General features: G+C 61.4%; 55 protein-coding genes and 5 pseudogenes (2 of these 60 running past the window's edge). 18 read left to right on the forward strand and 42 right to left on the reverse strand.

What is annotated here, in order from left to right; genetic code table 11:
• From Mschef_RS16585 to Mschef_RS17870, 4 genes are all read left to right on the forward strand, one after another.
• A protein-coding gene (locus Mschef_RS16585; protein ID WP_081130330.1) for a DEAD/DEAH box helicase family protein crosses the window boundary here: on the forward strand, positions 1 to 1,958 show its final stretch. Its footprint begins 2,188 nt before the window's first position; 1,958 of the gene's 4,146 nt are visible here — the last part of the coding sequence; its start codon lies off the left edge, out of view; it ends in the stop codon at positions 1,956 to 1,958.
• 176 nt (positions 1,959 to 2,134) lie between these two features.
• A complete protein-coding gene (locus Mschef_RS17985; RefSeq protein WP_136256317.1) occupies positions 2,135 to 2,446 on the forward strand; it encodes a hypothetical protein in 312 nt (103 codons plus the stop codon).
• Positions 2,446 to 3,315: a hypothetical protein gene (locus Mschef_RS17500; RefSeq protein WP_136256318.1), complete on the forward strand. Its 870-nt coding sequence runs from the start codon at positions 2,446 to 2,448 to the stop codon at positions 3,313 to 3,315. The genes Mschef_RS17985 and Mschef_RS17500 overlap by 1 nt, the downstream gene beginning before the upstream one ends.
• Before the next feature lie 527 nt (positions 3,316 to 3,842).
• The gene (locus Mschef_RS17870; RefSeq protein WP_168708864.1) at positions 3,843 to 4,391 is read left to right on the forward strand and encodes a hypothetical protein; all 549 of its coding nucleotides are present in this window, start codon (positions 3,843 to 3,845) and stop codon (positions 4,389 to 4,391) included.
• Between the two features lie 8 nt (positions 4,392 to 4,399).
• Here Mschef_RS17870 and Mschef_RS18505 read toward each other — a convergent pair whose 3' ends face one another.
• The 7 genes and pseudogenes from Mschef_RS18505 to Mschef_RS16625 all read right to left on the reverse strand — a co-directional run bounded on the left by Mschef_RS18505 (position 4,400) and on the right by Mschef_RS16625 (position 9,178).
• Complete coding sequence (locus tag Mschef_RS18505) at positions 4,400 to 4,978, reverse strand: RNA-guided endonuclease InsQ/TnpB family protein (RefSeq protein ID WP_425486745.1); 579 nt, start codon at positions 4,976 to 4,978, stop codon at positions 4,400 to 4,402.
• 22 nt (positions 4,979 to 5,000) lie between these two features.
• Positions 5,001 to 5,780: pseudogene (locus tag Mschef_RS16610) on the reverse strand (Fic family protein); the annotation flags it as partial.
• A gap of 108 nt (positions 5,781 to 5,888) precedes the next feature.
• Positions 5,889 to 6,080 carry a hypothetical protein gene (locus tag Mschef_RS17505; protein ID WP_136256255.1) on the reverse strand — a complete coding sequence of 64 codons (192 nt, stop codon included), beginning with the start codon at positions 6,078 to 6,080 and terminating at the stop codon, positions 5,889 to 5,891.
• Between the two features lie 168 nt (positions 6,081 to 6,248).
• Positions 6,249 to 6,407, reverse strand: a pseudogene (locus tag Mschef_RS17510) (IS1595 family transposase); the annotation flags it as partial.
• Between the two features lie 73 nt (positions 6,408 to 6,480).
• Positions 6,481 to 7,617: pseudogene (locus tag Mschef_RS18340) on the reverse strand (type IIL restriction-modification enzyme MmeI); the annotation flags it as partial.
• On the reverse strand, positions 7,614 to 8,768 hold the full coding sequence (locus Mschef_RS16620; RefSeq protein ID WP_168708830.1) for a DNA-binding protein: 1,155 nt from the start codon (positions 8,766 to 8,768) through the stop codon (positions 7,614 to 7,616). The pseudogene Mschef_RS18340 and the gene Mschef_RS16620, both read right to left, overlap by 4 nt.
• Complete coding sequence (locus Mschef_RS16625) at positions 8,765 to 9,178, reverse strand: hypothetical protein (RefSeq protein ID WP_176212484.1); 414 nt, start codon at positions 9,176 to 9,178, stop codon at positions 8,765 to 8,767. The genes Mschef_RS16620 and Mschef_RS16625 overlap by 4 nt, the downstream gene beginning before the upstream one ends.
• A gap of 220 nt (positions 9,179 to 9,398) precedes the next feature.
• On the opposite strand from Mschef_RS16625, the gene Mschef_RS16630 reads away from it, so the two are divergent.
• Genes Mschef_RS16630 through Mschef_RS16640 form a run of 3 tightly spaced genes read left to right on the forward strand, consistent with a single transcriptional unit; the run spans position 9,399 to position 12,278 of the window.
• Positions 9,399 to 10,490: a hypothetical protein gene (locus Mschef_RS16630; RefSeq protein WP_081130337.1), complete on the forward strand. Its 1,092-nt coding sequence runs from the start codon at positions 9,399 to 9,401 to the stop codon at positions 10,488 to 10,490.
• Positions 10,483 to 11,190 (forward strand): hypothetical protein, encoded by a 708-nt coding sequence (locus Mschef_RS16635; RefSeq protein ID WP_081130338.1) that lies wholly within the window; start codon positions 10,483 to 10,485, stop codon positions 11,188 to 11,190. Before Mschef_RS16630 ends, Mschef_RS16635 begins: the two co-directional genes overlap by 8 nt.
• Positions 11,187 to 12,278 carry a tyrosine-type recombinase/integrase gene (locus Mschef_RS16640; protein ID WP_081130339.1) on the forward strand — a complete coding sequence of 364 codons (1,092 nt, stop codon included), beginning with the start codon at positions 11,187 to 11,189 and terminating at the stop codon, positions 12,276 to 12,278. The genes Mschef_RS16635 and Mschef_RS16640 overlap by 4 nt, the downstream gene beginning before the upstream one ends.
• Positions 12,279 to 12,300: 22 nt before the next feature.
• On the opposite strand, the gene Mschef_RS17515 is transcribed toward Mschef_RS16640, so the two are convergent.
• From Mschef_RS17515 to Mschef_RS17520, 3 genes are all read right to left on the reverse strand, one after another.
• Positions 12,301 to 12,984, reverse strand: coding sequence for a hypothetical protein (locus tag Mschef_RS17515; RefSeq protein WP_136256254.1), 684 nt, complete (start codon positions 12,982 to 12,984; stop codon positions 12,301 to 12,303).
• A gap of 78 nt (positions 12,985 to 13,062) precedes the next feature.
• A complete protein-coding gene (locus tag Mschef_RS16650) occupies positions 13,063 to 13,899 on the reverse strand; it encodes a Fic family protein (RefSeq protein WP_081130341.1) in 837 nt (278 codons plus the stop codon).
• 488 nt (positions 13,900 to 14,387) lie between these two features.
• Positions 14,388 to 14,951 carry a hypothetical protein gene (locus Mschef_RS17520; RefSeq protein WP_136256253.1) on the reverse strand — a complete coding sequence of 188 codons (564 nt, stop codon included), beginning with the start codon at positions 14,949 to 14,951 and terminating at the stop codon, positions 14,388 to 14,390.
• Between the two features lie 206 nt (positions 14,952 to 15,157).
• Between Mschef_RS17520 and Mschef_RS16655 the strand changes: the two genes are divergently transcribed.
• Positions 15,158 to 16,402 (forward strand): ISL3 family transposase, encoded by a 1,245-nt coding sequence (locus tag Mschef_RS16655; protein WP_081130342.1) that lies wholly within the window; start codon positions 15,158 to 15,160, stop codon positions 16,400 to 16,402.
• Here Mschef_RS16655 and Mschef_RS16660 read toward each other — a convergent pair.
• From Mschef_RS16660 to Mschef_RS16690, 6 genes are all read right to left on the reverse strand, one after another.
• Complete coding sequence (locus tag Mschef_RS16660; RefSeq protein WP_242426581.1) at positions 16,347 to 18,563, reverse strand: peptidase domain-containing ABC transporter; 2,217 nt, start codon at positions 18,561 to 18,563, stop codon at positions 16,347 to 16,349. The two genes, Mschef_RS16655 and Mschef_RS16660, sit on opposite strands and share 56 nt — an antisense overlap.
• The gene (locus tag Mschef_RS16665) at positions 18,560 to 19,864 is read right to left on the reverse strand and encodes an HlyD family secretion protein (RefSeq protein WP_168708829.1); all 1,305 of its coding nucleotides are present in this window, start codon (positions 19,862 to 19,864) and stop codon (positions 18,560 to 18,562) included. The genes Mschef_RS16660 and Mschef_RS16665 overlap by 4 nt, the downstream gene beginning before the upstream one ends.
• A 321-nt stretch (positions 19,865 to 20,185) precedes the next feature.
• The gene (locus tag Mschef_RS16670) at positions 20,186 to 21,517 is read right to left on the reverse strand and encodes an ISL3 family transposase (RefSeq protein ID WP_081130344.1); all 1,332 of its coding nucleotides are present in this window, start codon (positions 21,515 to 21,517) and stop codon (positions 20,186 to 20,188) included.
• 579 nt (positions 21,518 to 22,096) lie between these two features.
• A complete protein-coding gene (locus tag Mschef_RS17525) occupies positions 22,097 to 23,335 on the reverse strand; it encodes a hypothetical protein (protein WP_139789411.1) in 1,239 nt (412 codons plus the stop codon).
• Between the two features lie 14 nt (positions 23,336 to 23,349).
• Positions 23,350 to 24,381 (reverse strand): SprT-like domain-containing protein, encoded by a 1,032-nt coding sequence (locus tag Mschef_RS16685; RefSeq protein ID WP_081130347.1) that lies wholly within the window; start codon positions 24,379 to 24,381, stop codon positions 23,350 to 23,352.
• Complete coding sequence (locus Mschef_RS16690; RefSeq protein ID WP_081130348.1) at positions 24,374 to 26,254, reverse strand: DUF3857 domain-containing protein; 1,881 nt, start codon at positions 26,252 to 26,254, stop codon at positions 24,374 to 24,376. Before Mschef_RS16690 ends, Mschef_RS16685 begins: the two co-directional genes overlap by 8 nt.
• Before the next feature lie 258 nt (positions 26,255 to 26,512).
• Between Mschef_RS16690 and Mschef_RS17530 the strand changes: the two genes are divergently transcribed.
• Positions 26,513 to 27,721 carry a hypothetical protein gene (locus tag Mschef_RS17530; RefSeq protein WP_139789412.1) on the forward strand — a complete coding sequence of 403 codons (1,209 nt, stop codon included), beginning with the start codon at positions 26,513 to 26,515 and terminating at the stop codon, positions 27,719 to 27,721.
• A 61-nt stretch (positions 27,722 to 27,782) separates the two neighbouring features.
• Positions 27,783 to 29,129 (forward strand): hypothetical protein, encoded by a 1,347-nt coding sequence (locus Mschef_RS16700; protein ID WP_081130350.1) that lies wholly within the window; start codon positions 27,783 to 27,785, stop codon positions 29,127 to 29,129.
• A 77-nt stretch (positions 29,130 to 29,206) separates the two neighbouring features.
• Here the strand turns inward: Mschef_RS16700 and Mschef_RS16705 are convergent, their stop codons facing one another.
• The 15 genes from Mschef_RS16705 to Mschef_RS16770 all read right to left on the reverse strand — a co-directional run bounded on the left by Mschef_RS16705 (position 29,207) and on the right by Mschef_RS16770 (position 40,497).
• Positions 29,207 to 30,361 (reverse strand): DUF7146 domain-containing protein, encoded by a 1,155-nt coding sequence (locus tag Mschef_RS16705; RefSeq protein ID WP_081130351.1) that lies wholly within the window; start codon positions 30,359 to 30,361, stop codon positions 29,207 to 29,209.
• Entirely contained in the window at positions 30,358 to 32,304 is a 1,947-nt protein-coding gene (locus tag Mschef_RS16710; RefSeq protein WP_081130352.1) for a cobaltochelatase CobT-related protein, read from the reverse strand. The genes Mschef_RS16705 and Mschef_RS16710 overlap by 4 nt, the downstream gene beginning before the upstream one ends.
• A gap of 9 nt (positions 32,305 to 32,313) precedes the next feature.
• Positions 32,314 to 33,288, reverse strand: a complete 975-nt coding sequence (locus tag Mschef_RS16715) for a DUF3150 domain-containing protein (protein ID WP_081130353.1) — start codon at positions 33,286 to 33,288, stop codon at positions 32,314 to 32,316.
• A gap of 78 nt (positions 33,289 to 33,366) precedes the next feature.
• Complete coding sequence (locus tag Mschef_RS16720; RefSeq protein ID WP_081130354.1) at positions 33,367 to 33,957, reverse strand: hypothetical protein; 591 nt, start codon at positions 33,955 to 33,957, stop codon at positions 33,367 to 33,369.
• 9 nt (positions 33,958 to 33,966) lie between these two features.
• Entirely contained in the window at positions 33,967 to 34,935 is a 969-nt protein-coding gene (locus Mschef_RS16725; protein ID WP_081130355.1) for an AAA family ATPase, read from the reverse strand.
• Between the two features lie 49 nt (positions 34,936 to 34,984).
• A complete protein-coding gene (locus Mschef_RS16730) occupies positions 34,985 to 35,518 on the reverse strand; it encodes a hypothetical protein (protein WP_136256250.1) in 534 nt (177 codons plus the stop codon).
• A gap of 504 nt (positions 35,519 to 36,022) precedes the next feature.
• Positions 36,023 to 36,352, reverse strand: coding sequence for a hypothetical protein (locus Mschef_RS16735; RefSeq protein ID WP_081130357.1), 330 nt, complete (start codon positions 36,350 to 36,352; stop codon positions 36,023 to 36,025).
• Entirely contained in the window at positions 36,339 to 36,593 is a 255-nt protein-coding gene (locus Mschef_RS16740; protein ID WP_081130358.1) for a hypothetical protein, read from the reverse strand. Before Mschef_RS16740 ends, Mschef_RS16735 begins: the two co-directional genes overlap by 14 nt.
• 12 nt (positions 36,594 to 36,605) lie before the next feature.
• Positions 36,606 to 36,899, reverse strand: a complete 294-nt coding sequence (locus Mschef_RS16745) for a hypothetical protein (protein ID WP_081130359.1) — start codon at positions 36,897 to 36,899, stop codon at positions 36,606 to 36,608.
• Positions 36,900 to 37,192: 293 nt separating this feature from the next.
• Positions 37,193 to 38,134, reverse strand: coding sequence for a phospholipase D-like domain-containing protein (locus Mschef_RS16750; RefSeq protein ID WP_081130417.1), 942 nt, complete (start codon positions 38,132 to 38,134; stop codon positions 37,193 to 37,195).
• Between the two features lie 54 nt (positions 38,135 to 38,188).
• A complete protein-coding gene (locus tag Mschef_RS17535) occupies positions 38,189 to 38,380 on the reverse strand; it encodes a hypothetical protein (protein ID WP_136256249.1) in 192 nt (63 codons plus the stop codon).
• A gap of 11 nt (positions 38,381 to 38,391) precedes the next feature.
• Positions 38,392 to 39,069 carry a DUF6338 family protein gene (locus tag Mschef_RS16755; protein ID WP_136256248.1) on the reverse strand — a complete coding sequence of 226 codons (678 nt, stop codon included), beginning with the start codon at positions 39,067 to 39,069 and terminating at the stop codon, positions 38,392 to 38,394.
• Positions 39,070 to 39,248: 179 nt separating this feature from the next.
• Complete coding sequence (locus Mschef_RS16760) at positions 39,249 to 39,518, reverse strand: hypothetical protein (RefSeq protein ID WP_081130418.1); 270 nt, start codon at positions 39,516 to 39,518, stop codon at positions 39,249 to 39,251.
• 92 nt (positions 39,519 to 39,610) lie between these two features.
• Positions 39,611 to 39,802, reverse strand: a complete 192-nt coding sequence (locus Mschef_RS16765) for a hypothetical protein (RefSeq protein ID WP_081130361.1) — start codon at positions 39,800 to 39,802, stop codon at positions 39,611 to 39,613.
• Positions 39,799 to 40,497, reverse strand: coding sequence for a hypothetical protein (locus tag Mschef_RS16770; RefSeq protein ID WP_136256247.1), 699 nt, complete (start codon positions 40,495 to 40,497; stop codon positions 39,799 to 39,801). The genes Mschef_RS16765 and Mschef_RS16770 overlap by 4 nt, the downstream gene beginning before the upstream one ends.
• 376 nt (positions 40,498 to 40,873) lie before the next feature.
• Here Mschef_RS16770 and Mschef_RS16775 point away from each other — a divergent pair, with 376 nt between their 5' ends.
• Positions 40,874 to 41,626 carry a DsbC family protein gene (locus tag Mschef_RS16775; protein ID WP_168708828.1) on the forward strand — a complete coding sequence of 251 codons (753 nt, stop codon included), beginning with the start codon at positions 40,874 to 40,876 and terminating at the stop codon, positions 41,624 to 41,626.
• 2 nt (positions 41,627 to 41,628) lie between these two features.
• Positions 41,629 to 41,820 carry a hypothetical protein gene (locus Mschef_RS17540; RefSeq protein WP_136256245.1) on the forward strand — a complete coding sequence of 64 codons (192 nt, stop codon included), beginning with the start codon at positions 41,629 to 41,631 and terminating at the stop codon, positions 41,818 to 41,820.
• 185 nt (positions 41,821 to 42,005) lie between these two features.
• On the opposite strand, the gene Mschef_RS16780 is transcribed toward Mschef_RS17540, so the two are convergent.
• The 3 genes and pseudogenes from Mschef_RS16780 to Mschef_RS16790 form a co-directional block, all read right to left on the reverse strand.
• A complete protein-coding gene (locus Mschef_RS16780; RefSeq protein WP_136256244.1) occupies positions 42,006 to 43,130 on the reverse strand; it encodes a hypothetical protein in 1,125 nt (374 codons plus the stop codon).
• 46 nt (positions 43,131 to 43,176) lie between these two features.
• Positions 43,177 to 44,355: pseudogene (locus Mschef_RS16785) on the reverse strand (adenosylcobalamin-dependent ribonucleoside-diphosphate reductase); the annotation flags it as partial.
• Between the two features lie 276 nt (positions 44,356 to 44,631).
• A pseudogene (locus Mschef_RS16790) lies at positions 44,632 to 45,591 on the reverse strand (ribonucleotide reductase N-terminal alpha domain-containing protein); the annotation flags it as partial.
• 169 nt (positions 45,592 to 45,760) lie between these two features.
• On the opposite strand from Mschef_RS16790, the gene Mschef_RS16795 reads away from it, so the two are divergent.
• Complete coding sequence (locus Mschef_RS16795) at positions 45,761 to 45,940, forward strand: hypothetical protein (protein WP_081130367.1); 180 nt, start codon at positions 45,761 to 45,763, stop codon at positions 45,938 to 45,940.
• 449 nt (positions 45,941 to 46,389) lie between these two features.
• Here the strand turns inward: Mschef_RS16795 and Mschef_RS16810 are convergent, their stop codons facing one another.
• From Mschef_RS16810 to Mschef_RS16845, 8 genes are all read right to left on the reverse strand, one after another.
• The gene (locus Mschef_RS16810) at positions 46,390 to 46,608 is read right to left on the reverse strand and encodes a hypothetical protein (RefSeq protein WP_081130370.1); all 219 of its coding nucleotides are present in this window, start codon (positions 46,606 to 46,608) and stop codon (positions 46,390 to 46,392) included.
• Between the two features lie 626 nt (positions 46,609 to 47,234).
• Positions 47,235 to 47,504 carry a hypothetical protein gene (locus Mschef_RS16815; RefSeq protein ID WP_081130371.1) on the reverse strand — a complete coding sequence of 90 codons (270 nt, stop codon included), beginning with the start codon at positions 47,502 to 47,504 and terminating at the stop codon, positions 47,235 to 47,237.
• A gap of 71 nt (positions 47,505 to 47,575) precedes the next feature.
• On the reverse strand, positions 47,576 to 47,815 hold the full coding sequence (locus Mschef_RS16820; RefSeq protein WP_081130372.1) for a hypothetical protein: 240 nt from the start codon (positions 47,813 to 47,815) through the stop codon (positions 47,576 to 47,578).
• Between the two features lie 315 nt (positions 47,816 to 48,130).
• Complete coding sequence (locus tag Mschef_RS16825) at positions 48,131 to 48,415, reverse strand: hypothetical protein (RefSeq protein WP_136256243.1); 285 nt, start codon at positions 48,413 to 48,415, stop codon at positions 48,131 to 48,133.
• The gene (locus Mschef_RS16830) at positions 48,412 to 48,915 is read right to left on the reverse strand and encodes a hypothetical protein (protein WP_081130374.1); all 504 of its coding nucleotides are present in this window, start codon (positions 48,913 to 48,915) and stop codon (positions 48,412 to 48,414) included. The genes Mschef_RS16825 and Mschef_RS16830 overlap by 4 nt, the downstream gene beginning before the upstream one ends.
• Positions 48,916 to 49,221: 306 nt before the next feature.
• Complete coding sequence (locus Mschef_RS16835; RefSeq protein ID WP_081130375.1) at positions 49,222 to 50,238, reverse strand: S49 family peptidase; 1,017 nt, start codon at positions 50,236 to 50,238, stop codon at positions 49,222 to 49,224.
• Positions 50,235 to 52,244 carry a DEAD/DEAH box helicase gene (locus Mschef_RS16840; RefSeq protein WP_081130376.1) on the reverse strand — a complete coding sequence of 670 codons (2,010 nt, stop codon included), beginning with the start codon at positions 52,242 to 52,244 and terminating at the stop codon, positions 50,235 to 50,237. Before Mschef_RS16840 ends, Mschef_RS16835 begins: the two co-directional genes overlap by 4 nt.
• Positions 52,245 to 52,281: 37 nt before the next feature.
• Positions 52,282 to 52,623, reverse strand: a complete 342-nt coding sequence (locus Mschef_RS16845) for an HU family DNA-binding protein (protein WP_339325999.1) — start codon at positions 52,621 to 52,623, stop codon at positions 52,282 to 52,284.
• A gap of 317 nt (positions 52,624 to 52,940) precedes the next feature.
• Between Mschef_RS16845 and Mschef_RS16850 the strand changes: the two genes are divergently transcribed.
• The 5 genes from Mschef_RS16850 to Mschef_RS16870 all read left to right on the forward strand — a co-directional run.
• On the forward strand, positions 52,941 to 53,234 hold the full coding sequence (locus Mschef_RS16850) for a hypothetical protein (protein ID WP_081130378.1): 294 nt from the start codon (positions 52,941 to 52,943) through the stop codon (positions 53,232 to 53,234).
• On the forward strand, positions 53,224 to 54,267 hold the full coding sequence (locus Mschef_RS16855) for a hypothetical protein (protein WP_081130379.1): 1,044 nt from the start codon (positions 53,224 to 53,226) through the stop codon (positions 54,265 to 54,267). The genes Mschef_RS16850 and Mschef_RS16855 overlap by 11 nt, the downstream gene beginning before the upstream one ends.
• A gap of 195 nt (positions 54,268 to 54,462) precedes the next feature.
• On the forward strand, positions 54,463 to 55,002 hold the full coding sequence (locus Mschef_RS16860; protein ID WP_168708827.1) for a PH domain-containing protein: 540 nt from the start codon (positions 54,463 to 54,465) through the stop codon (positions 55,000 to 55,002).
• Positions 55,003 to 55,114: 112 nt separating this feature from the next.
• A complete protein-coding gene (locus tag Mschef_RS18510) occupies positions 55,115 to 55,504 on the forward strand; it encodes a zinc ribbon domain-containing protein (RefSeq protein ID WP_176212486.1) in 390 nt (129 codons plus the stop codon).
• A gap of 192 nt (positions 55,505 to 55,696) precedes the next feature.
• Positions 55,697 to 56,062, forward strand: partial view of a hypothetical protein gene (locus Mschef_RS16870; protein WP_136256629.1) — the 5' portion only. 222 nt of this gene lie beyond the right edge of the window; only the first 366 of its 588 coding nucleotides appear in the window; its start codon is at positions 55,697 to 55,699; the stop codon falls past the right edge of the window.

Consider the following 56,062-nt stretch of genomic DNA (forward strand, 5'->3'; position numbering starts at 1 on the left):
GAGCCGTCCCGGCACTTTGGCAGGCATTCGACGAGTACCAGGATGGCACCTATCGGTTTGCCTTGTTCCACCTGTCCGCGCGCTATTGGGAGGGGCGGTGGCTGAGCCGGGCGCTGGCCTTGCGCGCTGATGAGCCAGTTGACCATGGCTCCGACCTGCAGGTGTTCGCGATGCTCGGTGTGGTATTCGTCAGCACGCTCTTGAAACTGCCAGCGTTGCTGCGGGCAGGCAGTGCCGACATCCTGGTGATGGATGAAACCGGGCAATGCCTGCCGCAATCCGCTCTTGGCTATCTGGCCGGCGTGCGGCATGCGCTGCTGGTTGGCGATGTCGAGCAGCTTCAACCAGTCTCCGAGATTTCAGAGCCGCAAAGCCTCGCCCTCGCTATGCGATCCGAGCTGGAGTGGCGCGCGCTACCGGATGCATTGTGCGCGAGTCGCGGTTCAATGATGCGCGCTGCCCAGCGTGCTGCATCGTTCACCGATGGGCGGTCGACGCCGGGTGTCAGCCTGCTGTACCACTATCGTTGCCACCCATGGATCATCGGCTACTGCAACGCGCTTCTGTACGGCGGCGCGATCCACGCACAGCGCCACGTTTCTGCACGTGGGCCGCTCCCGCCACTGGCTTGGGTCGATGTTCGTGGTGCGCCTGCCAAATCAGGATCATCCTGGACGAACGAAAACGAAGCCCGCGAGATCGCGTCATGGTTGCGCGAGGCCTTGCCAGGATTGCAGCGCGCCTATGGCGGCAAAGATCCTTCTCAAATCGTGGCTGTGATCACGCCCTTGGGTGCCCAGGCCCAATTGCTGCGCCACGTCCTCAAGGATGTGCTCGGAGACGCCGCCGACGGTATGACCATCGGTACGGTGCATGCCTTGCAGGGCGCGGAATGTCCTGTCGTCGCGTTCAGCATGGTGCAAAGCACCGCGGAAGGGAACAGATCGCTCTTTGCAGACCGGGACGGCGGTCACTTGATGAATGTAGCGGTCTCGCGCGCAAAGGACAGCTTCATCCTGTTTGGTGACCGACGCAGTTGGAGTGCTGCGATGGAGACCACGCCACGATCTCCGATCGGTCAGCTCGGTGCCGCGATGACAAAGCCTGGCGAACGGCTCTACCCCAACACAATCGTCGTGATTGAGGCGCCAGGCAAGGCACGCGCGGTACAGGCGGCCCTTGGATTCGATGCCAAGGTCATCGCTACCAAAGGAAGCCTTCAGGAGTTTCGCGGGATTGACGCAGCCGGCCAGATGCTCTGGGCCGAGCCGTCGCGCGAGTGGACGACTGCGATGGCCGCGTTTGACGATGCGCGCGAAATTGTAGTCGCCACGGACGATGATCTCGCCGGCGAGCTGATCGGCTGGCAAGCAGCGCGCTGGGTCATTGAACACTGGGGCCGTACCCCGTCCATTCGCCGCATGCGCTTCCACAGCGTAGAACACCACGAGCTGCGCCAAGCTTTCGCGACGCGAGGTGACCGATTTGACGGGGCCATGCTCCGCGCAGCCTTGGTTCGGGCCTGCGCGTCCGGACTGGACATCGATGACTATCGAGCCAAGCTGCCCGGTGAGCCTTACGTGCGTCCGCACGGTCGCGCCATTCTTGCGTTGGTGCGAGCGATGCAACTCGATCCTGCATGGATCGTCATGGCGCACCACAAAGATGAGGCAACAGGGAGGATCACCGAAGGTTTTTTGGCCAGCGCGCCGTCTTCGTTGGCGCCACCGCGCCGTTTTGCTTCCGAAGCGGATGCATTGACTGCGATTCGTGAGAGCAAGCAGATGAATCTTGCCGAGCAGCCGCTGCGAGCGCTTACGCCCGTCAACCAAGTGCCGGCGCTATATCCAGCCAACACGACATTGCGCGTGCTGTCGGTTGCCGCGCAAGAATTGCGCCTCGCGCCCTGGGAAACGCAGGATGAACTCAACGCCTTATACCAAGAAGGTGCGCGGTGATGGCGGCACCGATGTTCGCGTATCCATTCACGCGCGCTGAGGCTGAGCGGGCGCTACGCGATGTGCCGATGAACAGTCTGTGTTCACGCTGTGGCGCTGTGGGTCACCGCCTCGCGGCAACGCTGCGTGGACCCTGTAGCGAGGAGGCGCGCGCCTTGCTCCGAGACGGATTCAAGGTGTCGGCGCCGGCGACGCTCGAAATGATCGCAGCGCGGATTTACCCGACAATGCCGATCGAGCATCCGGTGGACCGTCTGTACCCTGATGCCCCCTTCGTCCGGCTGCTGGCTGTGGGCACGGCGATCGAGCAGCTACCCAACGTGGTCGATCTATCGTGGTCAATGGCCTGGTCCGCGGCGATGCTGGATCGCGAGGTCAACACGGTGCTGGCGCTCGCTGCGGTTGCCCTCTGGTTGACTCGACAAGGCGCGGATGGAGAGCGCTGGATCCGCGATGCCATCGCCAGCGACATCCGGGCGTCCTTGTAATGGCTGGCACGACCTACTCGCGCAGCGGTGGTCGGCGGATTCTTCCGGGAAGCTGGGCCTATGTTCGATCGCGAGGAACGATTCCACCTGGCCAAATCCTTGCCCCTGAAGATCGGTTTGCCTACGACGCTGCTGATGCTGAAACACGCTCCGCATTCGACACGCTGGCGCTCCAGCCGGCGACTCGACCGCCCGAGTTCCTTGTTTTCGCGCTGGCGCGTGGCGCCGATGCTTTGCCCGACTATCCAGGTGCTTCGGATGGATTGGACGGCAAGGCATCATACCCGCCGAATGCGCGTCTCCCGGAAGGTGTCACTGAGGAACGTTTTGAAGAGGAATTGCGCCTTCGGCCCGGCGAACTCGAGCAGCGTGTTCTTCCGGCTTTTCATGGCATGATCGACCGCACCATGCTTGATGTTGGCGCGATCCTCTATCGCACGGTCGGGCTGTTGGTCGACGCCAAGAACCTCCATGATGGCGTGACCACCCATGATGGCGTGATCACCAATCGGCTGATTGGCGATGGGCTGTACTTTGAACGAAGGTCACCCAACAGCTATACGAGCGAGTCGGAATGGCGCGCATCGATGGCGGTACTGAAGGAATGGAACGGCGACTTCGGATACATCATGGTGCGGCTGAAACACACCACGCCAGCCATCACTGGTCAGGTTTCACTTCAAAGACTCCCGCGCATGGGACCGCGCATGGTGCTTCCTGGCGGCGGATCGCAGGTCTACATCCCGCATCTATGTCTTGAAGATGTCGAGGTGGTGCTCTCGGATGGATCAGTTGGCGCACTGGCAGCGCATAGCCTGTCAGACATAATCCATGAGACGCGATTTGGGTCCGATGGTGCTTCACTGTGAGTGATGCCCACCCGATGCTGCAACCGACGGACTGGTCCGTCACGCCCGAGTCCTTGCTCGGCGAGATCCCTGCGCGCCGACAACAGGTCTATGCACTGATCTGGGACATGACGGTAGCGTGCATGATGCGCCCGCCGCGACTTATCCATCAGCGCGCAGTGCTCGAACTCGATGGTGCGGCGCTCGGATTCGCAACGCTGGCGGCAGACCCGACGATGTTGGGCTACTGGCAGACTCGCCAGGATTGGCCGCACCGCACGTGGCCTCTGTGCGGTGCACTGCCGGGGCGCGATGGCCGCGTGGTACTCGACATGCTGCCGGTGAATGCGAGCGCGTGCACGATGGCGACCCTGCTTGCGCGCATGGAGCAACACCGCGTTGGAACGCCAGCATCCACGGCACCACTGCTGCAAACGCTATGCGGTGCTGATGATGATGCGCATGCCTCGCGTGGCGGCCGGCCGCCTCTGTTGCACCTTGAGTACGACGCTGATGGTCTACCTGTCGCGTTGACCGAATCCGGGAGCGTGTTGCTGGGCCGCATCGAGGCGGCTGGTATCAGCACCGACGCAGATTGTGAAGCGGCGCGTGCCGCGCTGCTCGATCGTGTTGAAGCCGGCCAGCTTGGAACACGGCAAGCCATGGAGTCACTCGGCTTCGCCGGGGAGCCACGGCTTGATGGGCTGTGCGCCGAGATTGATGCCGCAATCGCCGAGTGGGAAGGGACGCGCCGGCCGACCCTCAAGGAACTTGAAACGGAGCAGGCCGAGCCGCCGCGGACACCGGGCTTCCCCGCAGGGATGGACCCCGAAGCCCTACTGCCCGCCGAGCATCCGCTGCGGGCGTACCGCATGGCGATGGAGAAAGCACTCGCAGCCTCTCACCCGCACTGGGCGACACGCCGGGTACGTGATCAGGCCGCGTTGCGATATGCATGGATCGTTGCGCACCCGCCCGAGGGCATTCCGCACGACGTGCTTTCGCCGGCCGCCGCTCCCTACAGCGCGATGACTCGATGGCTGGTGGGACTTGATCCAACACAGCTTTGGTTGCCCGTAACAGGAGGATTCAAGTAGTCTGAGTCTCACGCCCCGCCCTTGCCGTCGGTTCCAGACCGGCGCTTCGGGCGGTTCGGCGCACAGCGCCTGGCGACACGTTCGCGGTTCAGCGACCGGCGGTGCTGCGGCAGCGCGATGACCTGCGCTTCCGCCACCGCGCCGAGATCTCCCCGCGCGTTGATTCCCCCGCTCATCGGGGTATTTGAAGCGATCAAGCGCAGACCTTCGCGCTCGATATTGATGGCCGCGTTGTCGTCGCGGTCGTGCTCAATGTCGCAGGCTGGACAGGTCCAGCGGCGCTGGTGGAGCTGCAGCGCGTTGTTGACCGCTCCGCACACCGAGCAGGTCTTGCTCGATGGGTACCAGCGATCGACCACACTGAGCTGGCGCCCGGCCCAGCGGGCCTTGTCCCCCAAGGGGACTTCCTTCGGGGCGTAGTCGATCTGGCGCCTGAGTTCTCCGGGCGCGGCGTTGGCCACGGAGCGCCTGAAGCCGCGGCGCCCCATGCCGCGCGCCATGGCCTTCACCGCCAGATCCTCGATGGCGATGACCTGCGCGCTGCGCACGATGGTGGTGGTGGCGCGGTGCAGCGCCTCGCGGCGCACGGCGCCGATGCGTGCATGCAGCGTACGCCTGGCGGTGCCGTTTGAAGAAGTGCGACAGGTACAGCACCGGCTTGTGCAGCACGCCGCGCTCGGTGAGCAGGAAAGTGATCAGCAGCCGGCCGACGCGCCCGTTGCCGTCGAGGAACGGGTGAATCGTCTCGAACTGCACGTGGGCGAGCGCGATCTTCACCAGCGGCTGCAGCTCGTCGTGCGCGTGCAGGAACTTTTCCAGGTCCCCCAGCACCTCCGGTATCGCGTGATGCGGCGGCGGCACGAAGGTCGCGGTGGTGAGCGTGCAGCCGGCCGGGCCGATCCAGTTCTGGCTGGTGCGCAGCTCGCCGGGCTGCAACCGGCCGCCACGCACGCCGCGCATCAGTTCGGCGTGGATCTCGCGAATCAGGCGCACCGACACCGGCAGCTCGCCCAGCCGCGCCAGGCCGTGCTTCATCGCCCGCACGTAGTTGACCACCTCGTCCACGTCGCGCGGCAGGTTCTGATCGAACAGTTGCGCCTCGGCCGCCAGCAGGTCCTGCAGCGAGCTCTGTGTCCCCTCGATCTGGCTGGAGAGCACCGCCTCCTTGCGCACATACATGAAAACAAAGAGGTCAGGGTTCGGCAGCGTCAGCACCGACCCGTCGAGGCGACCCGGCGCGCGGTCGGCGGCCGACAGCAGCGCGTGAAGCTCGCCGCCGAGCGCCAAAGGCGGCTGCGGCGGCAGTGGCGCCGGCATGAAGGCCCGATAACCCGTCGGTTGGGTAACGTAGCGGCCCGAACGCGTGGAGACCTCGGCGGTGGACGGCATACCGGGACTTCAGATTTTGGTACCCGTCTGCTGATGGCCGCAGCGCGCTGCAAAGCATGGCCAGAGTGGCGTTTGCGTACCATGACGGCCACCCTTGCCGGCCAAACATCAGCGCGAATCTGGTGTGAGGTTACGCGATTTATTTTTCTCAATGAAATATATAAAATTCATAGTTACAGTACCAAATATCATCCCAGCAATGAAAGAAGTAAAATCTTTCTTAGCCACTAGGGTTATTAGAGATCCAACTGCAACCAGTAAAACTGTAAAAATATATGCCCAAAACAGTGTCTTTTTCATAACATCCACCCATTCGAGTTAATTACGTGATTTTAGCCCGAGCACACCCAGGAAACCTCCGCAACAAGCATTTACGAGCTTGTTGCGGATGCAAGCCATCCTTGGCTTGCGGACGATCTGAACTTGTTCAGATGGTTAGGCATCGCCCGACCTGATTCGCGTTGAAGTTCAGCCGGCGGGGGTGGCAGGCATGGCGCGCAAACGCCGCTCGGGCCAGGCTTTGCAGCGCGCTGCGGCCACCAGCAAGCGAGGCACCAGAATCTTGAGGTCGAAACGGCGGTTGAAACGCCAGGCGGCCTCGGCGAGGTAACGATGCGCATAGGCTGCCCACGTGCACACGCTGTACGCGCGCGGCACCAGCGCAGTGGCATGGCTTGGGCAGTTTGCTGGCGTGCAGCTCGCGGTAAGCGATGACTAGGAAATTGCCGCACCCGGCGGCGGTGTCCAACCAGGTCAGCGTCGGCAGGCGATCGTAGAGCGCCCGCAGCGTGGCCTTGGTGCGCTTGGGCGCATGCAGCTCGGCGCGCAAGTCATCCAGGCACAGCGGATTGATGACGCGCAGGATGTTGCGCTCGCTGGTGTAGTGCGCGCCCAGCTCGCGCCGGGTCGCCTGCCGCTTGTCATGCGGGTGGTGTTGCTCCAGCACGCCTTGGAACATCGCGCCGAAGATGGCCGGGGAGATGCCGCTCCAGTCCAGTTCCGCGCATTCCAGCAGCAGGGCGCGCAGGTCATGGTCGAAGGCCGGGATGCGTGCCGACTCGGCGAACAGGCTGCCGTTGATGTACTCGAAGGCGGCCAGGTCTTCGTCCAGCGTCGATTGGCGTTTATCGCGCGGCTGATCCAGCACCTGAAACAACTGCGTCAGCAGGGCGCCCAGGTCCTTGCCATCGGCGCGGCTGCGCTGCACCAGCCGGGTGAACTGGCGGTTTTCACCAAAGATGCCGGTGGCGTCGGCGAAGAAACAAAACAGCAGCCGGGTCATGAACACTTCAAGGTCATGGCCGGTGAAGCGCGCGTCCAGCAGGGCTTGGTGCAAGCGCGAAACCTGATAGGCCGCCTTGCGGTCGATCTTCGATTCTTCGGCGATCTCGGCGGGTTCACCTTCCAGCAGAAAGCCGAACCAGTCGGCCCGCTTGGAAAGCTGCGCCAGCGCGCATTCGTGCGTGGTGTCGTTGCGCAGGTCGGTCAGCCGGAAGCGCGCGAAGTCGGACGTGATGATGTAGCGCGGGCGCTCGGCTTCGGGCAGCGCGGTGAAGTAATCGGCGGCCTGATTGAAGGCGGCGTCCAGGCTCTTGCCCCTGCTCTTGTGTTCGACGATCAGCTTGCCGGGAATGAAGCTGTCGATGAAGCCGTGGCCGCCGCCAATCTTCGCCACCTGCTTTTCGTAGATGGTGGCGGATTCGGGCCGGATGCCGAAGCATTCATAGAACCGCGCCCAGAACAGCTTGGCGTCGGCATTCTCGCGCGTCGCATCCTGCCATTGCTTGGCAAAGGCTGCGAGATTACTGCGCGCCTGGTTACGCGTGATCTTGCTCATGGCGCCGGATCCATCATCCGTCGAATCAGCTGGCTCTGCATGGTGGCAAGCTCCTGTCCAAGGCGGTCGTTTTGTTCACGCAGTGCTTTCAGTTCGCCCTGGATGCGTGCCACGTCGAGCGTGGTGGCCCGTGCTGTATCCAGGTCCGCCTGTATTTGCATGATGCGATCATTCGCGGCCTGCAGGCGGGTTTCCGAGATGCTGGCGCGCTGCTCTGCCTTGGCAGCACTCTCGTACGCGGCGTCACGTTCCGCGGACGCTGAGGCCGTGAGTGCTTCGATCTGCTGGTTTTCCCGGCGCAAATCATCGATTTGCCCGTTCGCAGTGGCCAGCGCGCCACGCAGATCGTGCTCGAGCGCCTGCTGGGTCGCTGCGCGCGCCAGCTGCTCGGTCAGCCTGCTTTCTGCGTGTTCCTGTGCCTTGGACAGCACGGCTGCTTCCAGGCGGGCCTCTTCCGCCTGCGCGCGCCAACGGTCGCGTTCTTTCGCGAGGGTGGTGCGCTCGGCGGAGGCCTGCGCCTGCAGCGTCTTGTGCGCCTCGCGCTGTGCCTTGATCTCGGCCTGGGCGCTGACCAACGATGATTCGGCTGCGTGCGCGCGTTCCACGGCGGTGGCCTGGGCCTTCTCGGCGCGATCAAGCCGTCGTGACAGATCTACCGCCTGCTCCTTGATGGCCACCAGCTCGGCGCGCTGCTGCTCGGCCGTGGCCTCGACCTCGGTGGCGCGCTGCTCGATGGCCACCCGCAGACGGGCCAGTTCCGCCCGTGGTGCTTCCAGCGTCGAATCGGCCGCGCGCTGGGCGTCCCGCACGCACTGACCCCAGAGCTCCACCAACGCCGGCGGGACGCCGGGGACCTCGGGCGGCGGCGTGCCGCCCCAACGCCGGCGCAGATCCGCACGGAAAAACTGGCGCACGGCGGGGTGGATCACATTCGGTGAGCCCTGGCCGCCGTTGACGTAGCGGATCGCGTCGACGGTCGGCTGCAGGCCGGCCTCGACCAGCCGGTAGGCGATCTCGGCCACGACCGCGGCCTCGAGGCGGACGGCCTCGCCGCCGTGTTCCGTCAGCCAGAGGCGGCGGATCGCATCCTTGCGGGCCTGATCGGTCCCTTCGTCCGGGGGCGCGGCGGTGGCTTCATGGGCGTCGCTCACGGCGCGGTGGCCTCGGGCTCCGGCACTGGCACCGGTTCGGCGTGGGCCGATGCTGGCGTCAAGGTCGCGGCTTGGGCGATCAGGTAGCCGACGCCGGCGATCTTGTGATCGTGCTTTGACTCGCATGAGGCCAAATGGCTGCGCACGATGCGCCGCAGGCGCTGGGCATCGAATCCAGGTTTGAACTCGATCAGCAGCGGCGGCAATGCGGATCCATAGAACAAGGCCTCGGCCAGCTGCGTGTACGCATTGCCACGCCAGAACGCCTCGGGAATGGCTTCCGGCGGCAGCAGGAGGCGCGTGGTGCCGAAAGCCATCTCGACATCGGTGATGAGTGCGGCATCGGCGGCAAGTGCTGGCGTCTTCGAATGGGTCTGCACGGCGGCGGCCTCGAGGTTAAAGGTAGACATTTAGTGCGCCGAAAGATCGATATTTGGTGACATGATGATGTTAGCACGGAGTTTAGGCTATTGCTAGCGCATTGCTACGCCATATCCATAGATAGCCAATAATTAAACTTATGGCGGAATATATATATTGCATTCCTTGCATCATGCGCCCATTTGCGCGACGATCAGACCCACCGCCGACCTGCATCTGCGGTGACCGATTACATGAAGGAGAGCTGCCATGACCACCCCGCATTTCGCGATGGTCGACCTGCCGTTCGAAGGCGAGCTGCGCTGGGGCACCCGCACGGCGGCCGCGCTGCGCGACGAAAGCACCGCCGATCCTGCCGGCGGCGTGCGCGTGTTCTATGGCGCGGCCAGCCGTGACATCGAGGAACCCACGCGCCAGGACCTCGCGGCCGGCGCCTACACGTTGCTGCAGATGCCCTCGTTCAAACGCCACGTGCACGTGTTCGCGAGAGCGTCGTCGTCGCGCAAGCATTACTGGCTGCTGTGGGAGGGAAAGAACCAGCTGCGTGAGGTGGAGCACGCCCAGCTGGCCCAAACCTTTACCGCGATCCACGCCTTCCAGGGCACGTCGAAGACGTCTTTCCGCAAGGCGCTGATCGAGGTCAGTCCCACGCGAGCCGGTACCGATCCGACGCCATTCTTGGATCAACTGATCAAGCGTCTGAACGTCCTGGTTGTTGGCGGCACCTCGATCAGTCACGTCGTGCACCTGCCCGCTACGCTGGTGATCGGTCGCGCCTCCGACCCCCAGGATGATGCCGGGGTACAGAGCTTCCGCGAATCCCTGCTCGAGCTGGACTGGCCTGATTCCCAGGCCGTCGGTCGTCAACTCGGCAGCACCGGCTCAGGTGCCGAGTCGCGGGTCAGCCGCGAGCGGACGGCCGGCACGCTGTTCGGCGTCTGGGCGGGTCGTACACGCGGGGGGCACCGCCATCCGTCGTTCCAGTTCCTGCCCAGTGGATCCGTCAACCCGCGCCTTCCGGAGTTGCTCGATGCGCTCGCGCGCCAGCCCGGCTTGACGCCAGCGGTCGATAAAACCGGTTGGGAGCGTGCGTTCTGGCTGTACCAGCCGCGCGGACGGCTGAGCGCCCAGGCGTTGGCGCTGCGCGCGGCCGCCCCCGCCCAGGTGCGCGCCGACCCGGCGCGCTTCGCCGCCCTGGACACCGCCGCCCGGACGCCGGCGGAGGTGTTTGCGTCGGATCCGCAGGCGGTCATCGACCTAGCGCGCGACGATGCCGCCGCGCTGGTGCCACCGGATGCGTCACCTGACGCGTCGGCGGAGGTGGCGGTGGCGCATGGCTGAGGGCGATCTCGTCGACCAGCTGAGGACCTACGCGCTCACCGCCGGGTCGACGGGTTGGCGCATCTACTGGGACGTCTACGGGCCGCGAACCCCGCACCCGCACCCGGATGGACGCATGGCGCTGATGCAGGACGTGCCCCCGGGAAACGTCGGGCGAGGCGGTTTGTTTCTGGCCACGACGACCGATGGGGCGGCCTGGGAAACCTTGCTGCGCGACCTGCAACCAAGGAACGGGCAGATCTACCTGCCCCGTGCCGCGCTCATCGGCCGCTCCCTGGTCCAGCTGCGCGCGCGGGTCGACGTGCCGCTGGTCGATCTGACCTGGCCGGCCCGCCGCAACCTGTTCGTCGATCGCGACGCGACGTCGCAGGCCGACGTCAACGCACTGTGGAAGTTGATTCTGGAATCCCCCGATCACACGCAATCGCACCATGCCGCCGCCGAACTCGCGGTCCTGGCCACCGATCTCGGGCTCTCGTTTGCGGGCGCGACCTGGCTGTCGGCGCAGGACCAGGGCGCCAAGGTCCACCTGCTCTACGCGCCCCCGTACGACCCGGCCGGCTGGGACGTGGTCGGTGATCCGATCGCGCTGCCCTCCCCCGCCGGCGTCGCGGCGATGCGCCATGCGGCCGAGGCCGCGCACATGACCCTGGTGCTCACCGGCAGCACGCGCTTGCCCAGCGAGGACGATGACCCGTGAACGGTAACGAATTGCTGGTGGTCGACAGTCTCAACGGCCTCATCGGCTGCGAACCTGTGGCCGTGCACGCCCTCGCCGAGGCGCCACGCGCGCTGTCGGCCACTGAGGCGCTCGAGCGCCTGAGCGTCTGGCAGGCAGACTTCGAGGCCGCTCAGGCACCGGCCACGGTCAAGGCGGTACGCGCGGACTGGGGCCAGTACCTGGACTGGTGCGAAAGCGCCGGGCACGCCCCCCTGCCGGCGTCGGTGGAGCAGCTGGCCGCCTTTCTCACCAACGCGATCGACCGCGGTCGCAAGCGGACCACGATCAACCGCTACCTCTACACGGTCTCGCTGATCCATGACGCCGCGGGCCTGGCCAATCCGGCCAAGGATCGGCGCTGGAAGCTTACCTGGAAGGCGCTGGCCAAACGCCTCAAGGCCAGCGGCGGTGGCTTCCGCAAGCAGGCCGGCGCGCTGGTGGAGAAGGATGTGGCGAGGATACTGGCCACGATGGGGGACGATCCGCGCAGCTTGCGGGACGCCGCCCTACTCAGCCTCGCCTCTGACTCCCTGCTGCGCGAGGCCGAGCTGGTCGCGATCAAGGTCGAACACCTGCAGCCCGACGCGCACCGCGAGACCTGGAGCGTGTGGGTACCTTTCTCCAAGACCGACCAAGAGGGCCAAGGCGACGACTATCGCCATGTATCTGCCGCCACCCTCACCCGCATACGCCGCTGGCTCGCTGCGGCCGACATCACCGAAGGCTACGTGTTCCGGCCGATCGGCGGTCGCAAACGCGCGGAAGTTGTCCAGGCCGAGGCCGAATGTCGCGAACCACCGGTGCTTGGCCTGACCGCGAAAGAAGTCGCCCGGATCTTCAGGCAACGCGCCGCCGCCGCCGGCCTCGATCACGCCTGGACCATCAGTGGGCACTCGACCCGTATTGGCACCGCCAACGATCTGATGCGCGACGGCGCCTCGACCGGCGAAATCCAGCTCGCCGGTGGCTGGAAGGGGGCGGAGATGGTGATCGCCTACACGCGCAAGTCGCGCGCCGGCAACAACGCCGTGGCCAGGCTGCGACGGTCCAATGCGGCCGGTGACTAAGGCCCCGCGCGGGTACGCCGGGTCAAACCATCACTCTGCGTCGATACGGCGCCAGCGCTTTCACAACTGGCTGCAACAACAGTCTCCACGCCGGGTCGTAGATCCGCGTGTCCAGAAAATGTAGGCGACGGTTCCTGGGCAATCCTTCACGCCGCACCAGACGCCCAATGCCCTGTCTGAACATGAGGGACGTGGCGCCAACTTCCGCGACCATGCCCATGCGCTCCTTGCGCCAGGCTTGAGTCAGGCTTCGATTGGTCCCAATCGGCGCAGTCGGAATGATCAGATCTGTCACCACTTGGTCTTCGCTCTCCGCAACATGGCGCCCAGTGATGGCCGCCAGCCCATCACCGGACAGATACAGCCCCGTCCACTCTGACCCAACCCCGAGCAAGCACGGCCTGCGCCCGTCGGCTCCACAGGAAACGACGAGGGGTATCCGGATTTGAGTGTAGGATAGGTCGATTCCGTCAGGTTGCCTGAGGGGATCGCCCAGTGTTGGAAACACAACATCAAGCAGGTGTTTCCTGCGCGGCGATGTGGGAACCGGGTGTTTAGCGCGACACCAGCCGCGAGGACATGGCAGGCGCTGCACATCGCAGGCCACCTGAAAGTGGATGGCGGTTTCCTGTGGGCGGAAGTCTGCATCGCTGAAACACCACGGCGTGGTCAGGTCCAGAATTTGCGAAAAGGGGGCGTTGTCCATCGCTGCAGCGTGCCCAACGTTGCGGTCGAACTCAACCCTCAGCGCGCCGGTTCTACAAGAAGCGACAAGGAGCCCACATCACATGGCAGCAGGCTGCAGTTCGGGGCGAATCAGGTTCGGAGTAGTACCGGCCACGCTTGATAATATTGTGCAAAAATATCTTATTATTTCGTCCCACTCATTGAAGATCCCGGCCATTCTCATTCTAATCACATACCCGCCCCAAGATCGTTCCATAATTTCTTTCCAAGGAACAAAGGGTTGATCCGTAAGACTTCCCAAGACATAATTCATCGCAACACGCGCGGTGCGACCATTGCCATCTATAAATGGGTGCAAGTAGATTACAGCTACATATAGCAGTATGGATCTCATAATAGCCGATTCAACTCGATTTAGAACAAAATACAACTCTCTAAGGCCTATAATGCTTTCCGATGGCGTTGGATAGACAAAAGAACTTCCCGTAGTGCTAAATTCATAAACCGTTTCGTGAGTCCTTAATCTTGATTGCTCGTCCGTGAGAGAAGCATTAATGTGAGTAAGCCAGCACAAGAATGCATCCAACCCATTCATGTAGTTACCATCGATAAACAAATCTTGCAATATTGTTGCTTCCTTCTTAGATGCTGTCGATAGTTCAATAGATTCTGTAGGCTTTGAAAAGTAGCGGTCTAGTTTGTGACGAAAGTTACCAAAGTCAATTTGGCTGATATACTGACTGAAATGAAGGTTATTTATAGAGTGATTTTTATCTTTAACAAGACTATCAGCCTTACGAATTGATAACTGCGTGCCTGCACATAGCGAATTCAGTTTGGCAAGTTTGAGGCGCCGCAAAAACAAATATATTGTCCCATTAATATCTTTTATGTTTTTCACATTTGTTTTGCATGTATTACGGTAATGCGTCATGACGCACCCTATCACAGTAAAGATTTTCCAGCATTTTAATTAAATTGATTGTAGCTATATCAAAAAACATGAGCATTAAGCTCAATGAAGAAAAATAGTGCGTTGAGGGCAAGGGCACAGAGACGCAAGAATCTTGCATCGCGTTCACGCCGAGTCAAAATCCGGTTCCTATTAAGCCAGAAAAGTTGTTTAACTGTCATCTTCATAAAGCTTGAATCTAGGTAGATACTCCACCAGCCTAATGTTACTCCTATAAACAATACGGTCCACGAAATAACCTCGCCGAGGTTGTATATTGGGATATCGTAAAAAACTAGTATTAAAAATAATACATTAATACCTACCCAGAAAAAAAGTTTTAGCGGTTTACTATGCATCGTGCCACCTTAATTATGCACTATTAAAGGATCTGCGAATTTGGTAGTCGATTGAATCTCTATAGGGTCGCCAGCAACGCATCTGCCGCTGGCGACCAAGCGTGCGATCAGCTAAACGAAATGCAACCAAACATCTGACTCAAAAAGATTTGTCTGGCTAGAGTTGGTGTATGGGTCAGAGCCGGTAAACAACGCGTTCAATCCATTGATGATTTGGCCGTTACTGAAATCTGTTAAGGCCGAATTAATATCACTCAACATGTTGGCTTCTGTACCACCGAGGGCTTGCTCCAACCCAGGGTCATAGGTTTGAATGAGATCACTCAGTCCCGTCCCTACTGCGGTGCCAGCTGTCGCGGCTATTGCTGCATCGCTGAGTGCCGCGGAGAAGGTTTCTGAAATCGCTCCGGTAACTGACCATCCTTGACCCCGTAAGTAATCGAATATTTCCATCGGAGTCATTTCTGAATTTGGAAGCGGATTAAGTGGGACGGTTCGCCCACCTACTACCGAGATTGGGACCGGGGCTAGCCCTGCAAGAGTACCATTAATCCCACTTAGAGAACCTCCTGATTGGGCAGTAGCTACTACAGTGATTGTCGATAGAGTCTTCGTAGATAAGAGCTGAGTACCACCAGACACAAGCAGCAATTCTTTATCGTTCAGATCTCGCATTTGAGTTCTCCTCGTTGAGCCTTGCGTCAGGGCCGCAAGGCGTTTCACGTTGTCCTGCCGACGGTGTGCCGGCCGGTTCCCTGAGTGTTGAAAGGTCGATCACGCGCTGCGCGCTGGCGAGGGTCTCGGGCCGGTGCGCGGGCTCTGTCGCGTTTCGTGTGGATTTGATCTTGCCGTAGCGTAGCCAATCCTGCACGCTTTGCGGCATGGAAAAGCTCTTCACTCAAGCCTTGGGCCTGACGTCTCCGTGGTCGGTGACGTCGGTGGATTTCTCGCCTACGGACGGTCGTATCGACTTCGTGGTCGCTTGTGACGAGCAGCGTTTGCCGTGCCCGAAGTGCGGCTCGGCAGAACAGCCGATACACGATCGATTGGAGCGCACGTGGCAGCACCTGAATTTTTTTCAGTTCAAGGCCTTCATTCGTGCCGGTTTGCCACGCGTAGCGTGTTCCTCATGCGGCAAGATCACGCAAGTGGAAGCCCCATGGACCCGCCAAGGCTCGGGCTTCACGCTGCTGATGGAGGCCTTCATCGTGGCGCTGTGCCGAGAGATGCCGATGGCTGCGGTGGCACGCATGCTCGGGACGACCGGGGATCGTATCGCCCGCGTGCTGGACTACCACGTTGCGCAGGCGCGCGCCCAGGAAGTCCACGCCGAAGTGACGCAACTGGCGGTGGATGAGCGCAGCGCCCGACGCGGCCAGCGCTTTGTCACTTTGTTTCACGACCCGGCCGAGCGTCGCTTGCTGTTTGCCACACCGGGTCGCAAGGCCGCCACGTTTGCGGCCTTCACCGAAGACTTCAGCGCCCACGGCGGTGATCCAGGGGCCATTGAGACCGTCAGCATGGACATGTCCAAGGCCTATCAGGCCGGTGCGCGCAAGCACTGCCCGAACGCCACGTTGTGCTTCGATCCGTTTCACGTTGTGGCGCTGGCCAACGAGGCGTTGCAGCAGGTCCGCCGGGCCGAGGTCAAGGAAGTTCCCGACCTCAAGGGCAGTCGCTGGGCGCTGCTGAAGGATGCCAAAGGCTGGACGATGAATCAGATCACGCTGATGCATCACCTGCAGCGCACTACCTTGAAGACGGCACGGGCCTGGCGGCTGAAGGAAGCCTTGCGTGACATCTTCGCCACGGCCACCGATGCAGTCGACGCGCAGACCCGACTGACTGCCTGGGTTAGCTGGGCACGCCGCTCCCGACTGCCGGCGTTCAAGCGTCTGGGCGCGACGATTCTCAATCATCTGGAAGGCATCGTCGAACACTTCCGCACCGGCCTATCCAACGGCTTTGTCGAAGCGATGAACGGCTTGATCCAAGCCGCCAAGGCTCGTGCTCGCGGCTACGCCACTGACCACCGCCTTATTACCATGTGCTACCTGATCTGCGGCAAACTCAAACACCTGCCCACCAACCCTTGGATGAACCCATACATTCAGACGGCCAAATAACCGGATTCCACACAAATCGCGAGAGAGCCCGGTGCGCGAGCACGATGCGCGTGATCCGCAGGCGCTGGATGGCGGCATTCACCGCGCGCTCGGTGGCGATGTCCAGATGGCTGGTGGCCTCGTCCAGCACCAGGATCTTCGGGCGCCGGTACAGGGCGCGCGCCAGGATCACGCGCTGGCGCTGGCCGCCGGACAGGGTCGAGCCCATGTCGCCGACCAGACTGTGATAGCCCATCGGCATCGCCACGATGTCATCGTGGATCTGCGCCAGCCGCGCGGCGGCCTCGATGCGCAGCGGCGTGGCCTCGGGATCGAAGAAGCCGATGTTGTCGGCGATGCTGCCGGCAAACAGCGTGTCGTCCTGCAGCACCGCGCCCAGCATCGCGCGGTAGGCGCGCTTGCCCAATCGCTTGAGTTCGATACCGCCGATCCGGATCTCGCCTTCCTGCGGTTCCAGCAGACCCAGCAGCAGCTTGGCCAGCGTGGTCTTGCCCAAGCCGGAGGGACCAGCGATCGCCACCGACTCGCCGGCCGCGATGTCCAGGTCGAGGTGGCGAATGACCCAGCGCTCGCCCTCGGCATAGCGGAAGCCCAGATTGCGCACCGCAATCGATGCCGCGGGCAGCGGTCCGGCGTAGTTCGTCTCGACATGCCGCTCGGGTGGGGTCAGCACAATGTCGGCCAGGCGCTGGCCCTGCAGGCGCAGCATCTTCACCTGCACGGCATAGTCCACCAGGCTGGACGCGCGGCTGGTGAACATGCCGCAGTACATGGTGAAGGCGATCAGCATGCCGGCGCTGAAGCTGCCGCTGAGCGCCAGCAGCGCGCCCACCCAGTACACGGCGGTGTTCTCCAGGCCGAAGATCAACTGGCTGCAGGAGCCAAAGATCAGATTGAGGCGCTGCACCACGAGGCCGCGGTTGAGCGTGTCGGTGGTGGCGTTCATGTAGCGCGCCGACTGCGCCGCCGACTGGTTGTGCAGGCGGATCGTGGTGGAACCGCGCACCGCCTCCAGAAACCGCGACTGCTGCTTGGCCGATGACACCACTTGCTGGCTGGTGGCCTCGAACTGCACCCGGTACGACAAGGCGCGGATCAGCACGTACAGCAGAAAGGCGGCCAGCACGATGCCGGTCAACTTGAAGCTGTAGACCAGCATCACCCCCAGCGTCAGCGTCGCCATCAGGCCATCGAGCAGCACCTCGACCACACGCGTGGTCAGCGTGTGCTGGATGGCGTGCACCGCGCTGAAGCGCGACACGATATCGCCCAGGTGACGCTTGCCGAAGTACTCCTCGGGCAGGCGCAGCAGGTGACTGAACACGTTGCCGGCCCAGGACAGATGCAGGCTGGTGCCAAAGCGCATCACCGTCCAACTGCGCAGGGCGCTGACCGCCGTCTGCACCAGCAGCATCAGCACGAAACCGATGCCCAGCACGGTCAGCAAGTCGTGATCGCCATCGGCCAGCACCTGATCGATGATGGTCTGCGTGAACAGCGGGCTGAGCAGCGCCAGGATCTCCAGCAGCAGCGCCAGCACCATGACCTCGCTCAGTGCCGACTTGAGGCCGTGGACGCGCCCCATCAGCGCGCGCCAGTTGAACGGATCCACCTCGCGCGCCTTGCGGAAGTTGGGCGTCGGGCTCAGCTCCAGCGCTACGCCGGTGAACTGGCGGCTGGCTTCCTCGCGTGACACCGTGCGCTCGCCCTGCGCCGGGTCGTGGATCACCAGCACCCTGCCGCGCACTGCCTTCAGCACCACGAAGTGGTTCAAGCCCCAGTGCAGGATGCACGGGCGCTTGAGCTGATCGAGTTCGTCCAGTTCCAGGCGCAGTGGCCGGCCCTGCAAGCCCAGCGCTTGCGCCATCTCGATCAGGCGGCTCAGGGTGGCGCCCTTCAGCGACAGCGAGAAGCGCCGGCGCAGGGACGCCAGATCGGTCTCGAAGCCGTGGTAGCAAGCGACCATCGCCAGACACGCCAGGCCGCACTCGGCGGCCTCGCTCTGCAGGATCACCGGCAGGCGCCGACTGCTCCAACTGAAGTTCAGCGGCGTGCGCGGAATTTCGTAGCGCGGGGCCGCGCCGAAGGTGCCGGCATCGCCCCCCACCACGGCGCCAACATCGGGGCGCGAGCACTGCGGCGTCACCGGCACGGCGCTCACGCCTTGCCCTCGGCGTCGATGCGCTGCTTCATGCCCAACAAGGGCTCGAAGATCCAGTCGATCAGCGGGCGCTTGTCCAGTAACACGTTGGCGGTCAGCACCATGCCGGCCTTGAGCGGTTCGAGGTGACCATAAGCGCGCACGCGCTGCCGGCGCAGCGCCACCAGCACGCGGTAGAACGAGGCTTTCACCGGCTGGCCGAGCAGGGCCGCAGCTTCGGTGGGGTCCAGCGCGCTGCGTGAGACCTCGGTCACGCGCCCGTGGCGCAGACCATACTTCTGGTAGGGGAACGCCTGATAGCGCAGCAGCACGGTCTCGCCGCGATGCACGAAGCCCACGGCCGAACTGGGCACCAGCAACTGCGCCAGCAGGTGCGCACCCTGGGGCACGATGCTGAGCAGCGTTTCGCCGCTGGCCACCGACATGCCCGGCTTGATCACCAGCGCCGAGACCACGCCGGCCTCGGGCGCGCGCAGCACCAGCGCTTGCTGGGTTTCGGCCTGGGCCAGCGTGGCGCGGTTCTGCGCCAGTTGGTTCTGCGTCGCGTGGCGCTGGCTGGCGGCCTGCAGCGGCAGTTGCGCCAACTGCGCGCCGGCATCGCCGCTCTGCTCGCCCAGCGCTTCGCGCTGGCTGATCAGCGATTTCAGTTGCGAGCGCGCATTGAGATCGGCCAGTTGCTGCTGCTGGATCTCCAGCGCCGAGACGTAGCCCTCCTTGCCCAGCGGCCGGATCTTGGCCAGCAGGGTACCGAGGCTGTGTACCGATTCCCGCTCCAGCGCGATCTCGCCGATGATCTCGCTGCGCTGCGCGCCCAGCGCAGCGATGCGGCTGCGCAGCGCGTCGGTCTGATCCAGCAGCAAACCCTGCTGATCGATGAGGTCGGCTTGCAGCTTGAGCTGCTGCGCCTGCAACTGTGCGATCTCGACCGCCGCCTCGGAACCCATGGCGGTGCTGCCGAGCGCGCCGTCGATGTCCAGCAAGGGCTGCCCGGCCTGCACGTGCTGGCCAAGGTGCACCGCGAGCTTGCGCACCACGCCGCTCTGCAAGGCGGTGACGTTGAGCAAGCCGGAAGTCGGCACCAAGGTGCCGGGCACCGTGGCGCGGCGCGTGTACTGACCCAGAAATAGATACGCGACGATGGCGCCGGTCAGGATCAGCGCGGTGCCGACGACCAGCCAGCGCCGCGGCGGCGTGGCCAGGTGGATGTCGCCCAGCCACGCATCCTGATGCGCGCGCACCGCCTCGGCCCGGAACAGGCTGCCGGTCCCCTCCATTCCAGCGGCGTTGGCTGCTGCACCCATCCCCATACCCCTGCGCATGCTGCGTGGCGCGCGGACCGGACAGATACAGTGGGTGCGAAGTCCGTGTCTATACCTAATGGGCTGATGGGCTTATACGATTTCGCAAGCATAGCAAGCGTTTCGAGCGCGTAGCGCACAACGCATTGAATGTGCAGCACTTCAACGGCGTTCGGTGCGCGGATCGGCGTGTCGGCGCAAGGATCGCCGCGCGTCAGTCCCGGACTACAGCGCGTGGGGGAAGTCCTACACATGGGGCGGGATCGGAAGATTTCGCGTCAACGCGTGTTGCTGTTGCGGGTTGGTTGCCAAGGTCACCCGGTGCTACTCGAAATCGCCCGCTTCGAGCTGCCGGACCAGCACTTCGATGGACGGGCCGTACTCGATGATCCGGCGCTCCGCTACCCGGCTTCTCGCAGTGGCCCGGGTGAAGTAGGCCATGCCCACGGTGTCCTCGCGCCGTGCGGCAGTTTCGAGGATCCGCCGTGTCGCCTGGCGCGCCCGCTCGTCGTACAACATTCGCGCGCGCAGGACCTCGAAGCTGTAGCCCCGCCCCATGCGATGCATCAGCCGGGTCAGGCTGTTGGCCGATTCCGTGTAGGCATTGGTGATCCGGTTATCGAAGTAGGAAAAGACCTCCTCGTACCAATTGCGCATGGCCGTGGTCAGCGCCTTGAAGCCCTCCTGCAACTCAGGATCGATGTGGCCCCGCCAAACCTTGAACCGGGCCTCGGCATCGGCGCGGCTGTGCGCGTCCCAGATCGACAGGAAGCCCTCCTTGAGCGCGTGCGCGCGGTTGAGCTGCGGAAACCGGTCGAACCATGCATCGAGTTGCTGCATCGGCAGGGGATCGAGATCGTGCTGGCGCTTGAGCAGCAGGAAGCGCTCATCCTTCAGCTTGAGCCGCTCGCGCTCCGGCAACGTCGTGCGCAAGTTCTTGCGCAGTTTCTCCAGCACCTCATTGGCCATGCGCTGGATATGGAAGCGGTCCACCACGATCCGGGCCTGCGGCAAGGTTGCGCGCACGACCTGCCGATAGACGTCGTACATGTCCATCGTGACCCACTGGATCCTGTCCTTGTCTGGCAGGTTCTTGAAATAGGTCAGGAGATCGGCCTTGCTGCGACTGGCGCGCAGATCGAAGATCGACTTGTGCTCGACGTTGGTGATCATGGCGCGGTAGGCGCCGATGATCTTCAGCTCGTCGATGCCCAGAACGCGCGGTGTTTCAAAGCGGACCTGCTGCGACAACCGGGCGACGTGGTCGGCAAAGATCTGGCGGACGGTCTTCGCGTCCAGGGCGGCCTCACGGGCCACCGCCGCAAACGTCTGGCTGAAACTGCGCGCACAGACGAACGCGACCAGGCGCGTGGTGGCGCGGCGCTTGCCATCCAGATCCGGGATCGGATCGAATGCGGTCTGCTTGCAATCCAAGCACCGATAGCGCCTCCGCAGGATCTGGATCCGCACCGGTTTACCGTGTGAAGGCGCATCACGATAGGTCTGCGGTTGCGCCCCGTGCCGATACAGCCGCGCACCCTGGCATCCCGGACACTGCTGGAGCGACTGCGTGCTTTCGGCTTCGATCGTGTAGGCATCGCCCGAATCGGTCACGGAGAGCGTGCGCAGGCTGGGCAACTGAAGAAAGTCGGTCATGCCGGTTCCACAGTGAAATCCGACCTACAGGCTAGCACGACGACGGCCGAGGCAACAGTGGAATCCTGTTTACAGAAGCGAATGACGGGCGCAGGAGCACACCCGTTCCAACACTTAAATCCGGATACCCAAAAAAACCTGACACGCCCACTGCTTCAGTAGTTGTTGGGGTGGGCGTCCCTGCCCGTCTCCATCATTGCTTCTGCAATGAGTCTGACTCGCCGCTTCACAGCGGTGAAGGATTGCCACCCAAATGGCAGATCCCCGTCCACACCACTCTTCAGCTTCCTTGCCAGGACATCCATGCCCTACGTAACACTCCACGGCATTCGTTCCTTATGGCGTCCATTCCGGCGATCCTCGCCTGAATCATCTCTTCTGTTTCTCACTGCGCCGGCGGGCGGTTTCGTCCTTGATCCATGTGACCTTCCAGGTCAACATGGCCGCCGCTTCCCAATCCGCCCGCGCTAAATCCTTATTTCCTTGTGACGTGTCAGCCGTCCTGGCTGCGGTCCTTGTCTCACTCCCTGCGACACCATCAGATCAACACATCTTGCGATTCCTGCAAGAGGTGCGCATTTACTGTGCGTTCAGCTTTGAAGCCTTCGCTACAGCTGCGCTGAGCTGCAGTTGTGCCAGCTTTTGTGACTTGCCTTTGAAGTACACGGGCTCTGGTAGATCACCCCATTCGCCCCTGTTGTGCACCGTCGGTGCATCGGCGTCGAAGTAGGTTTCGACCAAGCGTCCACTGGACGTTGAGATCACCGCATCGCCCGACACGCCTTCGTAAATTGGGAAGTCGACGGCAACGTTGCATTGCGTACTCTTCCAGGTCTTCCAGAAAACGGCCTGTTCGAGCAACAGCCGCGCCGGCGCACGGTGTACTTCGCGCATCAGAGGAATGCCGGTGAGGCGATCCAGTGCTGGCAGAACGCTCGCTGTCAGTGCGCGCAAAGCGCGATCGGTCGGGCTCCTGTAGAGCGCCAGCGCCGCCCAGTACGGCCCTTTCGAGTTCAGCTCAGCACCGGTGACTTGGCGCTCGACATAAACCACAAAGAGTTCGCCGCTGCGCCCACGCAAGCCAACCCCTGATGGTTTTCCGGATTCGCCACCGATCACCTCATCGACCATGCCAATGGAGATCCCAACATAGCCGCCAGCGGTTCGCGCAAGGTTTCGGACAGTTTCCGTATGCGCAAACTTGGCAATGCTGTGCATGTGCAGCAGGCCGGCCTGCTCGTAGATCTGGCCGTCATCGATCTCGACATGCTGGATGGCATCGCCCATCAGCGCCGCAGGCTTCCCGTCAGCCCGGAGGTAGCGCCCACGAACCTCTCCGCGACTCAGGTCGCATGCATCGATGCGGCCGAGCCCGGCACGGGTTAGTGCAGCGCGCAGGATCTGATCGAGCCGCGCATTGAGCGGTTTCCCCGTGCCGATGTAGGGCCTGATGGTCCATGGGGGATCGAGCGGGCCGCTGAGGTGGTTTGCGTCATGCTGTGATTCATGCGCGCGATGTTCGACGGCCCGCGCAAAACAGCAGCCTGCCGCATGCTGTACGCGCCCGAACTGGAACAGATGGATCTCGGCGTGCTCCGGTTCTCGTGGCGCCATGAGAGCGGGTTCCTGGCTCTCTCCTGGGCAGTCGCAGGCGATCCACTGCCGCGCCGTCCTGATCTGCTTGAGGAAAGCGTGCGCTGCATCATGCTGTGATCGGGTCGGCTGCCGGGTCGAGAAATAGGTGGCCTTCAGCGCGCCCGCAACGTCTGTTGGAACAGGCCCGAGAGCTCGCTTTCTATTGTGAACATGCAGCGCCATCGATCCCCAACCCTTCAGTCAGACTGAAACGCTGGGCTTTTCGATGCCTCGAGCAGTTCCATAGCAACCTGATGGTCACCACACATCAGTCGGGCCGTTTTCTTCGCCCACGCCTGCATGTCGCACTGTGGACACTTGAACTTGTTCTTCGAGATGGTTGTCTTTTCGCCCCTCGACGTCGCCCTGGACATGACGATCAGCGGCTCCGGCTCGGCGCCACTCGGCTTGCTTTCCCTGCCACTACCTGCGGTTGTCGACGCTCCCGATGGACTGTACTCACGCGGCGCATGCGAGGTTGGATCACCTGATTGATCAGGTAATGCGCCCTGCCCGTCCCCGATCGCATCGCCTGGCTGTCCAAACGGAGTCCATGCAGCTGGGGGTGGCGCTGCTCCCGCTGCGGCTTCCCCGTCGTCGTCGCCTTGGTCACCCTGCTCAGCGTCCGGGTCGACGCCGACATCGAGCTTGCTCTTCCGCATCAGCTCGGCGCCCATCACTTCGCCTTGATCGTTCGCGACCGGCGCCACTGGATAGCGATCAAGCCAGGTGATCTCGAACCCCGACTCGACCAGCACCTTGGCTGCCGTTTCGAACGGTCCATCTTTGACGATGACGTGCTTGAGTTTGACGCCCGTCTTTTTCCCGCCAAGCACGCCCGTGGTGGTCGGAATCAGGCCCACGGCCTCCATCGTGTCCGCCCAATGCTTGTTGTGGTATCCCTTCCTGCCGGCTTTCCCGGCGGTAAACGTGCTGACGTGGACCATCTCGCGAACCAGCGTGCCGAGCACGTGAATCAGACTGCGCGTGGCAAAGGTCGCAGGATTGAGCCCGATCTCGTGCGTTGTCGTTTCGTCCCTACGAATGAAACGCTGAGCGGAGAAATAGCCCTCGGTATTGGGGCGCCGGTTGAGCGTGATGACGGGCTCCGGCAACACATCGCCGAACAGCTCACGGTTAAAATAACGGTAGGCTCTGACGAGCTGCTGGACCAACTCTTCGGTCGGGGACGTCACGACGACGCGGGTCTGGATACCTGGATCAGCCATGCCCGCGCTCCACGGCCGGTTTTGCCGCGGGAAGTTCAATCTGCACCCGGGCATTGAGATCTTCTCGAACTGACCGCGCCAAGCTCCAGAGCGCCCTCTGTTGCTTTGGGTCGCAACGTGATGGATTTGCAGTCAGATCGAGAGTTCGATCGACATACAGCACGTGTCCGTGATCACCGACCTGATAGGTTGCTGTGTATCGGCCGACTCCGCCTGGCGCGATGACTTCGATGTCGTGCGGAGCCCGAATGGATCGGGCGCCGATCACGTTGATCTTGGTCTGCTCCTCGCGCAGGGTGCTTTGACAAAGGCCCGGCCCTGTTTGCGACAGGAAGTCCGCCATGGGGTGCAGGCTGACAGCTGGGCGCGGAATGCTGATCGAGAACCTCGAACCCGGCACAACATAGCTCGGATCGTTGATGCCAGCGCCATATACAAAGCGGACGTTTGGTGTGTTGAGATCGCTGCTCGTGTGAATGGCCACATCGGTAGCCAGGACGCCGGCATAGCGAGTTATCCGATCGCGGAGACTCCGCAACGGACGCGTGAGGAACGCAAGCCGGCTCGCCTCTCCGAGTGCGCCGTAGTCGGCGATGACTGCAGTGCCAGAAAGATCGCCGTTTGGGCTGATGGTCAAACTGGTGCGCACGGCATCGGCCATGGAGTCGATGGGATGAAATGGAATGCGGAGCAAGTCCACCCCACCATTCGGACCCACGCTGTAGCCGAACTTGCCGGCATCGCCCGGAGCGACTTCACCGATCGATATGAAGGGCGATCCGATGTCGAGCGGATTGCTGTTGTTGTTCGCGGCCAGCATGACCTTCCCCAGAAAGGCCGGCATCGGCTGCACCACCGGATGCCAAAACAACGGCAGTCGTGGGACCATGACCAAACTGGTCGAAATGGCTTTGGCGCGCATGAGCGCCTGCAGCAGGATGACTCGATCCTGCGGGCTGCCATAGCGCGACAGGAGTATCTGCTGTGCGGACCGTGGCGTGGTGTTTTCCAGATCGAGCGGCAGATCGACCAGTCGGATGTGATCGTTGATCCAGGCGTAGTAGCGACGCATCAGGCTTGCGGGGTCGATGTCTCCTTGGCCCAGGGTGTCGGCCAGGTGTTGCAGTTCCAGGGTCATGCGCTCGGCCTTTTGAAGCTTGGCTGCGTAGGCCTTGATTTCCCTGTGTACCGATGGATAGATGCTGATCGCGAGGTACGGGCTCTTTTGCATCCGTTCGGACGGCGATGCAACGTCCACCAGCGGCGCCACATGGCGGATGCGGAAGATGACGTTCTGGTGGTCCCCATGCTGCTTGCGGAGCAGCGATCCGTTGTTTCCCTCGACGTAGAGTTTGAGTCCGGCCGGGAACTGCACATCGACTTGTGCCGATGCGATGGGCTGCGTCCTGTCGAACAGTCGGAACAGCCCGAACGCACCGGGGAGATCATGAATCGAGGTCACCCGCTCATACTCGGCTTGAACGATCGTTCCCGGCACAACGTGGCGAAAGCGCACTTCGGCGACGCGTTGGGTCGCATATGCCGGCGCGGCCGACGCAGAGATCGGCTTGAGTACGTTGACGCGCGGTATTTCATACCCTGATCCAGGTGTGATTTCCGATGACGCCAGCACGCTAACCTGTTCCCATCCTGAATTGAACGGGATCGCAAGCCGCTTGAGCGCGGCCGCACCGTCCGAAGTCGTGGCCTGCTCGCGGAGGAAACGGGTTTCGACCACACGGCCATCAGCGTGCAGGACGATGTGCGTGGTGTCCCTGAGAATCATGATGGCACCTGGCGGGGCGGCTCGCGCTGCCGTACCACAGAGGCCAATGGTGGCCAACAGGAGAATCCAGGCTTGGAACGACTTCATGGGGTGGTCCGCGTTGAGCTATGTGCATCCTACGAACTCGCGGACCCACCCCTGGGCATGAAATGCCCTCTCAGAGGCATTTTCTGGGTACCGCTGTCAGGCTAAACCGCGCGCGATATTCTTCACGAAGTGTTAAAAGGCACACAGGCGCTGGCGTATCGGCAAGCCGGCCTCTTCTTCGACCCACACACGACAAAAGGACGATGATCTATGCGCAATTCCCTCCCACCTCCAGGGCACCTCGCGCTTCTGCTCCGCATGCGTGATGGTGGGTACGCGTACGACACCCTCAAAGATCTCTCAACGTGCAAGGAGCGTCCCAACCTTGCCGACGCCGAGATGGCGCTGGCGGCGCGCGAAGATGAACTCAGCATGCTGGCCGTCGCGACGTTCGGTTACTCGACCCCAGCAGTTCTGTTGGCCTACCAACGCGCCACCAGTGATGTCGTGCGCCTATCTGCTGCAGGCAACGGTTTTGCCGCGGGCACCGGCTGGTGCGGGAGCGTTCTCGACCTCGAGCAGGCGGGTGCACTGCTGCGCGCGTCGCCTGGTGCCCTCGGCGTGTTTGCGTCAAATCCGCGCATGACACCAGAAGGCTTGCTCGATTTGTGCTCTGGTCAAGGACCTGCGGCAATTGACCTACGTGGCCGCTTGAGCGAGTTATATGCAGGGCTGGCAAATAACCCGTCAATTCCGTCCATCGTCGTGAACGGTTGCACATCGAATCCGCCGTCTCTTGCTGTTAGATCCTTGCTCTCTTCCATAGCAGGATGCCCGCTTGATACTGTACACGCTGAGGCCATTTGCGACCTTCTCGAAAGGATTTGGCGCAACTTTCATACCGGCGTGATGCTTCCGCAGTCAGACGCTCAAGCGGCAATTTCCCACTGGTTTTGTGCGGCTGATGAAGCTCATACAGGCTCGGCCGCATTTGAGGTTCGCCTCTATCTGAACGCGCTCTCGGATGACTCGGTAGAACCACGGCGCGGTGATGACATGGCCAAGCGTGCTGCTGCCATGATGCGTGCTTTGCTGTGGTGTGACGAGGGCATGATCGAACGGCTTTACAACCTTGACCCACATGCGTTCGTAATCGCACTCCGACATACGCCTGTTGCGCAGTTCTCAGACCAAGCGCAGTCTGAGTTGGCTCATCTGCACAAGCGTTCGACTGACCTTGACGTCTTTTTTACAGCCCAGCAGGCGATTTTCGAGGATGCGACGCCTGACGCAATGCTGAAGCCATTATCACGCGGCGAGTTCCGGGCGGCCGCAAGATGGCTTGATTCAGCACTGCGCAAGCTGGCGCCAAACCTCCAGTTGTCGTTGCTTAGAGCGGCATCTGACCTGCAAGAAAGCAAAGGCGTATCGCGGACCAACTCCTTCCTCTTCGCTGTGTTCGGATTCTTGGTTATTGTTCAGTTGTTGCTGACCATTCTCGTGCTTGGAGACCTCTATCACTTCTAGGCCTTGCGCGACGCGTGAAGTGGTGTATGAGGGTTGTGACTCCCTACACGTGTCAGCGCCCATGAACAGCACCGCCACCCGTGCCAACACCCGTGCCAACACCTCCATCGCGGACATCAATGCGGTGCTGCGATCGTGCGGGATCGGCAATATCACCCAGCATGAACTGGCAATGGTGAGCGCACAGATCGACTTGGTCCGTTTCAACACGACGCTGGCGGCCATCCGCGGACCGAAATGCATCACGCGGGATCGGGCCGCCCAATTCATGCGAACCACCGTCGACAAGGCGCGCGTCGCGATTGCTGGCGGTGCCGAAGTGCCGGCGGCGCCATGGCCCGATCTGAGCGCGAAAACGGTCGCCCTTTCGAGCCTCCGTGATGTGAATACCACGCTGTCGACCATCGGTCTTCCGAGTCTGCGCCCTGAGCATGTCGAGCCGCTGCTGAGGAACTATGGGCGAACCGAGATTCTTCGGCTGATGAACCTTGCCGTCGCCGGCGGTGAGACGGGCGACCAGGCCAGGAGGACTCTGCGCTCGATGATCTCTGAGACCGTTTCAGCAGCTGGCAATGGATCCGCTGGCCGCGCTCAACAACAGACAGCACAAGTGCGGACGCTCCCCGTGGCGCGGGCGGCGGCGGACGAAATCCCGGCCGAGGTTGATGTTGAACGCGGCGACGACGCCACCCTCGCCCGATCGCAACCCGCTTCGAGAGGGCAGGTACAGAACACTGCAGGTCAACGCGAATCGGCGCGTCAATCGGACTCGGGTGAGCATGGTCAAGCAATCGCGCGGCGCGACACTGGCACCCATGAACGGCGCGCCACCGCGCAGGTTGTGGATGCCGGATCAGCTGATTCGCACCGCTCCAGTCAGGATCGCGTGCAGTGCAAAGCCTATGGCAACCGGGCGGCCATCACGGTCGAGACGGCCGAGACTGAGGCCGGCATCCCAACAGTGCGCTTCGAGTTCGCTCCAGTGCAAGGCAACGGCGATTCCGGTCATCCCGATGATGCGTCGACCGACAAACCGGGCAAAGCGTATGACTGGAGCAAGAAGCTGATCATCCAACTCACTGCAGATGAGGTTCCTCAGCTGCTGGCCGTCTTATATGGCTTCGCGCCCAGCGCCCAGTTCTCCAACCACGGACAGTCGAAGGTGAAATGGATGTCTCTGGAAAACCAGGAGAAGTCCATCTACATGCGCGCCGGCGACAAGGACGTGCCCATCCTGGTGATCCCCGTCAGTTCGCCGAACTCGATCATGCAGATCGCCAACATCGCGATGCTGGTTGCGCGCAAGCGCAACCGCGCTCTGAGTGGCGATGACATCCGTTTGCTGGTCAAGAACCAGGTGGCTCAGCGAATCAAACCCGTGCAGCAGAGCCGCCCCGGAGTCCGCTGACGCAAAAAAACCCCGGCCGAAGTGCGCCGGGGTTGATGTTTTCCTGTTGTTGTTGTCGAAAGTCTTTGTCTTTTGTCTCAGCCTGCTTGCCTTGGCTTGAACTGCACCACGTTCGACTGCCTTGCTCGCGCAAAGCTGGGAACGTGGTTGATCGCGTCCTTGCCAAACTGGTTGTAGACATCCAACCAGTCGACCGACTTCGCGCCCGATGGTACGGGTCCAACCGGTAGATCCAGCCGCGTCTGAATGCCTTTGGCCTTGAGCGCTTCCTGCAGCGCGCTGGCAGCCTCCTGGCCGCCACCGCTGACGTCATTGTCAGCAAAGATCGCAACGCCTCTCACGCCTTCCGGTGGAAGAAATGAGCGCATGAGCGACGAGCTGACAACGGACCAGCAGGTGTACCCGGTGAAGGCGTGGACCGCGAGCGCGGTCTCAAGCCCTTCGGCTACTGCGAGAACGCCCTTGATCGCCGGACCGAGTCGAATGGCGCCCGTGTGAATGCTGACGGACGAGGGCCGACTCATCATCTTCTTCGGCTCAGGAACAGGCGCCTTTCCGCGCCCATCCTTGGACAGGTAGGTCCGATGGAGCGCGAGGGTCATCCCCTCTCTCGACTGCACCCGAGCAACGATCGCCGGGAACACGTCGCACTCGCCCGTCTCGGAATCCCACCACTCGAGTTCTGGAATGAACCTGAGCGCGCCGTCGATGCCATCGTCGCGAGTCGGCTGCTGCAGTCCACGCGACTCCAGGTAACGCCAGGCAAGTGCTGCGGATGGGTGCCAGACCGGCACGCCGCCGTCCCACACTCTCCGCATCTTTGCAACGGCGTCCAGATCCTTCTGAAGATCTTCATTGGTCTTTGCCTTTACCCTGGGTTCCACGCGACTGACTGGCGGCGCATAGGCCGTCTGACCCTCGCGTAGAACCTCGGGGGCCACGATTGACGCGACCGCCTCCAACATCTGCGGAAACCGCCAACCGCGCAGCCACATCAGAACTGCAAAGCCATCGAGATATTTTCCTGCGAATTCCCTGCAGGTGTTGCAGACACCGAGCCCATTCGTTGCGGTTCGATGCAGACGGAAACCGTCTTTGCCACCGTGAACAGGGCAAGGAACGTGACGTCCCTTGACCCTGACCGCGGCTTCCAGCTCAGGCGCCAGTCGGGCGTAGATCTCTTCCCACCGCCCTTCCGCGCGCCTGCGCACGGTTGTCACATCGATTTTCATGCCACCCTCCGCATGCTCCCTTTCAGGAGGTTGAACATCGCCACCGGAAGTTCATCGAGGCTATTCACCACGATGTTTTTCGCAAACAGGCATGTGACGGCTGGATGCTGGATGCCGACGCCGATCACTTCGATCGCTGACTTCGCGTACAGCTTGATCAGCTCGCGCACGCTGTGCGCATCATTGGGATCGCCATCGGTAACGACCATCAGCATCTTGCGTTCTTCCTTGCGTGTGGCAAGCCTTGTTGCAGCCCAGATCATGGCTTCCGCCATTGGCGTACCCCCGCGCGGGTTGATCGCATACCGGCCAGAGGCTGGTCGTGGTTGCTCATCGAAATCCTTGAGCACCACGATCTCCGGAAATGCTGCGGCGGCGACCTTGCACCCGTGGATCTGATGCACACCTGCTGAGATCGCAAGCGCAGCCTTCCTGGCCTCGTAGATTCGATTCGCTGTCGCCATCGAACCCGATACGTCCATGAGTACCATCACCGCAGTATTGACCTCACACACCTTGCGCTCCCGCTTGAAGATCCGTCCGTCCGTGAACAGCCGGTGTGCTGCACCGCCATCGACCCTGCGACCGGAGACCTTCAGCACATCCCGCTTGCGTGCCTGAGCCTCCATCGCCGATGCCAACTTGGCGCGGAGCTGTGCAGAGCTGGCCATCGTGTCGTCGAAATCCGGCGCTTTTCCGCGATCCGGCCGGACGACATCGAGTGTGCGCCCGAAGACAGGTCCGTGCCCTGTCGTCGCGGCCTCGCTGACAACTTCCTGCGTGGCCTGCTGGCTCAGCTGCTCGGCGGCGATGTCGCCGATGTCCGTCGGCTTGAAATCGCCACTTTGCGCGTCGAGTGCCTGGCGCAGCGCCTGGCGATTGGGGCCGTTCGAGCGTTCGGATTGCGCCGGCTGCTCTTGCCCGTTGTCGCCATGCCCTGCACCGCTGTTTGCGGGGACGTCCATGGTCCCAGTGGCACTCGATGGATCACCGTCTTGCGACGAATCTCCACCGCCCTGATTGGCTCCCGATAAATCGTCTGCAGCACCATCCTGGGTGCCGTGGTCACTGTCGCCTGACGCGCTTGCGTCCTGCTGTGAACCATCAGCGTGATCGGATTCATCACTCTGGTCAGATCCACCTGACGCGTCGTCGTCACCGGCTGTGGCGCTTGCGTCCTGCTGTGAATCATCGCTTTGGTCGGATTCACCGCGTTGACCCGATTCGGTTATCGCGTCCTGATCGTCATCGTCAGCGCCCTCATCTTGCTGAGATTGCGGCTGCTCGGGTGGTTTCTCTTTCGAAAGATCACCCAACAGGCCGACGAAACGTCGGGCCAGACCCAAGGCCTCACTTGTACTGGTGAGTTGATAGACCCCATCGAGCAAAGCGTCGAGCCTGAGCATTCCGGCATCCCCTACCAACGCCTGCATCTGCGTTTCGTAGATGGATGCCGTTTGGGCCACATTCTGGCCCAGCGCCTCTGTCCTGAGCCTCGTAAGAAGCCAGTACGCGATGCACTGTGCCGGGTGCTGGCCGGCGCGGATTTGCTCTTCCGTGCCAAACCCGCCTTGGCGATCGATGTGTTCCGCAAGATCCGCAAGGGTCTTGCGTGCGCCCGGGTAGGTTGCGATCCGGGCCGCTTCCATGCGCACATCTTCGATGACGTTCAACAGCTCGAGCTCGAGCTGCGTGTCACACATCCCGTACACCGGAATCGATGTTTCGACGATGTGTCCCGTTTCGTGCATCAGATAGCCCATTGCAAGCGTGCGCAGGGTGTCCGTGCATGCGGTCGGCATGGCGGGCAGGTTGATCCTCTGCCCCCGGGCGAATGCCCGGTCGCCACCGATCGTCACCTTGATGCCCTGGCTCTCGCCGAAGGCAATTGCGAGGATGGGAAGGGATCCGAGGATCCCCTCCTGAAGCTTGTTCTGGTGCATGACGTTCTCCTAGAACAGGATGGCGGCTTGCACCGACGTCGGCGATTCGTCCGCGAGCCTTTCGGCTGGGCTTTCTTCGCCAGCCGGTTGGGCCTGTGGAGTGGTCTGGACTTCATCGACGGTGATGGCCGCCAACTCATCCGTGTTGAACGCCGCACCCTGGGCGATGATCCGCTCGGGATTGGTCAGCATGGTCAGCAGGCCGCGGAGCGTGAGCGCTTCGCGATCTCCCAACCTGCGGCTCGACTGGCCGCCGATGCTCTCGGTCACCACGCCGATCAGGTGAGCCACCGATTCGATGGCAGGCTCGACGATGATCAGTCCCTTGAGCTTGGCGCCCAAGGCCATGACCGCCATGACTGCTGAGCTGGTGACATAGGCTTTCGCCTCGAATCGTTCGTCCAGCAGTTGCTGCGCCGTCTTCGCGACATCGCCAAGAATTGCTCCAAGCAGACTGCCTTGGGTGATGGCCATGCCTTCGTTGATCGGATCGTCCGGGTTATCGCTTGCCGGCTTCAACCGATAACACACGTGGCTGAAGCGGTAACGAGCCCTGACCTCGGAAGGTTCTGGGCGATCCCGGCGCAGAACAGCGACCCATTCCGGGTGCTTTTCTTCCCATTCCCGATAGTAGTCATCGAGATTGCGGCAGAGGCTATCGGCCGCATCGGTGTACTCGGAAGCGATCTTCCGCAACGCCATGTCAAGATCCGCGACCGCGGATCGCGGTACGCCGAATCCCTTCAAAAGCTGGAACCCGACGCGCCCGCACTCAGCATCCGCACGCTTTCGCAGCGTGTTGAACACCTGATTGTGGGCCGGGCTGCAGAAGTGGCGCACCCCGCCACTGAGCACGTCTGACGGCGGCATGTTCTTGGTGTCGTAATCGACGCCGCGCGATGCCCTTCCGCACAGACTTGAGGCACACGCCTCGAATTGGACCAGGATGAGGTCATCCAGGTTCGTCACTGCGTTCGTATTCATGGATTGCTCCGGAGAATGCGAGACGCAACGACCCCCTCGCGGGGATCGTTGGCCCCGCTGGGGTGGTTGAAGGGTGGATCAGAAGAGAATCGCCGTCATGCGCGAGTCTTCGGATCTCACCACGCCGGGCTCGATGAAGCCCTGTTGGACGATGGCCTCATACAGCTCGGGCGGAAGCGCCTTTGCTGCGGCCGAAACGGCGGACGCATCCATGGCGGCATTGTTGGACAGATTGCCGTCATACATCTTGGCAATGCCCTTCTGTGCCATCAGGATCATCAGCGCGGAGTGAGCCGAACCGAGTTCGGTCGTGCTCCGGGCGGAAAATCCGTTTTGCTGTCTGAGCGGGCTTGTTGCCAGTTGCTTCAACAGCTCCTTCGCGGCCTGCTCTTCTTGAATGACCGCGAACACGATCGGCTTCGCGCCTTCCTGTCCGTCACTGTCTTCCTGATTGACCAGGATAAAGCCGTTGGCCTTCAGTTCGAGACACGACCGCTGAAACTGTGCCTCGACGCCGCCCGCGCAAAGCGATGCGGGTATCCGCTTCGGCCTTCCAAGCGTTTTGCTGGTGGCTTCCTTTTCGCTCACGGTCACCGAGTCGGTTTCCATCACCACCGTGGCGATGCGGTGCTTCTGATCGTTCTTCAGCTCGAATTGGTATCTCTTCATGACGACACCTCATGCGGCCTTGGACGGATCGCTCACACCGAACACCTGGGTGATCATTTCGTGGATCGAGATCATCACCGCTGGGCTGGTCCCGTTGGCGAGTGCCAAATCCACGGCGTAGAGCACTGGCGTTTTCCCGCGCTTGGAGATTTCCTGGTACATCACAGCCAGGTTCACCCAGCGAGTCAGCGTGCGCGTGCTCATGGTCACGTCCATGCCCTTTCCTGCCTCGAAGGCGGAACGGATCATGTTGGCGACCTTGACGAACGAGTCGGCGACCTGGTCCTGGATCTTGAAGGCACCCACCAGGATGCTCCTCTCGACCTCGGGATCCGGGTATCCGACCACCAACTTCTGGAAGCGATCGCGGAACGCCAGGTTCTGCACACGGGTTCCCACGTACAGACCGGTTTCGTCGCCGCCTCCCGCGGTGTTGCTGGTCACGATGAAACAGAAGCCCTTGCGGGCCTTGACCAGTTCGTTCGTTTGCTTGATCAGAACGAACCCCCTCTCGAGGATGTCGTTCAGACCGGTCAGCGTGCCTGGATCGAGCAGGTCGATCTCATTGAGCAGGAAAGGGACACCCGCCCGCATCGCGACCGTCAGTGGACCGTCGAGCGTGATGGTCGATCCGCCGGTGGCCACTGTCTGGTAAATGAGGTCATCAACCTCGAGACGATCATGTCCTGTCACCGAGATCAGCGGTACGCCGAGGCGCGCGCAGACCTGCTCGGGCAGCGACGTCTTACCGCTACCCGTGGGCCCGATGAGTTGCAGCCCTTCGGTGGCACCTTCCTTCCAGACGGACCGAAGGAAGTTGATCATGACCAGCAGGTTGTCCCGGCTGAAGACGTAGTTGTTCTTCAGGTCGGGGATGAAGTCGGCCAGTTCTCCGGCTTCCGGAACTTCCATCGGGATAGCAGGAAGCGTGGTGCCGTGAACATTGAACTGGTCCGGCTGCAAGTTGATTTGCTTCATGGTGTGATCCTCTGAAAGGGCACACCCCCAACGGGGGTGCCCGTTGGGCTTAGATGGCCATCGCCAGCTGATTGGCGTTTTCACGCTCTTCAGACTGCTCCTGGCCAACGAATTTCTTGATCAGGTCGCGGTAATTGCGACCCACGAAATGCCGGATGGCATCCGGTTCGAATCCGCCTACGCGACAGCAGAACTCGAACGAGAACGGCGCCTTTGCATTGGCCGCTGGCGCCATCCAACACAGCACCTCCCGACGCGTATCGTCGGTCTTTGCGTCGCGCAGCGATTCCAGTGCGGTTTGCACCATCGCATCACAGAGCCGCGTGATGTCGTCATCGGTCCAGCGGACCATGTCAGCGCACAGAGCGATGCTCTTCTTGCGCTGTTCGACTTGCGTTGCGGCCTCGACAGACCGCGTGCCGTCCTGGCTACCGAATGGCAGATCCAGCTGCGTGATGACCTCGCGCAGCAATGAAGTTCGGAAGCTCAACAGAGCCTCGCGACGCAGTCGACGACGTTCACGCGCGTTGCGAAAAGCCGTGGCTGCCGACTCGAGGAACTCGAGCGGATCGAAGTTGAACAACATGATTGGCCTCCCGCCGGCGTGCGCACGGAAGACCCTTGCGGGCATCGTGTGCGCCCGCAGGCTGATGAAAAACCGGAAGCGCTCCGGCTAGCGTGTTGACGCAATCTGCGTCAGCAACGCTCGAGGCCAGGCCATGACCTCACGCATGCGTCCTCACAGGAAAAGGCGCAGGCGTCAGGTAACAACCTGTAGCGTGCTGTTGGTTGGGCAACACGCAGAAGAAATCGACCGTGCATCGGGCCGGGACCGGCGCGTTAGCGCAGCTAAAGCATGCTTCAGTTCGCGTCTTAGTGCAAGGCGCAGCGGCGTGCAAGCGCCCGATAGACGATTGCCGCTGTCAATGGATGGCTGTGCCGAAGCACCAGCCGAAGCCACTCCAGCTTGCACTGCACTGATCTCGATTTCATTTTCATTTTTTTCTTCGTCAATTTGTATCTCCAGTTTCAGTGCGCCACAGGATGATTCCCCTGTGGCGCACTGCATGACTATTTATGCTGGATTTCAGCCGTTGATATTCGCGTCTTCTTCCAGCATGTCTTCGTAGTCGTCCGGATCCTGGTAGTAGCCCGTTTCACCACCGGAAACCCAGGGTTTCTCGGTCACAAGATAGCCAAGCTTGTTGACGATATGGAATCCCGCAGCAATCACCCAGATACCATCCTCGCCCTCGACCACGGTCCACACGCTGTGTGCGTCCAGGTCCTTCACGTCGTTATAGTCCCTCAGATACGAGCCCTGCCCCTCCTGGCCAGGCGTCTCGACTGGGCCATACCGCTCCCAGAATTCGTGTTCCTTCATCGTCTCGTCGACGACCGTGCTATGCGTGTGCATCGGCAATCTCCCGTTCAACGAGTTCAGCGAGTTCCATGCCTGATACAGGCTGGTGCCTCTGCAGGCGATCCTGCATCGAACCCACAAGCGATTCGAGCTGACTTGTTTGAATCCAGCGCACAAGAAACGATTTGTCCGGTTCGGCACAACGCAACAGCGCCATGTCGCCATCGATGCGAATCGGTTCCGCGTGCATCGCGACTCGATCGCCCTGGTAACCATCATTGAGGTAGATGATCATGCATCCCTCCACTCAAGCCACGGCCTGAACGGATGGATGCGCCTGCTGGTGCAGGAGCCTCGTTTCCGCGAACTCGGTTCCCATCAGCTCGACGAGGCCATTGCAGTAGAAACTGTCGCCTCGACGCATCCCGGCCAGCACTCGACCAACCGACTCTTCAGTGATCGCATGCTGCCGCATGATTGGCGTGATCTCGCTGGTGCGCGAAATGACGCCGATGAGTTTTCCCTCGATCCGCACGACGCAGGATTGCTTGATGCGCCGGCGAACGGACCCGACTTGAATCGTGTCGACGTTCTTCGACATGGAACACCCCGGGCTTGACGCCCTCTGAAATGCCGGAATCGCTCCGGCCAGCGTGTGGCGCATTGCGCGCAACAGGCTGTGAGTCCACAAAGGGCTCGCGCGAACGCGCACGAACACATACGCGCTCGCGCAAGACCTTGGTGTTGGATGCACGGTAACCGTGCATGCAGAGGCGGATGAACAACACCCTGCAGGGCGGCTCCGACCGCGTGGAGCCTATTTCGAAAAGCGCCAATCGCGGGCGGTTCGCGGCCTCATCGGCAAGTTCAGGCTACTGCCTGGACTGCCTTCCGTCAATGCCGCCAGTGATGCCAACTTCGCCGGTATCGGGCATGTCCACCGTTCGCAGGCGCAGCCGACAGCGGGACAGCCGTATTCCAGTCGGCGGCGAACTGGGCTCTCGCGGGCGTGACGGTGGCTCCTGTCAGGACAACACCCATTTCCCGATTGCGATCGAGGGACGACACCGAGAAGTTCTGGCTCCCGATGAATGTCCATTGCTGACCCAGAATCATCTTCGCGTGCATGTATCCCGCTGACTTTGGCATCAGACGCACCTGGACGCCATGCGCGGCCAAGGCTTGGGCGTTCCGCCGGTCTTCCGAGGAGATCGATTCGGGCAGGATGACTTGGGCTTGCGCGCCCTTTGCCTCGATCGTCCGCAGGATCTGTCGATCCGAACCCATTTCCTCGCTCTCGATCTCGACCTGGCCAGGCTGAGCGATCATGGTCTCGATCGCTTGGGTCGCACCAGGCGAGAGAACCAGCCATTTCCTCACGGCGGATGGGGCACTCGTGTTGGTCCAGTCAGCATCGAACACCGCTCGCGCCGATTGTACGATCGCTGGCTGCCGCGTCACCCAAAGGTATTCCCGATTCCGGTTGAAGGCAGACCAGTCGAAATTGGCCGTCCCGATCTCGCAGGCGTGAGCACTGCAGACGTATTTGGCATGGTCAAACACATAGCGCGCTTCGAAGCGTGCAGGCGCTTGCTCGACGCTGGCGCCCGTTGCGCGGGCAGCAGCAAACTCGCGCCGGACTTTTGCGGGAGCCATCTTGTAGGGCCTGCCGTCCAAGATGATTCGGACGTGGACTCCGCGGTGAACTGCGTCTTGCAGCGCGTGCAGGATCCCTCGGTCAGCCAAGTAGTAGACGTTCAGATCGATGCTGTGCTGCGCCTGCTGGATGACCTGAACAACAGGTGCGTCACCTGCGGTTGGCTGGATGTAGAGCATGTCCGGACTCCATTCCAAGAACCCCACGGTGCACATGCGCCGTGGGGTTGTGGTTTACCGTTTACTGTAGCGGGGTGTGGCCGCGCCGAGGTCCATCTGCGGACCCAGCCTGGTCCCCTTCGAAAGCTTGATTCCTTGCTTCAGGCGTTCGGGGTTGCCGCGCACCGGCAATCCAGTCCACACCTCTGGAATGACCGTGATATGGTCCTTTTCGAGATACTTTTCGACTGCTGCCTTAGAACTCATGGTTGGCTCCCTCAGACGTAGAAGAAGATCAAGGCCTCAATGACACTGCCTTTGATGAGTATGCTACTCGCATCGGGCACTTTGACAAGTTTGCCCTGAGCGTCTTCTTCCCATGTTTCCTCGAGGTACAGGTCCCGATAGCCACCCGAATGGGACAGCTTCGATTGGGAACCGAACCGACCGTAGAGCATGCCTTCCGTGGTTCTGACCCCAATGATCAGCGTCTTGTCTTCTCGTTTGCAAATGTTGAGACTGGCAAAGATCGCCTGATCGGTAGCCTGGTCGCTGACCTGCGCAAGGTTCTTGAGTTTGCGCCGCAGAAACCCACTGATCGACCAACCCTGCCTCTGCGCCAAGCCGATGATGCAGCCATAAACGCCTGGCAACACAACGAACGTTAGCCACGCCGTGAATCCTTGGATGGCGCTTCCAAAGAGCATGAGTGGGCTTTTGTACAGGACCGGCTTTTCTACCATGCCATAAATCAAATCCGCATGGCCAGTAGGAACGAAGATCAGAACGGTGAATGCCAACACCATGAACGACCTGATCAGAATCCTGATTGACTCGGCTGCATCGACCGGAACTGATGCCTGTCCGATCGTGAACCTTCTCACGCTGCTGTAGATAAAGCCCGGGAGCACCAGCACTAGAAGGTACGGAATACCCAAGTTGAAGATGTTTTCCATGATGATTACCTCAGCCGTGCGCGCCGTGGTGAAGGAAGCCACCGCGCGCACGCCGCGGTGGTAACTTGACGGGTGCGCCCATCCCTCGCGGGATCAGTGCGCCCGCAAGGGTTTCTTGCTGCATGTCTGTCGCAATTTGAAAGACATTCCCGTGCAGCTTTGCTGTCAGTCAGCAAGGCTCACGGAAACTGTAGATCGCTTTCGCATACGGGAAGCGGGTTGAACCCACTCGTCCAATAGCGGCGTCCGGTCGCGTAAAGCGCATCCTTCGCGCCGTCCCGCGCATAAATTGATTTCACGGTCGTGTCGAACGTCAGACCGTATTCGTTCGTGTAAATCACCCTGTCACCGGCCTTGAATCGCAGAGGCAGCCCATTTTCAGGTGCAAATGGCTTCTGCGTGTCATGCTCGGCAACGACCTCATCGATCCACTCGAAGTGAGTGCTCACGGCATTCTCCCGCATGATTGAATCCGATATGCACGGCTCGGCGCCACCACCCCGCAAGGGGTGATGGCACCAAGGGCGGTGGCGCATGCCGCTTACTCCACAATTTCGCAGATGTATTGCGGCAGCAAGCGATACGTGCGCCCCGCGTCCGTCTTGACGGTGATGACCTTGCGGCCCACCCTGATGACTTGCGCATAGCGCTGCCCCTGCATCCATTGATCGGTTGCCGGGTGCAGCTGGATGCGCTGGCCAATCTGGAAGGCGTCGAGCGAGTAGAGCGTCATGCCAGCGCTTCCTGATGTTTCGCTTCGCTTTGCCAGCCGAAGGACGGCTCGACGGCGTCCAGGAACCAACCCGCCCCCGGCTTGCCAGGGAAGTAAGGCTCGATGCCATAGACGTTGCCCCACTCGCCCCCGAAAACATCAGCGAGAATGTGCGCCGTCGCATGCGCGTACAACGAGAGCATGAACCCGAAGCGACTTTCTTCGAGCGTACCGCTTGGCGCTTCGGCGATGATGCCGGCACGCCGCGCGGTATAGAGCAACACGCGACGTTTCGGGTCATCGATGAGCCGTTCCGACTTGGTGATCACGTTGAACGATATTTCGGCGTCCACGTAATCGCCTAGTGGTGCGGCATTGTGCAAGACCCGCTCGATGACCGACTCATACTCAGGCGTCGAGAACGGTTGCAGGTTGGCTGTCGCGATGCGCCCTTGGCGAACACGGTCGAGTGCACGCGAATAGTAAGCGCGGATATCACCGTCGTTGCCGACGGCCGCGAGCGTGACGAACTTGCGCCCCGTCCGTTGCCCGGCGAATACATTCTCCTGCTCGGTGAAGAGGAAGCAGGCGCGACCTTGATAGCCATTGCGCAGATCAGGGATCCATCCGGGGATGAACTCCAGGATTTCACGCTGGGCGCGCTGGGAATTCACCGCGACCAGAAGATGGCGGTGTTCGATGCTCTGAATGAACATGATGATCTCCCGCCGACGTGCGCACGGAAGACCCTTGCGGGCATCGTGTGCGCCCGCGGGCATTGAAAGACCGGAATCGCTCCGGCTGGCGTGTGGCACGATGCGTGCCGACAGCCGTAGAGGCGCAGAGGCCTCACGCAAACCGCATGGCCGCGTTTTGCGTCAAGTCTCTGAAGGCAGGCGCAGTCAGCCAAGCTTAGCCGTGGCTGGATACGAACGCTGCAGGACGGAAATCAACCGTGCATCGGGCCGGGACCGGCGCTGGCGCGCAGATCTAGGCTAAGGCTGCGCATGCTTCTTGTCAAACCAGCCGATTTGCCTCTCAGAGGCGCATTTGCCGTCGGTGGTGATGCGGGCCGCGCATACGATTCCGGCCATGCCAAACCAAATTCGAATCTTCGCTTTTGCGGCCATGATGGTGCTCTGCGGGTCGGCGTTCTGCACGCCAGCAATCACCATCCCGCCGGCTGTTCTGCAAGCGGTGCACGCGCTGGATCCCGCGGCGCATATCGCGGCCTCGCGCGCCGGCCCAGTGCCAGGCCTTTTCGAGATCTCGACCGGTCGCACGCTTCTTGAGGTTTCAGACAATGGACGGTATGTGTTCGAGGGTCATCTATTCGACCTGAAACGCGGTGTGGATCTCGCAACGTTGGAGGCTAATGGCTGGCGTTCCAGGATCGTTGCCGGGATGCCCAATTCCAGCTTCATCACGTTTGCGCCAGCGCGCCCGCGATTCGTCGTCACGGTCTTCACCGATCCATCATGCGCTTACTGCCAGATCATGGCCGGCCAGATCCATGGCTACCTTGCAGCAGGGATCGAACTTCGCTTCGCTGCCTATCCTGCCGAGATGGGCGCAAGCACCGGCAATCCGATCCTTGCTCGCATCTGGTGCGCACGCAATCCTCAATCAACCTTCATTTCCGCCTTCACACGTCGAGTTGCGCCGCCGGCGACCAGCTATTGCGGCGGCGTGCTGACGACTGACGAAGCTGCGGCGGCGCGCCTGCAACTCCCGGGTACGCCATCTCTGATCGGACCCCACGGGGCTCTACTTGGCGGCTATCTGAGCCCCCGCACTTTGTTGGCAAAACTTGTCCTTGATGCCACCGCGCACGAGGCGCTCTGATTGTGAGCCATATCTTTGCCATCCTCATTGCACTGTTGCTGCTTATTTCTTCGCTCGGCTATCGCGTTGGAATACGCGGTAATGCCCAAGAAGTAGGCGCAAGCGTCAACAAGATCGACGTTGCGAACGCTCTTGTAATTGGTTCCTTCCTCTTTCTCTACTCGCAGCTGGTCTGGCTGCTACCTTGTCACTGACCCGGTGCGCGACAATCCCCGCCGTTCAGGGCGGGGAAGGATAGCGCGGACTGTTCGCACTCCCTGAGACGCCACGAGGGTAGAGGACTTTCACCTCCAAGCAGGTGCGCCCTGCCGGGCGCACCAAAAAAACCCCGGGTTTGATCCCGGGGTTTATGAATAATGTTCTTGCGTGCGTTAGTTAGTTAACCACATCGTGATGCCGCGCATACAGCGCATTGTTCGCATCCAGATGACGCAACTACAGAACCGACCGCGCCACATTCCGTGCAGTCTTTGCCTTTTGGCATTGTTTGCGAAGAGCGCTCCTTCATTGCCTGGTTATTGATCACCGAGAGCACCGTCTTCCCTAACGGCCGGCCGTGTTCATCGCAGTAGCCAAGAACCTTGAATCGGTACTGGATCAATGCGGCGATGTAAGCTACGGTCGATGGATACCATGCCGACCTCTCGGCGCCAGGAACCTGGGCCATGAAGCCACCCATTGGTTCCGCTGCATCGATCAGCTGATCCGTCTTGCGTAGAATCCATCCCGGATCGACGATCCGCATGTCAAGACTGAGCGATTTGCACAAACCATCGAGCGATCGCGGATAGTTGCCTGACAGCCACAAACTGAATGGGCGGCGTTGAGCATTCGGAAGCATGGCCTCCTTCAGAAACAGGCAGAAGTCATCGCCCGTCCCATGATTGGTTACATCCACCGTCCATGAGAGCGTGCCCTCGGCCGTCGTCTTCGGCTCCTTGGCCGACATCAGTGCGTCGATCAGTGGGTGCTCCGAACCTTCGTCCGAGAACGCACCCAACTCTTCGCAGCGATACAGAACAAGTCGAGCAAAGGCCGCGACTGCGCTCGGTACGCGTGTCTCTATACCGTTGGGCATCGTGATCACGAACGGCTCGCCTGGGCACTTGGCCAAGGACTCGAGCTTGCGCCGCAGCCACTCCCGGTCCAGCGTCCGCATGTCCATGCTGATCGACTGTGCCAACGCGGACAGCCCGCGTGGCGCTTCACCCATCGCCCACACCTCGAACGGCGACATATGCCCGTTCTCGATATGACCGATGGTTACCGCGAACGAGCCACCTGGTGCGTCCACCATGTAGGTCCATGACGGATTACCGCCGGGTGGTCGCGGTCGCTTTTCCCACCGAAGAACACCCGAAATCTCGGGAACCTTGGGAATCGTCAGACGACGATCTTCGGCCGCAACGAAAGATTGAACTGCAGCGAACCCTTTTTTAATGGTTCCTGCGGCCTTCTCCACGATGCGGTACGACTTGATCGCCGCCGAGATCTTGATTGTCATGAAGCCCTCCTGCGGGGCGCTCTGCGCCCCGCTATTGGTGGTTGGATCAGAATCGACCATAGACCCCTTCCTTCAGCGCTTCGTACAGATTCGCTGCAGTGTGGGAATCACCGTCGTACTCGATGATGTCGTTACCCTTGGCCTGGACCTCAGTGCCGTCTTCAAGCGTGAAGACGTACTGCGTATTGGCCAGGTCCGACTCTCGAACAAGCACGCCCTGGAATGCCTCTGGGTTGAATCGGAACGTTGTGCATCCCTTCAGCCCACGCTCCGCTGCATAGAGGTAGACGTCTTTGAACTCTTCGAACGCGATGTCCGTTGGGACATTCACAGTCTTGGAGATCGCGGAATCCACCCACATCTGAACGGCCGCCTGCACGTCGATATGCTGCTTTGGCGCCACCGTATCCGCCGACACGAAGTAGCTCGGGAGCTTGTTCTTCGGATCATTGGCATCCGGCGAGGCATTGGGATTGACCAGTGCCCTGTACGCCAGCAGCTCGAAGCTGCACACATCGACCTTCTCCTTGGTCTTGCGCCCCTCTCTGATCACATTGCGTGAGTAGAGGTGCGCGAAGCTTGGCTCGACGCCATTGCTGGCGTTATTGCCGAAGGAGAGCGCGATCGTGCCGGTGGGCGCGATCGAAGTGTGATGCGTGAAACGCGCGCCGACCTCGGCCAACTGCTCGACCAGATCCGGCTCACGCAACGCGATGCGCTGCATGTAGCGGCTGTACTTCGCATGCAGAATGCGTCCATGCAGTCTGTCGCCGACCTTGTAGCCATCGGCAACCATTTCCGGACGCTTGCACAGCATCTCCTGTGTGACTTCGAACTCTTGCAGAAGGATGGGGGCCGGACCCTTTTCCTTGGCCAGATCCAGGGCAACTTTCCACCCCGTGATCGCCATTTCGTAGGCCACATCCGCCGCGAACTCGGCCGAAGCCTTACTCCCGTACGGAATGCCAAGCAGCGCCAGCGTTGAGCCGAGGCCCAGAAAACCCATGCCATGACGCCGCTTGGAAAGGATCTCCCGCTGCTGGCTTTCGAGGACGAGACCGTTGATCTCGACCACGTTGTCCAGCATGCGCGTGAAGATCGCGACCACCTCACGGAACTTGTCCCAATCGAACGACGCCTGCGGCGTGAACGGATCGAGCACGAACCTTGTCAGATTCACCGAGCCAAGCAGACAACTCCCCGCAGGGGGAAGCGGCTGCTCTCCACCATCGCTGTTACTTTCGGCACTGCGCGTTGCGCGCTTCGCCTACTGACCGGCTTTCGCCGGCGGGAAGTCCACTTCGGACTTCCTCTCCCCTTTCATCGAACGCACGTTATCGGGGAGGTCTGACTGTCGCATACCGGCTTCGCCGGCCTCTCTCGCTCAGTCGATCACGCTGCACGGCCTTTCGGCCTGCTTGCGCCCTGTCGCCCGCGTGTCGGGCTTCCAAGTGATCAGAGAGAGTTTTCCTCACGCTCTCGCGCAAGGCCGCATGGTCTACGGGTTGGTGGCTCGGATATGCTCGCAGAACCAGTTGTTGTTCAGCTCGTTGACGCGATCGATCAGGATGAAACCTGGTTCGGCGTAGTCATAGGTGCTGGACATGATCTGGTTCCAGAGCTTGGTCGCCTTGATGGTGTCGTAAATCCGGCACGCCACCAGGCCATCCTCTCGCACGACGTAGTCATCCTTGACCGGCCATTCACGCCACAGCACTTGCGTCGGATCGTCGAGATCCAGCTTGTGCCTTTCGGCGGCCAGAACAGGAAACGTCAACGGCCATTCGGCATTCATCTTGACGGCGTTGATGAAGTCATCGGTGATCAGCAGCGACAGGTTGAAGTTGCGCAGCCTGCCGTTTTCCCGTTTGCACCGGATGAAGTCGCGCGCGTCGGGGTGGCCCACGTCGAACGTGGCCATCTGTGCGCCACGGCGCGCTCCTGCGGAACTCACCGTCGCACACACGCGATCGAAGATGTCCATGAAGGACAACGGGCCGCTGGTGCTGGCCCCCGCTCCCGCTACCATCGCGCCCTTGGGGCGGAGGGTGCTGAAGTCGTACCCGATGCCAGCGCCACTTTTCAGCGTGAGGCCGGCCTGGTGCGCCTTCGCCAGGATGTCATCCATGGAGTCATGGATGGTCTCGCTGACGGTGCAGTTGATCGTCGAGGTCTTCGGCTTGTACGCCGATGCCCCAGCGTTGCTCATGATCCGTCCGGCCGGTGTGGCCCCATTCTCGAGCGCCCAAAGGAACGCTTTGAACGTCGGTTCTCGGCGGTTTTCGCGTTCGACGTCCGCCAGTGCGCGAGCCACACGAACGTAGCTGTCGTGCACGGTGGTATCGACCGGAACGCCATCGAGATCCTTGAGACGGTACTTCTTGTCCCAGATGTCTTCCGATGCGGGTTGCAATGGAAGTTCCAGCCGGGCTTTGATCTTCTGCTGGTGTTGTACGTGCATTGCTCTGCTCCTGTAGTGCGCCCCAACCGGGGCACACCGAAACCCCGATGACATCGAGGCTTGGGTGTGCCCCGGAAAGGGCAATCACCCACCAGAGGCAAAGCTCCCCCATCGGGGAGTGTTGCCCCGGTGGGGTTGAAGGAAAGCGGTATTGCGCTAGGCTGTGGCCATGAAGACCGAACCCAGCAACCGCCGCTTTGAAACCCTCGATGGCGGTCTCGATGCCTACGCGAGTGAATTGCTTCGTCTTGCGACGAAACCTACGCGCGAGTTCGAGGAAGCCATCCAGCGGTTGACTGCGAAGCCTGTTCTCAGCGTCGTGCCCGGCGAGCCGCATACGCGGCGCTGACCGAAGCGACGTTGACCCTGACCGCCTGCTCTTCCGCAATCCTGCGGATGTAATACCTCGCGTCCCTGCGCCCATCCGAATCGCTCGGATACAGGCCGGCCATGATCTCGAGATGCTTGCGGCGTTCCGCGAGCTGATGATCGCTCGCTGTATCCAGGAACTTGAAGAAGTCCCTGATTTCGTCTCTTGACAACATGCAACCCTCCTGCCCATCGGGCCACTGATGAGGACGCATGCGCCCGACGGGCGATCTGTGCGCCCTCGGGTCTGAATTGCTGGATGCCGTCCAGCTACGGTTCGCGGTTGCCCGCAGAAATCGTCTCGTGCTGCTGATGCCTGCGCACGCACGCATGCCCACGCATCAACATCACCGCGGTTATCCACTCGCGATCATGCGGCCCCGCAGTTTCCTGCGGAGCCGCACGTCGTGACCTCATGCTGCCCTCCACTCAAGCCGCCAGAGGCAGGGAGTCACCGCTGGCGAGCAAAGTAAGTTGGGCTGCGATGTAGGCGCGCTGGAAGCGCTGGGCCCAAGCGGGCTTCCGCTCGCAAAGCTGAAGCCATCGACGCGCCTTTTCAGGCGTATCCACGGCGTCCAGCTCAGGATCGGACGTCAGGCCCAGATGTGCCTCCAGGTCCTCACGGGTGACGCTGCTGCTCTTGCTCATGACACGTCCTCTGAATGGCCCCTACCGGGGCACGTCGAAGCGGCCGTTTGGCACAGTCGCTTCGACGTGCCCCGGCGGAAGCCAGGTCGCGTCATGGGCCACCGCACAAGGCGGTGAAAGAGTCAGTAGCGGCCCGCAGGCCCATACGGATCTCGATCGCGCGGCACGCGATCAGACCATCCACAGTGTCGCCGTCGGTCAGGCGCCACAGTGGTTTAGTGAGCCAAAGCGCATTGCGCACGGGCTCGTTCTGGACCCTTGAATGGATGCAGATCAATAGCCGACTCACCTGCCAGGTGGCCGGAACATCGCCATGAAGGCGAAAGGAAATCCCGATTGCCGATCGGGTGCGGAGACGCGCGTGGCGCGTCAATAAACCCGTGCGTATGAACGCCTCGCCACAACCTTCTCTGCGGAAAAGGCTTGGGCCAGGCGCCCTGGGTCTTTATGCGTCGATGACGCTTGGAAACAGGCTCATCGGGAGCTTACCGGCGCTTGCGCGCAGCTTTAACCTATCCACGATCCAGCCCGGAGTCAAGCCGCTTCGCACGACACGCTCATGGCGTGCCGGCGAAGGGCCTGTTGGGTTTGGTCTCCGGTGCTTGACCGGCTAATAGTTCAGATTGTCAGACGTGCTCGACGCCCAACGTCGTGCGAACCGCATCGAGGACGATCTGGCTGCCGTCGAGCATGTGCTCGCGGCTATCGTCTTCGATGATGGCGTGGATCCGACTCGCAACCCTGTGGTCACTGGCCAGATCGGCCAACAGATGTTCGGCCACGTGACGGTCGGCTGTGTCGCCGCAGACCACACCCGTCAGGGCTTCCAGCATCATTCGATTCGCGCGGCGCAGTTCCTCGAGTTCGTCGCGTCGCTCGTGGGCTTGGATGCCCATGTGTTTTCTCCGCTTTCCTGCGGGTGATGACAGTTCCCAGTGGCGCGCAAGGCGCCACTGGGATTGCCGGACTAGATGAAGCTGCTGTTGAGCATCTCCATCTCGGCCGCCGCGGCGACCAGATCGGGCAGTTCGTCGGTGATCCGAGGAAACTGCTCCGCGACCCCAAGCACCTGCTCGGGATACTTGGTGCCCACCGCGGTCAGTTCAGCTCGCGATGCGAGCTTGCCGAAACCGATGATCTCGGCTTCGATGCCGGTGATGGCCGGCGTGGTGATGGCTCTTGCGAGACTTACGGCTACTGTGCTCATGGTTGAACCTCCCGGCCCAACGATGCACACAAAGACCTCATCGGGTCAGTGTGGCCCGAAGGGTCGACTTGAAATACCTGTGATCGCCACAGGCAAGCGCTCCCGCGTAGGTGCGGGGATGTTCACTGAAACACCAACGCGGCCTTGACTAAGGCCCGGACGTTCAGGCGTATGCAGGCTACGGCTAGCAGTGCAACCTGTGCTTCAGGCGGGCCAGGACTTTTGGCGTTGCTTCCGTCACAAAACTTGTGATGACGAAAAATAGGATCATGCCGGCCATCGCACCGATAAAGGTGAAAAGGATTGTCCACACGGTCATATCACTTCCTCCCGCCAAGCATGTCCATTGCCCACGCTACCACGAACGATGCAACGTAACCAGCCGAAGCAGCGGCGGCTGCCATCGTGGTGCCATGCCACACACCCCATCCGAAGATAGCGGCTGCTATCCATTTTGCGTCTCGGCGAATGGTGTCCGCCATAGCGCGCATCGTAAATTTGTACTTCATTGCGACCTCCTATGGTTGATTGACCCAGAAGGCGCGCACCAGCCCCCCAGTGGGGTGATGTCACCCCGACTGGGAAGTTGATGTTGTTCATGCGAGTTCTCCTTCGAGGCGCATGACTTCTTCGAGCCGATCAGCCAGTTTTCTGGCCTCGACATGACGCCGGCGCTCCTTGCGGAGCTGTGCGTCGAACTTCTTGTTGATCTTCCGGTGGAGATTCCACCGAGAATCTTCTTCAGCCCAACGAACGGCGTGAACGAGTCCACGCGCGTTGTGAGCGCCGCCGTGCCACATGGTGGCAATGGCGGTCTTCACCGTGGCCAAAGACGTTGCCTTGACTTCGGTGGTGGTCTGCATGACGGGCTCCGCTGATGTTGCAGCGGGTGGCGTCATGTCGACCACTTCTTGAGGCATGGTGGCGGTAAAGAGATCACCGATCGCTCGGAGATCTGCATCACTCAGCGCCTTGCGACGCTGACCGCTACCGATACCGCCTTTGCTGCTGCCGGCGTTACCGATGGCCTTGATGACCTCGACAACGATTCCGGACACAGCGACCAGAAGGAACAGAAACACGAATGTGCCGCCATTCATAAGTACCTCCAAGAAATCCAGGAAACGGCCCTGGTGCCGACTGGGAGCGGATGCTCCGAGTGATCCGTGCGACGGCGAACCGCCTTGCCGCGTCGGCCTGTGCAGCAGGCGGACATGGCAAAACGGCTGAAGGCATTCAGCAGGACGCAGGAACTTTGGAAGAAGGAAGCGATGGTGCGCTGAGGAACATGCGCCGCCACATTGCGTAGCGGACTGGAGCGCTCTCAGACCATCATGGAAACAGGCTCATCGGGAGCTTACCGGCGCCGAGGCGCAGGGCTACGTTAGCGCTCACCTTCCCCTGTGTCAACGAAGCGCAACGACGTGCTCCTGCGCTTCAGCACGAAGGGCGTGTATCCAGGTCGACATCGAGAGCAGGTTTCGGACGTTGAGTTGCGGTTGATAGGTGTGCACCTGCAGCTTTGGGAACTGTTCGTGCTCGATGTTCTCGAGGATGCCCACGCCATCGATCAAGCCGAGTTTCTTGGCCTGCCCAGCCATCCACACCCGCCCTGACCACAAACCTGGTGTGCTCAGCACAAGATGCGGCCGATGTTTGATGACCGAGATCTTGAACACTTCAAATGCCTGATGATCGAGCTTGGCGATAAACGCTTTCTGCGCTGGCGTGTCCGGCTGCCACGGCGAGAGCGCAGCCTTGATCGGACCCGACGCGTAGGTGTAGTTGTCCACGCCAACCTTGGAAAGCAGCTTGTTGAACTTGAACCCCTCGATGATGATGCCGATCGACCCGACCATCGATTCCGGGCTCGCGTAGATTTTCTGCGCGTGGATCGCGATCAGGTACGCCGCGCTGGCGCCCAGGCCGTCGATGACCGCGATCACCGGCCTGGTCTGCGGCTTCTGGTTCCTGCTGTGACTGCCTGGCATCTTGCGGCATCGCTGCAGCGCGGCCCCAATGCGTTCGGCATCGGTCGGCGAGCCGCCGGGCGAGTTGATGTGGACGATCAGCGCCTTGACTTCGTGCTCTCCGCATAGTTGGTCGATTTCCGGCACCAAATTGTGCGCGTTGGCCTGATGGGCGCCACCGATCGCGCCATCGATGTCGACCACGGCCACCGTTGGCTTGATCGGCTCCGGATGGAACCCCAGCACCTTGCCGTAGAAGAAGATCCAGACGAAGAATACAAGCAGCGCGAACACCGCAATGGCGGCTCGTTTGATCAGCGCCCAGCGCCCAGCGCTGCGATGTTCGTGCGCGATGATATCGAGCGCCTTGCTCAGCGAAGGCTCCAGACGCTCCAGCACCTCTGCGAGGCGATCATGTCCCGGCTGCTTGGGCTCTTGCTCGTGCTGGTTCACAGATCTACTCCGGTACGCTGCAACCAGCGTGTGACAATGGGCTCTGCACCCTCAAGATTGGCTGTGTCGATCTCGCGCTGGAAAAGAATCGACATGGCACCGCCCGATTGTCTGACGCCGCTTGGCATCAGCTCGCCGGGGCCGCGCAGGCGTAGATCCTCGCGGGCGATCTCGTAGCCGTCTGTGGTCTTTTCCATGACCTGCAGCCGTTGAAGGGTCTTTTCCTTGGGCTTGCTGGTCAGCAGCATGTCGAAGCTGCCTGCGCCGCCCTCGCGCGCGAGTCGCCCGCGGAACTGATGCAGCGTCGTCAGACCGAAGCGCTCGGGATGCACAACAACGACACGCCGAAGGCGCGGGATGTTGATGCCGACCTCGATGACGCTGGTGCAGATGCCAATCGAGGCCTCGTCGTTGATGATGGCATGCAGGTTTTCCGAGAGTTCCGTTTCGGCAAGGCGCCCGTTGAGGATGCGCACCCGCCCAGGGAAAGCCGCTTCCCATTTCTCCCGCGCGTCTTCGATGTTGCGCAACGCGGTTTGCCGTGTGCCGCGGTCAATCGCCGGGTAAACCACCAGCACACGGTCGCCGGCGGCGATGGTCTCGCGCACCTGCGCGTAGAGTTGCCGCATCTGATCCGGCATCCACACCTGTGTCTTGATCGCTTTGGCGGCGTGCCCCTGCTGCAGGTGGTGCGTTTCGATCACGCCGAATCTGGCCAGCGCCAGCGTCCTCGGGATCGCGGTTGCCGTCACATCCAGGATGTGGGTCTGCTCCTTGAGCAATGCTCGCCTCTGCTCGGCACCGAGCTTTTGCTGTTCATCGGAGATCACCAGTTCGTACTGCCGGTGTTGCTGCCGAGAAAGCAGCGCCGTGGTTCCGATCAGGATGCAAGTGCCTTCGGCTGCTGCCTGCTTCATGCCCCCGGTGACAAGCGCCGCAGGCACATCCTGGAAATGGGCCGTAGCGGTCTCGTACACCTGCTCGGCCAGCACGGCGTTGGGCAACATGATCGCCACCGTGCCGCCTTGCCTGGCCACCGCCACGGCGAGCGTCAGGTAGCAGAGCGTCTTTCCCGATCCGACGTCGCCGCTGAGCAGCATCATGCTGGCCTTGGGTCTCGAGAAAACTTCTTCCATCTTGAGGATGGATTGCCACTGGGATGCCGTTGGCGGGAACGGCCATTGCTTGACCACCCCTTTCAGGTCCAACGCCAGAGGATCGCGCGGTTGGCCCTGCTGCCCTTGATGCTGCTCAAGCAGATTGCGCACCGTGATCATCGCCGCGATACGCTCCATCGCGGCGATCGCCGCCTCACCGGTGCCAGGATCCATCGGGCAGTGCGCACGGACGATCAGTCTCTGCAGTGTGTCGATGCCCGCTGGCGCTTTGGCGGCCCCGAGTACCTCGGCCTCGTCCGCAAGATCCTGGAGGTTGTCCAGGATGCGCGCTGCCGCGACGTCCAGATGGCGGCGCAGCATCGTCATCACGCGCATGCGCACCAGGTCTGGATTGATCGTCTTGCTGCCCGGGTACCGTGGCCGGCACCGCCCGATCCATGCGCTCTCTATTGGCGCGCTCGCGGCAAGATACCAACGGCCTTTGAACGCCCGTAGCTGTCCTGACACCGAAATGGCCTGACCTTGAACGATCTTGCCGATCTTGCTGCGGACATCACCAAACCATGTGAGGGTGACATCGGTGCCATCGTGCATGCGCACGTCAAACATGGTCCGCGGTGTGCGCCCACCATCGAATCGTGTAGATGGACGCGAACGCACCATCGCGGTGATATTCATCTGCGCGCCATCCTCAAAACTCTCCGCGTCGTTGGCGATGACTCGAAAATCGTCAAAGCCGACTGGAAGCAGGAGTGCAACGTGCCATGGCTCGCGCAAGCCCCAATCCGCAAGCCTGCCGAGAGGACTGTCGGTGACGGGTCCGCCGTTCGGCGCAGCCTTCGGGTCTTGATCGGCCGATTGTCGGTTGGCTTCGAGGACTGCGCTCATGCCCAGATTCAAGCACCAGTTTGCGCTGGCGCAAGCTCTACTTCACGACCGAAAGGATGATGTTGCGTGACTTGAGTCTTTTGCTGGTCACATTGGATGGCTGCAACACGTAGCTTTGTGTCTTTGTCATGCGGCGACCATGCTGAACTTGCTCCATGACGCAAAGCGTCCCCAGGTCGCCGATGGCGATTGGCGCACCATTGCGTAGCTCTGAGGCGCATGCGATCGAGAGCGCATCGATGACTTTGCGAATGAGCTGGGGATGCAGGTCTGTCATCCCTTCGATCCGTGTGATCAGGCTTTTGTAATCCATGGTCTTGGTTGCGGCCGATACTGTGACGAATCCTATGCGAGGTTCATGCTGTGACTGGGGAGGAATACTCCTCTGAGAGGCGTTTACGAGCTCCCCTTGTGGCTTGAAAGACCTGCGCGGTTGCTGTAGGTTTGCGCTGCTGCATACGTAGCCGGTATCCCCGACCGATTCCGGGTGAGATCTTCAGGACGCCGATGGCGTCCATCGCTGTACGTCGGCGCACCCTGTGCGTCTTGTTGTGTTCCTGCGACCGTTTGCGCATGCGCTTGCCACCCGAGAGCATGCGCAAGCGGTGCCGCACGTGCTGCGGTCCTCTACCCGATCCAGGCCCTTGCGCCTGCTTCGCTACCCGGAGCGATTCCGGGATTTCTGAGGATCACGCCATGAAATACATGGTCTATGACAACGAGGGCGCAACCCTCGATCGCTACACCATCTTTCCGCGCGACAAGGAGTGGGACGCGCAGGCCAGGAAGATAACCCCGCATCGCTACTTGCGTCCGTGCCTGAGTCTCAGCGGCCATCCGGTGCCGTGGCATCCCCAGGGCGTGAGTCAGTTCACAACCGGAGCCCCCGGTTCTCACCTTGGCAAGCAGATCAAGCTGCATGACCTGCCGGTGGACATCCGCGCGCACGCGCTGAAGCGGCTCGCTCCGGAGGTGAAGCATGAGTGCTGATGTCAGCCTGAGCCGCCGCGTAGCGGCATTCCCGCACGATGCCGGTGTGCTGTATGCGGCAATCGAGCGCCACTATGATGTCAAGGACGGCCCCGGCCGGGCACGTGAATCGATCGGTGCGTTCGGTTCATACGAAGCCTGCATGGAATGGATCTTCAAAGCGGTATCGTCTGTAGCATCCGGCATGCTGCTGAGCGCGAACCGCCGTGAATTCGATCCCGCCGAATACTTGGCTTCGTGGAAGCACGCTTTCAGGAATCCGACTCAACTGGTGGACCAGACGCTCACGATCCACGCGGATCGTTCGCTCCCTGGACTCTACTGTCTGGATGAACAGGCGCAGGTCGATGCGTTGCTGCAACGGATGCGGAATGCCGGCTTTGCCGCTTTCGCCGATGACTTGGCGCAGGGCCGCAACGTGTGCTTCCGACTTGGCGAGAACATCCCGCTGGCCGAAACGGTGATCGGGGATACCTCGGGTACTCATCTGGCGCCTTGGCGGGTCGATCTGCAACCGATCGACGACGGCACGGTCCATCCTGAACTCGCTCACCCGGATCCGTCGTTTGCTCTTGCAAGCATGCACGTGCCCGCGCTGCATTGGTATTGTCTTGATGGCTTTGAGCGCATCTGCTTTACGAGTGATGTGACCTGCAGTCCTTTGATTGGATGGGACTACTCGATCAAGCAGGATCTCATCAAGCGTTATGCGCAACCGGCGGAAACCTTGGAAGGTCGCGGCGAAGAGGTGATCCGCGAGGTTTGTTCTGCAATGGCCTCATTGCCTCACCCTGCGCCGACAGGAAGTCACCTGCGGTGTAGACTCGTTGATGTAGCCGAACTCCAAGCGCCCTGGCACAGGGATGACTGGTATCGGGTGTTCGACAAGCTGCGCATGAAGGGCCGCACCACCGCCGATTTTTCGGTTGGCGACGCAGTTGAAGCCGACTGCATCGTGGCTGTCAACGCGCTCGCTCGGCGTGGCTTTTGTGCCATCACTGAAACACCGCATTTCGCATCCAAAGCGGCGTAACACAGTTAGAGAACTCAAGGCCATGCCTTCGCGTTCGATGAGTGCATGAAGTTACGATGCGCAGCAGTAGCTTCGGCTTCGTTCTGACGTTGCGCGAAGTACCAACCGGGGCGGCCACTATAGGCGCTCCGGTTTTATTTTGCCCCTCCACCGGTGTGCTACGCTGATATTCAATGAATGCAGAAGGTGTCTGGTATGGCCAGTCCTATTTCAGAAACGGAACTCGAGAACGGCGCATCCGAGTCGGTATTCGACATCAGCCCTTCACAGGCTATCTATGCGCCTTATTACGCGGCGCATGGACTTGCTTTCATCCTGATCATTTTCGCCGGTGTCCAGTCCATGCGTCTCTTCCCGACGTATGCGCACACGCTCTGGTGGTGCGAGATCATCGCGAGTGCGCTGGTGATCCTTGGCGTCTTCACGCACGCGATCTCGGTGACCTTCACACGCTACACGCTGGACTCGAAACGCTTGACGATGCGCCATGGGTTTGTTGGCCGCAGCATCAAGAGCCTCGAACTTTTCCGCATTCAGGATGTGAATTTCATGCAGAGCTGGTGGCAGGAACTCCTTGGCATCGGTTCGCTGGTTATCCTCACCAGCGACCAGTATCACCCACGCGAGATCTTGGTTGGCGTGCGTAACGGGGCCGAACTGCGCGAACAACTCACCGGCGCGGCGACAGCGATCCGTCGTAGCACCGGGATCCGTGAGATCACGGTCGGAAAATAGCGGCTCGGAAACCGACCTCCGGCCCGGCGCGGTACCCCTTGCGCGGCGGTCCCCGTGTGTTATTTTGGGGGAACTCAGGCGCCAGATCGACTACGCCCCGAAGGAAGTCCCCTTGGGGGACAAGGCCCGCTGGGCCGGGCGCCAGCTCAGTGTGGTCGATCGCTGGTACCCATCGAGCAAGACCTGCTCGGTGTGCGGAGCGGTCAACAACGCGCTGCAGCTCCACCAGCGCCGCTGGACCTGTCCAGCCTGCGACATTGAGCACGACCGCGACGACAACGCGGCCATCAATATCGAGCGCGAAGGTCTGCGCTTGATCGCTTCAAATACCCCGATGAGCGGGGGAATCAACGCGCGGGGAGATCTCGGCGCGGTGGCGGAAGCGCAGGTCATCGCGCTGCCGCAGCACCGCCGGTCGCTGAACCGCGAACGTGTCGCCAGGCGCTGTGCGCCGAACCGCCCGAAGCGCCGGTCTGGAACCGACGGCAAGGGCGGGGCGTGAGACTCGGAGGAATGACTGGTGCTGGGATCCCTCCGGCTGCGGATGAAGACGCATGACGTGACGACCCCGTCACGCCGGCCCGCGCCGGCACGGCACGCCCGAGCCGATACGATCCGCGCTGCTCCGACGATGCCCTTGCCGCATCCGCCCGTGCGCGTATCGTCATCGACGGCCTCCCGCTGGATTCTGACCATGAGCACACCGCGCCGTGACACCCCGACCTTCCCTGCACGCATTGCTGCCGGCACGACATTCACTCGAAAAAGCCGCCGGGTGGTCGTGCAGCGCATCGTGGACCGCCACTTGTTGAAGGTCGCCGCGGTCGAAGGCGAACCGCTTCCAATGCCCTTCATGCACCGCACAGAGGCCCGCGACCTGGCGTATGACGACGCGGCCCGGGCCATCGTCGAGCATGTCGTGCAGCGCTACCGCAACGGCGCCTTGGCCGGCGACACGATCGATCGCATCCGGCCGTTCTGCCGGACGGTGGAAGCCGGCGGCCCGGCCACTGGCGAAGGTGTCGTGTCCTTTTTCAACGACATCGGTGTCCCCCTTCCT

This window comes from Metallibacterium scheffleri (assembly GCF_002077135.1).
GTDB classification, from domain to species: domain Bacteria; phylum Pseudomonadota; class Gammaproteobacteria; order Xanthomonadales; family Rhodanobacteraceae; genus Metallibacterium; species Metallibacterium scheffleri.

What these genes read in the sequence shown, in the direction of transcription:
- Mschef_RS16840 (WP_081130376.1), bottom strand. Translation starts at nt 52,244, where the DNA reads ATGAGCGCAGTCCTCGAAGCCAACCGACAATCGGCCGATCAAGACCCG.
- Mschef_RS16655 (WP_081130342.1), top strand. Translation starts at nt 15,158, where the DNA reads ATGGAAAAGCTCTTCACTCAAGCCTTGGGCCTGACGTCTCCGTGGTCG.
- Mschef_RS16650 (WP_081130341.1), bottom strand. Translation starts at nt 13,899, where the DNA reads ATGACGCATTACCGTAATACATGCAAAACAAATGTGAAAAACATAAAA.
- Mschef_RS16720 (WP_081130354.1), bottom strand. Translation starts at nt 33,957, where the DNA reads ATGAAGAGATACCAATTCGAGCTGAAGAACGATCAGAAGCACCGCATC.
- Mschef_RS16690 (WP_081130348.1), bottom strand. Translation starts at nt 26,254, where the DNA reads ATGAAGTCGTTCCAAGCCTGGATTCTCCTGTTGGCCACCATTGGCCTC.
- Mschef_RS16750 (WP_081130417.1), bottom strand. Translation starts at nt 38,134, where the DNA reads ATGCTCTACATCCAGCCAACCGCAGGTGACGCACCTGTTGTTCAGGTC.
- Mschef_RS16630 (WP_081130337.1), top strand. Translation starts at nt 9,399, where the DNA reads ATGACCACCCCGCATTTCGCGATGGTCGACCTGCCGTTCGAAGGCGAG.
- Mschef_RS16735 (WP_081130357.1), bottom strand. Translation starts at nt 36,352, where the DNA reads ATGCACACGCATAGCACGGTCGTCGACGAGACGATGAAGGAACACGAA.
- Mschef_RS16670 (WP_081130344.1), bottom strand. Translation starts at nt 21,517, where the DNA reads ATGACCGACTTTCTTCAGTTGCCCAGCCTGCGCACGCTCTCCGTGACC.
- Mschef_RS16700 (WP_081130350.1), top strand. Translation starts at nt 27,783, where the DNA reads ATGAACAGCACCGCCACCCGTGCCAACACCCGTGCCAACACCTCCATC.
- Mschef_RS16820 (WP_081130372.1), bottom strand. Translation starts at nt 47,815, where the DNA reads ATGAGCACAGTAGCCGTAAGTCTCGCAAGAGCCATCACCACGCCGGCC.
- Mschef_RS17515 (WP_136256254.1), bottom strand. Translation starts at nt 12,984, where the DNA reads ATGGACAACGCCCCCTTTTCGCAAATTCTGGACCTGACCACGCCGTGG.
- Mschef_RS16765 (WP_081130361.1), bottom strand. Translation starts at nt 39,802, where the DNA reads ATGACGCTCTACTCGCTCGACGCCTTCCAGATTGGCCAGCGCATCCAG.
- Mschef_RS16635 (WP_081130338.1), top strand. Translation starts at nt 10,483, where the DNA reads ATGGCTGAGGGCGATCTCGTCGACCAGCTGAGGACCTACGCGCTCACC.
- Mschef_RS16745 (WP_081130359.1), bottom strand. Translation starts at nt 36,899, where the DNA reads ATGTCGAAGAACGTCGACACGATTCAAGTCGGGTCCGTTCGCCGGCGC.
- Mschef_RS17525 (WP_139789411.1), bottom strand. Translation starts at nt 23,335, where the DNA reads ATGGCGCTGCATGTTCACAATAGAAAGCGAGCTCTCGGGCCTGTTCCA.
- Mschef_RS16775 (WP_168708828.1), top strand. Translation starts at nt 40,874, where the DNA reads ATGCCAAACCAAATTCGAATCTTCGCTTTTGCGGCCATGATGGTGCTC.
- Mschef_RS16705 (WP_081130351.1), bottom strand. Translation starts at nt 30,361, where the DNA reads ATGAAAATCGATGTGACAACCGTGCGCAGGCGCGCGGAAGGGCGGTGG.
- Mschef_RS16795 (WP_081130367.1), top strand. Translation starts at nt 45,761, where the DNA reads ATGAAGACCGAACCCAGCAACCGCCGCTTTGAAACCCTCGATGGCGGT.
- Mschef_RS16625 (WP_176212484.1), bottom strand. Translation starts at nt 9,178, where the DNA reads ATGTCTACCTTTAACCTCGAGGCCGCCGCCGTGCAGACCCATTCGAAG.
- Mschef_RS16810 (WP_081130370.1), bottom strand. Translation starts at nt 46,608, where the DNA reads ATGAGCAAGAGCAGCAGCGTCACCCGTGAGGACCTGGAGGCACATCTG.
- Mschef_RS16710 (WP_081130352.1), bottom strand. Translation starts at nt 32,304, where the DNA reads ATGCACCAGAACAAGCTTCAGGAGGGGATCCTCGGATCCCTTCCCATC.
- Mschef_RS17520 (WP_136256253.1), bottom strand. Translation starts at nt 14,951, where the DNA reads ATGCGAGATCTGAACGATAAAGAATTGCTGCTTGTGTCTGGTGGTACT.
- Mschef_RS16685 (WP_081130347.1), bottom strand. Translation starts at nt 24,381, where the DNA reads ATGGCTGATCCAGGTATCCAGACCCGCGTCGTCGTGACGTCCCCGACC.
- Mschef_RS16860 (WP_168708827.1), top strand. Translation starts at nt 54,463, where the DNA reads ATGGCCAGTCCTATTTCAGAAACGGAACTCGAGAACGGCGCATCCGAG.
- Mschef_RS16815 (WP_081130371.1), bottom strand. Translation starts at nt 47,504, where the DNA reads ATGGGCATCCAAGCCCACGAGCGACGCGACGAACTCGAGGAACTGCGC.
- Mschef_RS16780 (WP_136256244.1), bottom strand. Translation starts at nt 43,130, where the DNA reads ATGACAATCAAGATCTCGGCGGCGATCAAGTCGTACCGCATCGTGGAG.
- Mschef_RS17505 (WP_136256255.1), bottom strand. Translation starts at nt 6,080, where the DNA reads ATGAAAAAGACACTGTTTTGGGCATATATTTTTACAGTTTTACTGGTT.
- Mschef_RS16850 (WP_081130378.1), top strand. Translation starts at nt 52,941, where the DNA reads ATGAAATACATGGTCTATGACAACGAGGGCGCAACCCTCGATCGCTAC.
- Mschef_RS16725 (WP_081130355.1), bottom strand. Translation starts at nt 34,935, where the DNA reads ATGAAGCAAATCAACTTGCAGCCGGACCAGTTCAATGTTCACGGCACC.
- Mschef_RS16665 (WP_168708829.1), bottom strand. Translation starts at nt 19,864, where the DNA reads ATGGGTGCAGCAGCCAACGCCGCTGGAATGGAGGGGACCGGCAGCCTG.
- Mschef_RS17530 (WP_139789412.1), top strand. Translation starts at nt 26,513, where the DNA reads ATGCGTGATGGTGGGTACGCGTACGACACCCTCAAAGATCTCTCAACG.
- Mschef_RS17535 (WP_136256249.1), bottom strand. Translation starts at nt 38,380, where the DNA reads ATGAGTTCTAAGGCAGCAGTCGAAAAGTATCTCGAAAAGGACCATATC.
- Mschef_RS16825 (WP_136256243.1), bottom strand. Translation starts at nt 48,415, where the DNA reads ATGAACAACATCAACTTCCCAGTCGGGGTGACATCACCCCACTGGGGG.
- Mschef_RS16740 (WP_081130358.1), bottom strand. Translation starts at nt 36,593, where the DNA reads ATGATCATCTACCTCAATGATGGTTACCAGGGCGATCGAGTCGCGATG.
- Mschef_RS16830 (WP_081130374.1), bottom strand. Translation starts at nt 48,915, where the DNA reads ATGAATGGCGGCACATTCGTGTTTCTGTTCCTTCTGGTCGCTGTGTCC.
- Mschef_RS17500 (WP_136256318.1), top strand. Translation starts at nt 2,446, where the DNA reads ATGGCTGGCACGACCTACTCGCGCAGCGGTGGTCGGCGGATTCTTCCG.
- Mschef_RS16755 (WP_136256248.1), bottom strand. Translation starts at nt 39,069, where the DNA reads ATGGAAAACATCTTCAACTTGGGTATTCCGTACCTTCTAGTGCTGGTG.
- Mschef_RS16715 (WP_081130353.1), bottom strand. Translation starts at nt 33,288, where the DNA reads ATGAATACGAACGCAGTGACGAACCTGGATGACCTCATCCTGGTCCAA.
- Mschef_RS16770 (WP_136256247.1), bottom strand. Translation starts at nt 40,497, where the DNA reads ATGTTCATTCAGAGCATCGAACACCGCCATCTTCTGGTCGCGGTGAAT.
- Mschef_RS16855 (WP_081130379.1), top strand. Translation starts at nt 53,224, where the DNA reads ATGAGTGCTGATGTCAGCCTGAGCCGCCGCGTAGCGGCATTCCCGCAC.